Genomic DNA, 56270 nt, shown 5'->3' with positions numbered 1-56270 from the left:
GGAGACGGAGCCGTTTTCATACGCTCAGACAGTACGAGGGGATCAGCGGTTTTCCGAAGAGGGACGAAAGCCCTTATGACACCTTCGACTCCGGCCATAGCGGGACCTCCATCTCCGCCGCCCTGGGCATGGCCGAGGCCTTGAGGCTCAAAGGAGAGGGAGGGAGGGCCATTGCCATCATCGGAGACGGCTCCATGACCGCGGGCCTTGCCTTCGAGGGCCTAAACCAGGCCGGCCACCTCGAGCGCGACCTCATCGTGGTCCTGAACGACAATGAGATGTCAATTTCGAGGAACGTGGGGGCCTTCTCCTCTTACCTGAATCGATTGATGACCGGCCAATTTGTCAATCGTTTTCGGGACGAGATGAAAGGATTTTTAGAGACCCTTCCGGGCATCGGCAAGTCGGCCCTCCGATTTGTTAAGAAGGCCGAGGAGTCCCTGAAGGGCCTTTTCATGCCCGGCCTCCTCTTCGAGGAGCTCGGTCTGAAATACATCGGGCCGATCGATGGCCATCGCCTCGAACACCTGATTGAGAATTTCCAGAACATCAAGAAATTGAAGGGTCCCTTTCTCGTCCACGTCATCACGAAAAAGGGGAAGGGATATCCCCCTTCGGAGGAGAACCCCTCCTTTTACCACAGCGTCCCGCCTTTCGACCTCAAGACCGGAAGGATGAATCCCATCCCTCCCTCCTCCCCTCCCACCTATACCGAGGTCTTCGGAGAGACGTTGTGCGAGCTGGCCATGGAAGACCCCAGGCTCGTTGCGATCACCGCAGCCATGCAGAGCGGAACGGGGCTGGAGGAGTTTTCGAAGAGGTTTCCAGATCGGTTCTATGACATTGGGATTGCGGAACAGCACGCGGTCACCTTTGCCGCAGGGCTGGCCTTGGGGGGCCTGAAACCGGTCGTGGCGATTTATTCCACCTTTCTCCAGAGGGCCTATGACCAGATCCACCAGGACGTCTGCCTCCAAAACCTCCCGGTCGTTTTCGCCCTCGACCGGGCGGGTATCGTGGGAGAGGATGGCCCGACCCATCACGGGCTCTTCGATCTCTCTTACCTCAGATCCATTCCCAATCTGATCGTCATGGTCCCCAAGGACGAGGAAGAGTTTCGACACATGATAAAAACGGCCATCAGCTGTCCCTCTCCGGTCGCCCTTCGTTATCCCCGGTCAAGGGGGCTTGGGGTCCAAAGGAGGGAACCCCTTCGATCTCTCGAGATCGGGCGAGGGGAGATACTCCGTGAGGGGAAGGACATCCTCCTCGTGGCCATCGGCTCGACGGTCCATCCCTCCCTGGAGGCGGCAAAACGGCTCGAAGAGGTGGGCATCGAGGCGGCCGTCTTGAACAGCCGCTTTCTCAAGCCCCTCGATGCCGATCTCCTCTGCCACTGGGCTAAAAAGGTCAAGCGGATCCTCACCATCGAAGAGAACGTATTGATGGGAGGGTTCGGAAGCGCGGTCCTCGAACTTTTACAAGAACAGGGGCTTCTCTCCATCCCGGTGAAGCGGTTGGGGCTTCCAGACCGTTTCATCGAGCACGGCCCTCAATCGCTCCTTAGAGAAAAGTATGGACTCGATGAGAAGGGGATCTTCCGCGAGGCCAAGGCGATGGTCGAGGGGTGACGGGAAGGGAAAGGCTCGACAAACTCCTCCTCGAGCGCGGCCTGGCCTCGACCCGTGAAAAGGCCAGGGCCCTGATCATGGAAGGGAGAGTGCTCGTCGGGGAAACCGTCGTCGATAAGCCTGGGGCCTGGGTTCGGCGCGAGGCGGAGATCAGGCTTCTCGGGGAGGAGGGGCCTTATGTGAGCCGGGGGGGGAGGAAGTTGAAAGGGGCGGTCGAGGCCTTCCAGATCGATCCCACCGGATGGGTCGTCATGGATGTCGGGGCCTCCACCGGAGGGTTTACCGATTGCATTCTGAAGGAAGGGGCCAAAAAGGTCTATGCCGTCGATGTGGGATATGGGCAGCTCGCCTGGACCCTTCGACAAGATCCGAGGGTGGTGAATTTAGAAAGGCGAAACGTCCGCTACCTCAAGAGGGAGGAGATCCCCGAGCCGATCGATCTGATCCTGATCGACACCTCCTTTATCTCTGTGGAGAAGTTTCTTTCTCACCTCCTCCAGTTCCTTCAACCCCGGGGACGGATTCTCTGCCTCATCAAACCCCAATTTGAGGTGGGAAAGGGGGAGGTCGGGAAGGGAGGGGTGGTTCGCGACCCTCGCCTCCATCAGAAGGTGATCGAGCGGATCGCCGGGCACTGTCGAGACCTCGGGCTGGAGGTCCTCGGCGTGGTCGAATCCCCCCTTCTGGGACCCAAGGGGAATAAGGAATTTTTCATCTACCTGAAGAAGGGGTGAACCTTGGGAGAGCCGAGAACGCCCCTGCCGGTGACCCTATTTATGAGCGTGATTTTCAACGCAGAATCCATTTTGGGTAAGGCCTTGGAGGACTTGCAACAGGAGTACGGAGCGATCGATTGGATGAGCGAGAGACTGCCTTTCGATTTCACCGACTACTATGCCAGGGAAATGGGAACCGGCCTGTTTCGCCATTTCGTCACCTTCGCCTCCCTCATTCCCAGGGAGTCCTTGCCCGAGATCAAATTGAATACGAATCGGATAGAGGCGAGATGGTCCACGGTCGAGGGACGTAGGCAGGTCAATATCGATCCCGGATACCTCTGCCTCGAGCACATCGTTCTGGCGACGACGAAGGGGTATGCCCATCGGCCCTATCTTTCCAAGGGAATCTACGCCGACTTGACGCTCATCTACAGGAAGGGGTCGTTCCAACCCCTGGAATGGACCTATCCGGATTACCGGCAGGAACAGACCCTCCAAATGTTCAACCAGATCCGTAAACGTTATCTTCTGAAACTCAGGGAGACTCAAGGGCGAAGATGCTGAGGTCGATGACCGGCTATGGAAAAGGGGAAGGGGAGACGACGCTGGGGAGGCTGACGGTGGAGGTCCGTTCCGTCAACCACCGTTACAGCGACATCAACCTCAAACTTCCGAAACGGCTGAGCGTCTTTGAACCAAGGATCCGAGAGCTCATCCGGTCCCGGGCCTCTCGAGGGAGGATCGATCTCTCGGTAAAATTGGAGGCCACGGCAGATGAGAAGATCCGACTCCAAATCGACACGGAGCTCGCCGATCAGTATGTCCGGGCCCTCCTCGAATTAAAGGAGAGATTCCATCTTCAAGGGGAGATTACGCTGGAGTTGTTGGCGGGGGCCAAAGACGTGATCGTGGCCAAGGAAGAATCCGGAGAGGTGGAGCCTTACTGGAGGGAGATGCTCCCGATCCTCCAGAGATCTCTCGACGGCCTGGACGAGATGAGACGGGCAGAAGGAGAGGCTCTTGCAAGAGATCTCCGGATACGATTGTCCCAGATTCAACATCACCTCGAGGCGATCGAAACCCGCCTCCCTTCCCATCTCGAAGCCTACCAGGAGAGGTTTCGGGAGAGGCTGAAGGGGCTTCTCCAAGGGGTGGAGGTCGACCCGCTCCGGTTCCAGCAGGAGATCGCCCTGTTGACGGAGCGGCTCGATGTCACCGAGGAGATCGTCAGGACCAAGAGCCATCTTCAACAGCTCGCCAGCCTCTTCGAGGAGCGGGAGGCCGTGGGAAGGAAGATGGACTTTTTGCTCCAGGAGATCCATCGGGAGGTCAACACGATCAGCTCCAAAGCAAGCGACGCCTATATGTCTCAACGGGTGGTCGAGATCAAAAGCGAGCTGGAAAAGATCCGGGAGCAGGTTCAGAATGTCGAGTAGGCGAATCCGCCAAGCCTGAAAGAGGGAGAAGATGGGACAGGAGCCAGAGGGTCTCGATCAAGGGAAAGGAAGGGGGTTGGTCTTCATCCTCTCGGCCCCCTCCGGGGCCGGCAAGACGACCCTGATCCGAAGGGTCCTGGAGGAGCTTCCGGGCCTCCGGTTTTCTGTTTCTTACACGACGAGACCTCCGAGGGCCAATGAGCGAGAGGGGGTCGATTATCACTTCGTCACCCCAGAGGTCTTTCGGAAGATGATCGAGGGGGATCAATTTTTAGAATGGGCGGAAGTGCTGGGCCACTATTACGGAACCGCGCGGATCCAGGAAGAGGCCCTGAGGGAGGAAGGGATCGATCTGATCCTCGACATCGATCCGCAGGGGGCCAGGCAGGCGAAAGCCAAACTGCGAAACGCGGTCCTGATCTTCGTCCTCCCCCCGTCCCTTGAGGTCCTCCGGGAGAGATTGGTGGGCAGGGGACTGGACTCCCATGAGACCATCCAATTTCGCCTCGCCCATGCGAAGGAGGATCTCAAGGAGGCCCACTGGTATGATCATCTCCTCGTCAACGACCGGATCGAGGATGCGGTAAAACGTCTGAAGTCGATCATGGTTGAAGAGAGACGAAAAAAGGAGGATCCTTATGGCGAGAGTCACGGTGGAAGACTGCTTGAAAGAGGTGGAGAGCCGGTTTGATCTGGTCATCCTCACTGCCAAACGAGCCAAGATGCTGATGAAGGGGGCGAAACCGCTCATCGAGACAGAGAACCGGCCGATCGTCACCGCCCTCCGGGAGATCGCGGCCGGAAAGGTCAAATTTAAACAGGCCAGAGAGAGGCAGCCCCGGCCTGCTCAAGAAACCCAATGAGGGACGATAAAAATAGGAGGGGGAAGGCTCCCGAAGGTCAGTGGACCAGCCTGATCGCTGATCCCATCTATCATTATATCGTGATGACCGACCGGGTTCCGGGCGAAAAGACGGAAAGGGACCTCATCGACTCTCCCCCTGTCCAGCGGCTGCGGCGCATCTTTCAGCTTCAGAGCGCTCGTTGGGTCTTTCCTTCCGCAGAACATACCCGTTTTCAACACTCCCTTGGGACGATGCACCTGGCAGGGCTTTTTGCCCAGCATCTCTACCCTTCCCTCTTCGAAGTGTTTCGGTCCGAACTTCCTTCTTTCCCCTATCTGGAATGCCTTCTGAGGGTGGCGGGCCTCCTTCACGACGTCGGCCATGGCCCTTTCTGCCATTTTTTCGACGAACAGTACCTCGTTCGGTTTCAAACGAACCATGAGGAGATCGGACAACACCTGATTCGGGAGAAGGTCGGCCCTCTTATTAAAAAGATCCGGAGGAGCCTGAGCGGCCCCTTCCGATCGACCGAGACCCTCGACCCTGAACAGGTGGCCTTTCTCATCAAAAGACCTTCTCCACCCGGGGGACGAAACCAACCCAAATGGCTCCAATTCCTCCAACACCTTTTCAGGGGGATCTACACCTGCGACAACATCGATTACGTCCTTCGGGATGCCTATATGACCGGGGTCTCCATCGGTCCGATCGACTGGAGGCGCCTGCTCTACTACACCTCCTTCAAGAAAGAGGGATTGGTCCTGGACCAGAAAGGGATGGATGCCCTGGCCATGTTCCTCAATGCCCGACTCTATCTCTATTCCAATGTCTACTATCATCGGACGACGCGTTCGATCGACCTTCAGCTCCAGGAGATCTTCCGGGAGTCGATGGAGATCCTCTGCCCCTTCCACCCCTTAGAGGAGATCGACCAATATCTCACCCTCACGGACTGGTTCCTCATGGAACGGGTGGCGGAGTGGAAGCGGTCGACCTCTCAAAAGGAGAGGAGATTGGGAGAGAAGTGGGCGGAGATCCTTTCGAGGAAGCTGAAATGGAGGAGCGTTTTCGAAGAGAGGTTGACCCTTCAGGAGATGGAGGTCGGTCATGCTACCTTCCTGACGCCGGAAGAGGTGAAGAGGAGGATCGAACGGTTTCTGCCCGGTTCCCTGAGAAAGGTGGAGTTTCATGTCGACATGGCCTACCATGATCCCCGACCCCTCAACCCCTGGCACGACACGGCCGGAACCACCCTGTTGATCTACGACCCAGCCAGCCGAAGGGTCTCAAAAGAACCCCTCCGGACCCTCTTCCAGTATATCCCAGCCAAGGTGGCCATCTGCCGGGTCTATGCCCTCGACCATCGACACGACCGCCCACTGAGCCAGGCGGCCAGGAGGGCCCTCACCTCCGGCGCCTGGTTCACCTCCTACGAGACCAATCTCTGATCTCCGATTTGTCTTTCGACGAGCGACCGTGTTATGATATTTTTAGGTGTTTTAACTTGAGGGAAAAAGAGGGTTCGAACGTGGAAAAGAATGGCTATCAACAACAGGTCAAGACCATTTATGAATTTATCAGCGACCATCTCTATTTCAACCGCCCCGATGTGGAAATCAAAGGGGAGTGGTATAACTCCACCATCCTTTTGAGCCTTTTGACCGGTCTCGTCAGGGGGAAGGAGTTGATCATCGGAGAGCCAGGGTTGGGCAAAACGACCTCGGCCGAGTTTGTTTGCTCCTTGATCTACCAGTATCCCCTCGGGGTGATCTGGGGAAGCGAGGTCTCGGGCCATCCCGAACAGACCGAAGAGAAGATCATCGGAAGACCCGACCTCGGGAAACTGAACCGGGGGGAGGAGGATGTGGTCTGGTCCAATTTCTCCCAGGTGCCGGTCAAGATCGTGGACGAGATCAACCGCCTTCCCGAGACCAAACAGAGCATGATCCTCGATGGCGTCGACCGTGGAAACTGGGAATATCTGAACGAGATGATCATCAACGAAGAGTATTGCCTCTTTGCCACGGCCAACTATCAGGACGGGGGCACGAATACGATCATCGCCCCCCTCGTGGATCGGTTCGACGTGATCGTGGAATCTCGATATCCCGGTCCCAACCTCTCCTTTTCCATCGGCAAATTGAAGGAGAAGGATCAGATCCTCCGGCATCCCAAATTTGAGAAGGAGTTCCATCGCATCCTGAAGTCGAAGGTCGCCTATGAGAAGAAACTCCCAAAGCTGGAGGAGGCCTGCAACATGTTCGGGGATTACCTCCGAGAGGCCCTGGGGATCGCGCCGCTACGGCGGGAGGACCGCGACCGGATCCGGGCCGAGATGAGCCGTCTGGAGTGGGATTTGGATGCAAGTGCCTTCACCCGGATGCTGCTGGCCGAGCTCTCCTTCTGTGATCGCTACGGACAGAAGAGGATCGTCGAACATTGTGAGGAAGGATGCCACTATACGGGCTATCTCTGCCACCAAATCAAAAATTGCGCCTCCAACCGTCTCCCCGCCTCGATCAAGCTCTATTCCCAGGGGTTGGCTTGGTTTTTGGGCGATTCGGAAATCGACCTCGAACATGTCAAAGCCATCACCCCCTTTGCCCTCTCCCATCGGATTCAATGGAAAGAGGAGGTGCTCTCCCAGAAGGAGAAGACCAAGCGGGATGATCCCTTCCAGATCTTCCTCGCCAAGGAAGCGGTGAGGATCGTTTCTCAGCGCTACAGGGAGCAGAGCGAGCACTTGAAGGATGCCCTGGCCTTGGGGTCCAAGATTTTTCAGGGGGAGTCTTTGGAGCCGCTGGAAGGGGACCACCCCATCTATGCTGAAATCAAGAAGGATCTCCGCCACCGGAAGATCCAGCCCTGATCGGGGGCCTTATGGACCGTGACGATTCCGTGAATCTCTCTCTCGGACAGGGACTACGGCGACTCCTCAATCCTTTTGAGGAATTTACGACCTATACTTATCAACCGAAAGAGATCCCTCTGGACCGGATCGTTCAGACGACCGAGGCGACCATGAATCAGATCCGCCAGGGCTACGAAAAGCTTCTCGAAGAAGAGGCGAAGGAACTGGTCTGGATGGTCCAGTACAATACAATCATTCGAGCCTATGAGGTGGCAGAGAAATATGTGAAGGAGATCGATTATACGGCCGAGGACATCGAAGACTTCTGTTTCGCCCTCGAGAGCCCCCAGAAGGGCCCCTACCTGATTCCGGGACCGGCCGGGATCTACATCTCCGCCCTCTGCAATTATGCGAAGGAGGAGGAGATCGTATTGAAACTTTCGGAGCTCAAGACGGAGATCAACCTCATCGGATTCCGTCTTCCCAAAGGGAAGCGATTGATCATCGAGGGCGATACCGGCGATTTTACCGGGATCGGCCTCGAGGGGGGCGAGTTGATCATCGAAGGAAATACAAAGAATTGGACCGGGGCGGGGATGCGCTCCGGAAAGATTCTTGTCCGAAAGAATATCGGTCTTCATACCGGCGAATGGATGATGGGTGGCGAGATCTATGCGGAAGGGAGAGTGAGGGGGCTCGGGAATATCGTCGAGGGGAAAATATACGAGAGGGATCGGCTCGTCTACCCAGGAAAGGCCCGATTCCCCAACCAATATTACTAAAGGGTGAGAGGAAGGATGGAAGAGGAAAGGATCCAAGCCCTCATTGAAGAAATGTGGCCCAGGCTCCGGAGAAAGCACCTCTATCCCGAGATCCCCATGCCGAAGGTGGGGAAGATCGAGGACAAAGGTGGCGAAGGCAACGAGGGGAACGATAGGGTCGGCTTGGAGATGAAAGAGAAGCAGCTGACCATCAATCCCGCCTTCGTCACGACCATGAAGGGGAAGATGGATGAGGAGGTGCTGATCGAGGCCCTCCTGGACCACGGGATCACTCACTATACCTTCTGCCCATGGGATTTTCAAACTCACCTCTCCCTTTACGCAGAGGCCAAGAAAGTGATGGGCGACAAGGAGATTGCTAAACGGGCCGCCGCCCATTTTATCGATATGATCGCCGACACCCATTGTGTCAAGAAACGTCCGACCGACATCCCCGAACTGTATCGAAACTTAAAAAAAGGCCCGGTGGAGGAGGTGATCGCCTCGGTCTACCAAAAAATCTGGGGGGTCGATCTGGGCATCTCCACCTCCAAGAAAGCCCACGAGGAGGTCATCCGGAGGCTTGCGAGAATCCCCTATCTGGACCGGTCCCGATGGATGGAAAGCATCCGGAAGTTTGCCCGGTCGATCAAACCCCTTCTCGTCATGGAGCAGCAAAGGAAGGAGTCCGGCGGAGGGAAGGGGGATTCCAACCCCCTGGGAGAGCATGACTTGAACCACTATACCTATGAGGAGATCGATCAGGGGTTGAGGGATTACGCTCAAAAAACCATGGTCCTCTCGGAATTCAGAGAGGTGGTCGAAGATTTCTCCTCAGAGCTGAAAGAAGTAGGATACGGAATGGAAGGGGGCATGGGGCGTGGCAAGGGAACGGCCATCGATGCCGATATTCTTTTTTACATGAAACTGGCCGAGAATTATTCCATCCCCCTTAAAAAACTTCCTCTCGAATCATCGGGTGTTCTCCACCCCCATTCCCATGCCCCTTGGGAGGTGGGGGCCCCGTTCCAGGATATCGACATCTGGACCAGCTTCGGGAAAATTATGCCCGGGATCACCCAGACCTGGAAGAAGAAAGAGGGGGTGGGTCGAGGGAGGATGGAGGGCACACCAGACTGCCTCATCATCATCGATTCGTCTGGAAGCATGATCAACCCTCGAAAAAACCTCTCCTATGCCGTTCTGGGAGCGGCTTGTGTCACCAATGCCTATCTCAAGAACAATTCGAAGGTGGCCGTGTACAATTTCAGCGATGCACCCATGGGAGGGCGGGAGATCCTCGATTATACAACCAATCGTCAGGAGATTTACCGGGCCTTGTGTAAATATTTCGGCGGGGGGACGGCGCTTGACCTGGAGGACATCCTTCCGTTGATCAAAAGGAAAAAGGAACCCGATCTCTTTATCATCACGGACATGAAGATCACCAATCTGGAATCGTTGATCAGTTTTTTTGGAAAGATCCAAAACCGGGTGACCGCTGTGCATATCGGTGAAAATCCCTACGCCTCACGCTTTGGGAAGGCCGTCGAAAAGAAAAAGAACATCAGCCTCTTCCTCGTAAAAAAGAAGGAGGACATCCCCCATATCGTGCTGGGCAGGATTCGGGAGTATTTCAACCCCCTCGAGAAAAACCGGTAGAAGGGCCATCGCCCCAATCCCCATCCAAGAATTTTCCAACAAAGCAAAAATCAAAGGATTTTTGATGCCCAAAAAATAGGCGAAATGATAAATCCTAAGGCCAAAAGGCATCTGCCGGGGGGAAGAGCTCCGGTTTTCAACAGGGTATGAACAAAAATTGTGAAAACCGATTGAAACAGATCGATATCAATCCACTTTTAAATTTTTTGGGGTTGATTTATGGTTGGGATTGTTTTATAGAAACGGAAATTTTTCGTGAAAAATAAAAAGGGATCAGTTAGAGGAGGGCCATAACTGATCCCCGCCAGTACACCAAATGGGGGTGAAATAGGAGGTGATATGGTTTGATGTACCGGCAGATATATTATAAAAGATATCCTCGAAAATATCAATGGAAAAATAAAAAAGTGGCATAAAATTTGCTGAAATGAGGCCGATGAAAAAATTACTCCTTTTTCTCCTCATAATCGGCATAACCAAAGTGAGTTATGGCCAGATCTATAAATGGGTAGACGAGAAAGGGGTGGTCCATTTTACCGACGACCCAACCAATGTCCCCGAAAAATACCGGTCAAAGGCAGATGAAGTCGGGGTGAAGGAAGAAAGGCCCGCGCTCAGATCAGGGGAGGCCTCCCCGAGAGAGAGCAAGGGCGAGCCTTATAAGGACCGGTTGGGAAGGGGTGAAGAATACTGGAGAAACCGAGTCGAAGAATGGAGGAAGCGGTTGAAATCGGCCCAAGAAAAATTGGAGGAATTGAGAGTCAAATATAACGAGCTTACCGAAAAATTCAACGATGCGAAGACTACCATCGCGAGGCAACAGATCCGGCAAGAAAGGGACAGGATCAAACAAGAGATGGATCATTACAGGAGCTTGACCGAAGAGGCCAAAATGATGTTGGAGAAAAAGATCCCGGAGGAGGCAGAATTCTATAAAGCCAAGGCCGAATGGGTCAAGTGAAAAAATTTTTTCATAGGCATTGGATAGGTAATTTAATAACCAATTGAATTTACAGACATTTTTTTAATGTTCACAAAAATAAAAAATTTTATATATTTGGTATTTTTTTTGCAAATTCTTATTTTTACAAAAAACCGCAAATAAAGATACCGCCTTGGCAAAAAAATGACCAAATTAGACTCTAAATCTCATTTGCAAACCCCATTTCCTGTAGATGGCATTGAATATGCACAATTTATGGTCATGAACAACAGAACAAACCCAGAAAAAAGAATGGGGGTCTTTGCCGTTGAGAAGAGGAAACACCCCCGGTATGCCGCGGAGTTCCCCCTCGATTACTCGCGGATCGAAGAAAAGGAAACCTACGGAGGAATGGTCGCCAATGTGAGCGAGGGTGGACTTCTGGTGTATTTACCCCAGCGGTTGGCGATCGGTGAGCTCCTTAAAATAGAGATTCTTTACGTCCAGGGCTTGGAGTTCAACACGATCAAGGCGGTGGCCAAAATCGTGTGGTCTGATTTTGCTGCCAGGGAGAGCTATGGAGAATATCGTTATGGCCTCCAGTTCGTCCACATCGAAGAGGCGGATTACAATCGCTTGATCCAATTGCTCAAGGAGATCGGGAAATAGCCCAGTCCCGAAACCGCGCCTCCCTTCCTAAAGGTCTTCAAGTTTTCCCCCCGGTCTTCGTGGATCCCAAAAATTGACTTGACTTTTTTTAAAAATTAATAGAATTAAGGATTGTCTTCTCCATCCCGAAGATCGCGTAGCTTTTAGGGACGGTTTGTCCAAGAGGCCATCAGATGAAGTGAGAGAACCGAAAAAATGGAAGAGAAGCTCTATCGGGTGATTCTTGAGGGGATCGGGCAGAACTCAGAAGAGGAGAGACTCTCTTTCTGCAGTCGATTTTCGGAAAAATACGGACTCCCTCTTCAACAGTTAATCAACATCGCGCAACGTAGCCCGATCGTTATTAAAAAAGACATCCCTTTTAAAAAGGCTGAGCGACTGGCCAAGGCTCTCGAGCAATTCGGGGCTTCCGTTTCTATCGAGAGGCGGCGGTCCCTATGCCCTATCGCTCTTGAGCCCCACCCCGAAGGGAATGGCGCCTTGGCGCTCGAATCGGCGATGGTCCGAAGGACCTCCGAGGGCTACTGGCAAGTCCTCGGGAAGGTCAAGAACATTTCTCCCAAAGAACTGAACGAGGTTTGGGCGCTGATCCAAGCCCTGGATGAACATCACGAGCTGCTCGCATTCGAAGAGATCCCGCTTCCCTTTGACCCCCTACCTTTGAACGCCTCGGCGCCGTTTAAAGCCCTTTTCGAAAGAGATCTTCCGGTCAAGACATTTGGTCTGGCCTTCAAGACCGCTTCGGGAAGCCTTCTCTCCGTGAAGGATTCTCGAAAGAGGAGGGACTGGGTCGAGGTGCCATTCACGATCCCTAAACCGATGGCCGCCCAAGAGGATCGAGAGAAAGGGGTTGAGGAGGCGAAGGAGGTCTCGGAAATGGGGCCGGACATCTTCCAGGCCGAATGGAGCGAAGAGGAAAAGAAGGAAGACCTCTATTCCGCTCCAAGCCAAGATCGACGGGAGGAGGAGATCCTCGTCGAATCCCCTGGGGAGGGACCGATTCCCAGGGAGGATTCCGGTCGGTTGGAAGGGCATCAAAAAGAAGAGCTTCGCCTGGATGTGACCGAAGAAGAGATGGAGGGACCTTTCCAGACCCCGGTCAGGATCGATGGAAAGGGGAGCGCCGAAAGCCTCTCTGACCTTAAGCTTCTCGAACCCGGAGAATCATCGACCTATCCCTGGCTCGAGGCCTTTCGTCGGACCGTTGAGGAGATGGATCCACGTTCCAAAGATCCGTTCCTTTCGTGGTACCGAACTCTTCCAAGAGAGAAGGATCGGGGCCAGATCCGAGGGTTTCTCTTGGCCGCCTTGATCTACGCACGCTTCAACCAATCCCATCTCACCTCGGTGGCTCTCGATAATACTCAAAAGGTCTTCCCACCGACCCTTCAAGAGGAGATTTCAGAAAAAGACATCCCTGTTCTGCAGGGAGACCTCTTCTTTCCACCGGAGGTGTGGAGAGAACTCTATATTCGAGCCATCCCCAGGCTTAAGGAGGTGGCCAATCGGATCTTGGAAAGGGAAGGATGGAAGACCACGGACCTGGATCGTCTGATCCGCACCATTCCCCATATGACGGGTTCGAACAGCCGTTGGGTCATCCGGCTCCTCCATGACGAAGCTCCCGAAATCGTCCCGGATATTTCGGATCTGGAGGTTGATGTTCAAGAGGGGCTCTTTCGCGTGGCCGCCCGATTAGGCGTGGTCCATCCACTCTTTGACCTATACCAAGGGAAGGGTTCGATGGGAGACAAGAAGATCCAGGCCTTCGCCCGGATTGTTTTTCCAGAAGACCCTTTGAAGATCGAGGACCCGTTGAAACGAATCGGTGCCCCAGAAGGTTTCTGTTTGCCCACCCAGCCGTTGTGTTCCCCTTGTCCCATGGTCCATTTTTGTCCGAAACATTTTACCGATATCGACCCTGCAGAGAAGGGCATGGTATGGAAACCCCTTTAGATGATCGGAGGCATTCCGTGGAAGGATTGAAAGGTGTGAGGGATCGCCGGAAAGCGAAACGAAGGCCTCTCCATTTACCCCTCGAATACCAGATGACCCAGGGCCCCTCCCTTTACGGAGGGCTAACCCTCAATGCGAGCGAATTGGGCCTGCTCATTCAATCGGTGAAAAACCTATCGATTGGCACGAAATTGAACGTCGCCGTCCTTTTTCCCAAAGGGTTTGAACTGGCCAATTTCGAGGTCTTGGCCGAGATCGTCTGGAAGGACCTCCATTGGGAGGAAGATTGGAAGGGTTACAAATACGGGTTGAAGTTTCTTCGGATGCAAAACAGCGACTACCAAAAATTGAGAGAACTTTTAGAGAACCATCATGCCCTTGAGGAGGCATGACAAAAAGAAGGGGTTAGGGATGGAGGCGGGGGCAGGTGAGAAACAGGAAGGGAAGGGGCGGATTGGGATTGCGAATCTTGAGAGGAGGAAGTATCCCCGGTTTTCCATCGATCTTCCGATCGAATATCAAACCCTCAATTCCTCATCGACCCGGACGGGACGGGCCCTCAATGCGAGCGAGGGAGGATTGTTGGTCTACCTCCCCGAGAAGATGAAGATCGGGCAACAACTCGCCTTAAAGCTCTTTTTTCATTACGGGGCCCACATGAATGTGGTGGAGATAATCGGGGAGGTTGTGTGGATCGATCTTCATCTCGAGAAGGACTGGGGCGATTACCGAACCGGGTTAAAGTTTGTGGACATCTCTCCTGACCATTTGCAACGCTTGAAAGACTTTCTCTATACCCTGACCCAGTAGTCCTTCCCTCTTCATCCTATGGCAGATCCAGAATGATGGGACGGTTTGTGCTGGGAGCGGTTTAAGCCCCAAGAGGCCTGGCCAGGGCCACTCCGAGTTTGTTCCATAGGTTATAATAAGATGAGAGGGTTTCAAAAAGGGTGAAATCGATTTCAGGAAGCGTTGAACTCCGACATAAAAAGGGGGGTCCTTTCAGGGTTAATCGGGTGAACCAGGACCCCCAGGGCCATCGGAGGCCGTCCAAGAAAAGAGGTCCCACGACGCCTGGAAGGGAGGATCGCCATGGGTGGTAAAAGCAGTTTTCCTTATCGGAAATATGACAGGAAACCCCATCCTCACATCGTCAAACAGATTTTAGAGGATCATGAGCTGATTGAGATGATGAAAGAAATCCTCATCAAAGAAGGGAAACCCTGCCCTTTCTGCCATCGAAAGCTGAAAGAAGAAGAAAAGGTCCGCGAAATCTGGTGAGGGCGGAACTTACATGTTTTCGTCGGGAAATTCCCGAGTGAAGGAGAATTTCAACGGTTCGAGGATAAACATCGTCGCCGCATCCTTGATGGCCGAGGAGGGCTGATGTTGGATTTTAGAGAACACATCCACGGAGATGGTGAAGGGAAGGCTCGTGATGAAGAGCCCCACCCCAACCAACGAGCCCAACACGCCCATGGGCCTGGCCACCAGGAGGTCAAGCATGCTCCATTGGTGTGTGGACGGATCGTCACTTTTCCACTGATCCCCCGCCGAGAGCGCAGGGCTTGTGGCGAAGGTTAAGAAAGTGACGAGGAGGATGAGGAACCAAAGAGTTCGGTTTTTGGGTGTCATATCCCCTCCTGAATTTTTTTAAACCTTAGCAGATACGGATCGCCTTGTCAATTTCATTTTTGATCGATTAAGATTGGAAGAGGCCGTTGCGATTTCTCCTCATGGAACGGACCGGTGGGATTGGCAAGAACGAGGGGAGAGGAGACGGAGATGGATTCCTTTACGTACAAAGATTCGGGCGTGGATATCGAGAGGGGGGAAGCCTTTGTCAGGGCCATTCAAGGCATGGTCGAATCGACTTTCCGGCCTGGGGTCCTGACGAAGGTCGGGGGTTTTGCCGGGTGCGTCTCCCTCGACCTTTCCTCCTTTAAACGGCCCGTCTTGGTCTCTTCCACCGATGGCGTCGGAACGAAGTTAAAGATTGCCTTTCTGATGGACCGACATGATACCGTGGGCATCGATTTGGTGGCCATGTGTGTCAATGACATCGTCGTCTGTGGCGCCAAGCCCCTCTTCCTTCTCGACTACCTGGCCACCTCGAAGCTCGATCCGGAGAAGGCGGTCCAGGTGGTCGGCGGCATCGTGCGGGGATGCCGGGAAGCGGAATGCTCCCTTATCGGTGGCGAGACCGCAGAGATGCCTGGATTTTATCAGGAGGGAGAATATGACCTGGCGGGGTTTACCGTAGGTATCGCCGAAGCCGACCGTCTGATCGATGGATCGAGAGTGACCGCAGAAGACCAGTTGATCGGCATCGCCTCGAGCGGTCTCCATAGCAACGGCTACTCTCTGGTGAGGAAAATCCTTCTGGAACATCACCGTATGGATCTCCGCCAAAGAGTGGACGAAATCGGAGAGGTATTGGGGGTGGAACTGCTCCGGCCCACCCGGATCTATGTCAAGACGATTCTAAATCTCGTTGACACCTTTGAGGTGTCGGGGATAGCCCACATCACCGGGGGAGGGATCACGGGAAATCTGCCGAGGATCCTCCCCCCTGGATATAAGGCGATCGTGCGAAAGGGGGCATGGGAAGTTCCGCCCATCTTCCCCTTTCTGAAGGCGATGGGAAAAATCGAAGAGGAGGAGATGTTTCGGACCTTCAACAACGGAATCGGGATGGTTCTCGTCGTCCCCCGGGATGAGGCCGATAAGATTCTGGGAAGACTTCGCGCCTTAGGGGAAAAGGCCTTTCTGATCGGAGAGATCGTGAAAGCGGATCCAGGAGAACCTCCCATTGAATATGTCTAATCCTTGCCTTTGGGGTGTTCATGATTTCACCCGGGACCGACTTCGATGTCATCTTCTTGGGCGACGGGTTGAGCGGTCTGATTGCCGCAAGCCTCCTCGCCAAGGAGGGAAGGAAGATTGTCTTGCTCAAAGAGAGACGATACCGTCCCTACTACGAGAGGGAGGGATACCGGTTCGTTTTTTTTTCTACCCCCTTGGACGAAACCATTCCCATAGACCTGTTAAGGAAAATCCCCTTCCCCGAGCAAGGACCCGGGTATCGAGAGGCAGGGGCGGGGCTGAAGAGATCCGTCGCGTTTCAGGTCCTTTTACCCGAGGCCCGAATCGACCTATATCGGGATCGTACCCTTTTGCGAAAGGAATGGCAGAGAGAATTCCCCAAGGAGCTCGGTCCAATCGAGGCTTTCTATGAAGCCTTAGAGCGGAGAAGGCAGGATCCGTTCCCCTTTGCCCCTCCTTCCTTTTTCAACAGGGCCTTCCCATTGGATCGATTCCTCAGGGCAAGGAGGGTCGACGATTGCCTCCCTCCTCTTTCGAAGGAATTTGAAACCGTCCTTCAACTCCAGGCCCTCTCGCGGAGCTATCTGTATTTGGATTCTTATCCGCTCCCCCTCCTTGCCCGCCTGATCGAATATGGAGAGACGGGACCAAGGGTCCAGGTGGATCTCGGCCGAGTGGAGCGAGGTCTCCTTCACACCCTTCTCCACAACGGAGGCCTCATCCAGGAGACCGATGAGGTCGAAAGGGTGGAGGTGAGGTGGCGAGGGGAGGTAAGGGTCTACCTGAAAGAAGGAAGGGGTCCCCTCCAGTGCCAACGTTTCGTCATCAATACTCCTCCCCATTCCTTCTCAAACCTATTTGGGAAGAAGAGAGACTTCCTTTTCAAGTGGAGGGGAAGGATTCGGCCCCGCTACAAAGTCATTCCCTTTTGCGCGGGCATTCGTAAAAGGGTGGTTCCCGTTGGCATGGGAGGCCAGCTCGTCTCCCTACTTGACCCGGAAAAACCTCTCGAGGGAGGAAACCTCCTCTTCCTCCGCTTGGGCCGGCTGGGAGAGGAGGCCTCAGCCCCTGAAGGGAAAATTGGCCTCACCGCCGAAGCCCTGATGCCTTTCGATGAGAGCGGGAGGAGGCCGATTTCCGAACTCGAGACAGGGGTGATCGCTCATTTGAACCGTCTCTTTCCCTTCCTTGAGGATTCTTTGGAGTTTATCGACCGTCGGTGGATCGAAGAGCAGGGCGATTGCTGGTCCTATCCTCATTATATCTACGGAAAGCCCTCCCATTTCCGATGGTGGGAAGGGATCGTGCCGATCAAGATCTCAAGGAGCGTCTATGTTTCAGGGAGGGTGAACTATCCCCAATTAGGGATGGAAGGGGAATTCCTCAGTGGGATTCATGTGGCCGAGGAGCTCTCAAAAAGCTTTCGTTGACCGAGAGGAGGTCTTCTGATCGGCCTGGGCGAAGGTGGACTCGTCCTCTTCAAAATCATCGCCAAACATCTCAAAGAGTTTAGCAAGGGATCGGGGTTTATCTTCCTCATAGACGTAGATGTCCCTGGCCATCATTTCCGACCACCTTTCAAAACTGATATGGTTGTCAAAATCCTTCATCGAGGCCAACTCCTTTCTCCTTACCGCGGGAAGGGGGTTCCCTCCTTATTCTTTTCTCTCTATCTTCTTCAACCGGTCTTGGGGTGACAAAAATTGAAAGACATTTCGCCTTTCTATCGGTAAGACGATGGAGATGATCGTCATCCTTTTTTCCGGGTCCCATTGGGACTCCATCGTCCCCCGGTTCTTCTCGAGGGTCCTTTTCACCAGTTGGAGGAAGATATCCATTCGCTTTTCTTGGTCCTCTGGGGATAGTGGAGGAAGAAGGTCAATGCTCTCTCTGGTCACGTTCAGTTGGGTAAAAACGATGAGCACCTCAATATATTTTTGATTTTTCTGTAAAAGCGCCTTCTGCTGACCGGTCCAATCCTCGGGATCGATCGATCGGGTCATGATGCCGATCCTTCCTCTCTCGGTGATGGAGAAGAGAAGGTACTGAAAGATCGAGTTGAAGATGAACCTCAGCTGCTCATCGGTCAGGGTGGTCTCGGGCAATTCAGGGTCGAACTGCTTCCGAATGATCTTAATCTGTTTGCCCTCCAGTTCTTGCTGGTTTTCCGACAGAATTTCTTCGATCAATTTCCGAATCGTATCCGATTTTTTGACCGGCGTGTTCACGTTGACGTAGTCACAGAAACAGTCGAGGAGGGAGATCGTCTTTTCGATGTCATCCGAGACGACCCGATAGAAGTATTCGCCCAGTTCAGGGTTCTTGAAATTCTCCCGGGAGTAGAAGGCCAGGGTTTTCATGGCAGCAAGGCTTCCCCGGACGCGATCGATCAATTCGAGCATTAGGGGAAAGAGGTGATTGTTTTGAACTTCCAGGGTGGGGCCTCTCTCTTGGGATGGGGGTGTTTTGGGATCCGGCGGGACAGGGAACGGCTCAGGTTTCGGCTTAATCCTGGGAAGTTCATGGGATTCATGGACTTCGGCCAGGTCTTTGACCATTTCTTCCATATTTTTTGGCGTAATCCTCATTTTCGAAACACCTAAGTGGGCCCTAATAAGAAATGCAAATTTTATACCATCAATGAATGATTCTTAAACTTCTTAAAACTATTGGTATTTTAAAAAAATAAGCCATCCAAGAGGGAATAAATTTGTCATGGAAGATGCCAAATGTTCATTCTTTTGGCAGGCGATTAACCCTCGGTCAGGGCTTCCAATATCCCTTTGAGGTATCCAAGGCTTCGGCTGGCAATGGTCTGGGGATCGTGGTCGAAGTTGAAGACCTCGACCGAGAGGTATCCTTTGTATCCCTTCTGGAGGAGGAGTCTCAATAGGGGCAGAAATCGGATGGCTCCGAAACCAGGACCCAGGCCATTGGCATCATTGACATGGATGTGGCGGAGGTATCCCGATTCGATACTCCTTCGGAGGGCCTCGGTCAGGGAACGTTCGGTCGAGGCCGCGCTCCGGCAGTCGAAGACGATCTTGAAATTGGGGTGCCGGAGCTCCCTCACGAACCGGAGGGCGTCCTCGATGGTATTGATGAAGTTGGTCTGCTGCGGGGAGAGGGGTTCAAGACAGTAGAAGACGTTCCGCTGTCGGGCGGTTTTGAGAACGACGCGAAAGGTTTCGGCCGCATAATCCCAGGAATCCTTTATATTCCACCCTGGTTGGATCGTCCTCTGGTGGGGGGATCCGTGGACCAGGACCTTGCCGCCGATGTCGGCGCAGAAGTGGATGAGGGCCTCCATGTACTCCTGGGTTCGAATCCGGATGAACTCATCCGGATGGTTGATGTAAAGGCCTTCGGGCTTGACCAACAGCCAATGAAGGCCGACGATCTCGACGCCATTCTCTTCGGCCGCACGCCGGATGGCATTCCTTCGCTTGGGAGAGATCTCGGTGACCGAATCGGCAAGGGTGAAGGGAGAGATCTCCACGCCGTCGTACCCCGTCTTTGAGGCGTATTCGAAGACCTTTTCGATGGGCCATCCCTGAAAGAGTTCGTTGCAGATGGCAATCTTGAACGGAACCTTTCGACTCATCGTTTTCCTTTCCTCTTGCATCGACCACCTTCCCGGCCCGCCCCTTTGACGAGGCAGGAGACCTCCTCTTTAAATGTATCATAGGCCTTTTTGAATTCAAAGAGGGTTTTGACGACCGGTCCAAAGGTCGGCCATTCCGAAGGGTCGAGCCCGCCGAGGCCGAAGTCTCCGCAGAGGCCAGCCTCTTCGAAGACCTTCGCCAGTTCCCGGTTAAGTTCGAAGGCCTTTCTGAAGTCTTCGATCCGACTGAGCTCATCGAGGATGCCGGCCGGCATGTTGTCCGCGATAGACTCCCGGTATTCCATCAGGTCGACATGGGGGTCTTCGGCCATCCTTCTCACGTTCTCCTGATGGTCCGGAAATTCCGTATGGACGAGATTCCGGGAGGAGAGGGTCCAGAGGGTGTCGAAGGGTTTCCTTTTCGAAGCAGGGAGATAATAAATCCGATCCATGATCTGCCGGGCCTGGTTTTGGGTGAGGCCTTTCTTCTTGGACAGATAGGCGATCCAGCGTTCCCGATTCTGTTCCGAAAAGAAGATGAACCAGACCCTTCTGGCCACCAGCGTGCCTGCCGTTGCGATGGCCTCCTCGAGGGATCGGAGGGTCTCTTTGGTTGCGATCGGTGCGAGGGCCTCATAGATGGGATCGTCGATCGTCCTCTGTCCGTTTGCATACCGGGTGGCGGCGATCACCTTCTCTTCGTAGGTCCTCCCTTGAGCCACTTTTTCCTTCGTCCCATTGGCCTCGGAGAGTTTCAGGACCCTCCGAAGGGCCTCCTCTTCGCCCACGGCCTCTTTTAAATCGCGGAAGAGCTCCTCCAGTTTGATCTCTCTCAGGTGGCTCTCGAGCCGTCCGCCCATATTGGTCACATAGACCTGGGTGGGTTGGATCCCCTTTTTAAGGGCCTCGGCCATCCCCTCCATCTCCTCGAGGAGGAGGGTGGCCTCCTGGCTTACGCTGAAATCGACCGTAATGTTGGATCCAAAGCCAAAGGCGTTGATCATGCGAGTGATCGCCCGGGCGGCCCCGGTGGTGGCAGCCACCTTGATGACCAGATTGGGCCTCCCTTTCCAGCCGTCTATCCGGTACCCCGCCAGAAGGTATTGATCGTAGAGGGCCAATCTTTCGGAGGCGAGGGAGAATGCCTTGAAGACATCCCTCAAGCTCTCCTCGACCTGGTGGGCAACGTTGGGATTGAGCTGGAAACTGACCACCCCGCCTCCGGAGGTCTCGCGAAGATTGAAGAAGAGGGGACGGAAGACGTAGAGGTTTTCCCAGAGGCAGAGGAGGGTGGCGTAGAGAGCGATGTCCTCTCCGTAACGGCGAGGTTGGGACAACCAGCGCCTTCCCTCCGGACAACCTCTCACCTCCGCCAACAGGAGGTCGGTCAGGCCCGGTTCGTCTTGATAGGCCCTGGCGGCGAGCACAGGATTGGTGGAGACCTGCTCAAATCCCAAATGCCTAAGCCATCTCAGACCGAGGGCGTAGTCATTGCCGAACCTGCAGAGCCCGTTGTTGACCATCTGGTAATAAGGGTTTTGCTGGATTTCCCTCTGCGCCAGGGTCAAGAGTTGACGGAAGAGGGGACCGTTCCAGTCGATCTTCTCTTCCATTCGGGAGGCGGTTTTCGCCACCATGCTACCGCCCCTCTGAACCCTCTTCATTTTAAGAAGCCATTGGTGGATCACCGCCTTGGCGACCGAGACCGAACCCTCCTCCCTCTCCAAGTCTTCCCAGGCTCCCAACGTGTTGAGAATGAATCCGACCGATTCCGTTTTTTCCCTTTCGTCGAGCCAGCGACTTTCCAGGCCGAAGAAGTTCAAGGCCATCTCAAGGAGGACTTCATAGGCATGCTGCCTGAAATGGACCTTTTGTTTTAGGGTCTTTTGGGTCTCCCGGGGAGAGAGTTTTGACTGGTAGAAGAGAAGGTTCAGTTTTTGGATGAGGCCTCCTACGGTTTCGGACAACCTTCCGTTGATCTCCGGGAAGAGGAGGTGATCCGCGGCCAGGGCCGTTTGTCCCCTCTGGATGAGGGCAAGGAGATGAGCGACGTGGTCGTCCGGAATGGGCGGGCTTTCACGGAACGAGAGATTTTGGGGTCGATCCGATTGAAGGATTTCTTGGAGATTCTCCTGGGTCAATGCCTTCATCCCGTTTCTCTCCTTTCGGCCCCGAGGTGGAAGAGATGATTTCCGATGTGCTCCTCGAGGAGCGAGGCATAGGCTTCCTCATCTTGAAAGGTTCTCTGATAGATGCGGTCCCGTAGTTGACTCTTTAACAGGAGGCCGTAGGTGATGTGGAAAAGTTGTCTCAAGGGAGGATGATCGAGGAGAAAAGGGAGGTCCGAATCGGCCAGGCTATCCGGATGCGGAAGGTCCGGTAGCTCGGGAGTCGAGGGATATTGGCTTGAGGCCCCTGGGAAGCCGGATAGGGCGTTCAGGTACATCTCCCTGAAGAGGGAGGGATCCCTCTGGCTGATGAGCCGAACCGCCTCGAGCCAGCTCGTCCCTGAGGTCTTGAGATGGAACCTTCCCTGGGTGGTTTGACCGAGGATGGGCAAGATCGAAAACTTATCGCTTCCGGAGTGGAGAGAGAGTTTATAGGTCCCATAATGCTGACTGATGAGATGGTGTTGGTAGAGGAGATCTCTGAAAGCGGAGAGGTCTCCAAGATAATCGATCCCTTTTTGGAAGTCCCCGACAAGGCGGGGGGCGAAGGAGCTTATCCGAACCCCCCGATGGTGGAGGGCGACGACCAGGAAGAGGTGGGCAGCCGGAGAGGTTGTCAGGGGCGATTCATCGATGGACCATTCGAGGTCGATGAGAGGTCTTTTCCCGGTGTGTCGCTCAATCAGTTGGTAGGCCTCTTCGGTGAAATGGAGGGCTGGATGAAAATAGAGGGCATAACGTTTCACCTCTTCTTCTGAGAACCGGATGGAGAGATCGCCGCGCTCTCCGCTGAATCGAAACTCTTTGTCGAGGAAGAGGTGGAAGAGCACGTCTGCATCGCCAGGGTCGATCACCTCCTTGAACCTTCGCTCGATGATCCTCGTGGGAAGCGAGAGGGTCTCGATGGCCAGCAAGTCTGTGGGATCGAGGGTGATCATGGTGATGCCCGACCTCAAGGCCTGTTTCACCTCGTCAAGCGATTTCAGATGGTCGGCATCCGCGCCATAGCCCTCTTCATAACCCTCCTGAAAGACCGACCAGGCCGCATCGGCGATCACCGCTTCGAATGTCCTTCCGGTTTGGCCATTTTCGCGACTCGATTGCTGGGCCAAAACGGGCCGGACGTTAAATTTTCGGATCGCCCGGATATGGCCTGGCGTGGCCAAACCGAGACGGTCTCCCGTTCCGATGGTGGCCTTCGCCCCAAGAACAGGGACAGGCCGGGTAAAAGGGAAGAGCTCCATCAGGACGGGGACATTTTCGAGGGATTGCTCGCAGATCTTCACCGAGGGGGAGTCTTCGAAGACCTCTCCCACGAAGGGGTCCTTTCGGAGGTCCTCCTTCTTTCCAAAGACGAGGAGTTTCTTCCCGCGCCCTGTTCGGATCATTCCGTAAAGGAGGCCTTTTCGAGCCCGAAACGAGTCGGGATAGATTCTTTGGACCTCGAGGGGTAAGGTCTGAAGAATCCTGGGGAGGGTCTCGATGGTGGGGGGGCCGTGGAGATCAAGGAAGCCCATCTTTCATGACCTCGGGTCCATCTGGTCGTTTAAAGGTTCTTGCGAAGGGTTTCGGTCGTTTGCGATCCAATCGATTATATCTTTCTGTTTCTCGGTCTGTCAATTTTTGAGGCGGTTTAAGGCCCGGTTCCTGCTTGACTTTTTCATCGATCCTTCACCATAATTGGTCAACGCGATGGAGGGGTCAGAGGATGATCAAAGAGGAGGTTGGAGAGATCCTTAAGAGGGTGACCGGCTTGAGAGAGGTTCCCCTCAATGTTCCGCCCCAGAAGGAGATGGGAGACTACTCGAGTGCCATCTGCCTTCTCCTCGCTAAAGAAAGGCGACGCCCTCCGATGGAGATCGCCAAAGAACTGGCCGAGGCCCTCAAGCCCCACCTCCCCCCTTATCTCCGTGAGGTGAGCATCACCCCACCGGGTTATATCAATTTCAAGGTCGATTGGTCCGCGGTTGCCGGTCATCTTCTCCCACAAATCTTTGAGAAGGCCGATCGGTACGGTCGGCCTTCCCCGGTCGAATCCGCAAAGGTCTTCATCGAACACACGAGCGTCAATCCCAACAAGGCGATGCATATCGGCCACCTCCGGAATGCGGTTCTGGGCGACACCGTAGCCCGAGTTTTAAGGTGGCTCGGTTTCGAGACCGAGGTCTGTAATTATATCGACGATACCGGGGTACAGGTGGTCGATGTGGTCACAGCCCTGCTCTATCTCGACCCCCCTTGGTTCAAGCCTGAGGATCCCGATTTCACCCCGATATGGGAAAAGGTCCCGAAGGATCAGCCCCTCGACTATTTCTGCTGGGACCTCTATGCTCGGTTTCAGGGGGAGATGGAGAGGAACCCCCTGTTGAGGGAAAGACGGCAAGAGGTGCTCCATCAGATCGAGGGAGGGAGACCCCCCGTTTCCGTCTTTGCCAAGGATCTTGCCACACGGATTGTCCAGTCCCATCTTGAAACCGTCGGGAAACTCTCCATCTTTTATGATCTTCTCAACTGGGAATCGGACATCCTCCGCCAGGGGTTCTGGGAGGCGACCTTCGGGCTTCTCAAGGAGAAAGGGGCCCTTCGTTATGAAACCGAAGGACCTAATCAGGGATGCTGGGTCGTTCCTTTCGGCGGGATCGTCGAGACGAACGATGGTCCTAAGAGCCTCGACAAGATCCTGGTGCGCTCCAACGGGAGCGTCACCTACACGGGAAAGGACATCGCCTATCAGCTCTGGAAGTTCGGTCTGCTCGAAAAAGATTTCCTGTACAAAAAATGGGCAATCCAGGCCAATGGAGAGGAGCTCTGGACGACGGCGCCCGATGGGGTCCCGGGGGATCGGCTCCCGAAACGGTTTGGACGGGCCGAGCGGGTCATCAACGTGATCGACGTACGGCAGAGTTATCCCCAGGAGGTGGTCATCGAGTGCCTTCGCCAGATGGGCTTCCATCGAGAGGCGGAACGGTCGGTCCATCTGGCCTACGAGGTGGTCAACCTCTCCGCCCAAGCCGCAAGGCTCTTGGGAGTTGAAGAGGTGGAGGAGAAGAAGTCCGTTGCCATGTCGGGTCGCTCCGGGATGGGCGTGAAGGCCAAGGATTTCATCGAGATGGTGAAGAAGAAGGTGTGGGAGAAGGCGGATCATCCCCTCGAGCCGACGGTTGCCGAAGCCCTCGCCTCCGCCGCCATCCGGTACTACCTGATTAAATTCACCCTCGAGAGCCAGATCGTCTTCGATTTTGAGGAGGCTCTGAAGACGACAGGCGACACCGGGATCTATCTCGAGTATGCCCACGCCAGGGCCTGCAGCATCCTGAGGAAGGCCGAGGAGAGGGGCATCGATGTCGATGGGAAGGAAAGGCCAATCCCTCCTTCTCTGACCGAGACGGAGAGAAATCTGGTGGAGGTGTTATCGATCTTTCCTTCGGTCGTCCATCGAACGGGCCGGACCCTCAGGGTCTCGAATCTGGCGGAATATGCCTTCGACCTCGCCACCGCCTTTACGAATTTTTATGAACATCCCGATCCAGGGGCTGAAATCCAGACCCCTTTCATCCATCTTCAGGACCAAAATCTCCGGGCCTTCCGTCTCTCCTTGGTGAAGGCCTTCCAGATTGTGATGGCCAATACCCTCCGGCTCCTGGGTATGCCAACATTGGAGAGGATTTAGGGACCCAATCCGAGGGATAAGTCACAAGACGTTCTTTTCAAACGGTTCGGGGGACCGTGCCTAAAGCAAGGGGGTTTCGATGAACATCCGGAGGAGAAATTTACCGAGGGGTTGGTATCCGGTTGAAAAGAGGGAATGCCAGAGGGAGATCGAATCGTTTTTGGAAGGATGGTCGCCTCCTTCTGGATTGAAAGGTCTGAAGGGAGGGATGGTCCCCCACGCCGGCTGGTATTTTTCAGGGAAGTTGGCCGCGAGGGTCTTCCATCTCCTCAAACAGTCCGCGGGGAAGGTCGATCTCATCGTCCTCTACGGAGGTCATCTCGGCCCGGATGACCTTCCAAGGATGGTGATGGAGAACCAGTGGGAGACGCCCTTCGGTCCGATGGAGATCGACACGGAGGTATCGAAGGAGCTTGGCCGGAGGATCGATCTGAAGCCGGAGAGCCCTGCAAGCGGCGACAACACCCTCGAGATTCATCTTCCGATGCTCCGGTACTTCTTCCCCAACTCAAAACTTCTGACCATCCGGTCGCCCTCCTCCCTCCAAGCGATCGCCCTGGGGGAGGAGGTTGGGAGGATATCGAAGCAAAAGGGGTTAAGCCTCCTGGCCGTCGGCTCGACAGACCTTACCCATTATGGCCCCAATTATGGGTTTGTGAGCCGGGGAACCGGTCCTTCAGCCCTTCGGTGGGTGAGGGAGGAGAACGATCGGAAGTTCATCGATTTCGCCTTGAAGATGGACGCCGAAGGACTGATCGCACATGCCAACGAGCAGGACAGCGCCTGCAGCGCAGGCGCAGCGGCCTCTGCCATCGCCACGTGCAAATATCTGGGTTCCGTTAAGGGACGGCTGATCGATTATTACACCAGTTATGACATCCTGCCAGACGAGAGCTTCGTCGGGTACGCAGGAATTGTCTATGAGGGAGGGTAAGAAATTGTTGGGGGATCTCAGGAAAGGGGGGTGACCATGGAAATCAAAAAGATATGCGTGTTGGGTGCGGGGCTGATGGGATCGGGGATCGCCCAGGTCTGTGCAGAGGCCGGTTTTGAGGTCTCGATGAGGGATATCGAGGCCCGGTTTGTTCAAAAGGGCCTCGAGCAGATCAGGAAGAACCTCGAAAGGGCCCAAAGCAAAGGCAAGATGACCACCGGGCAAGCCGAGGCCCTCCTGTCCAGGATCAACGGGACCCTCGACCTCGTGGAGGCGGTCAAGAGGGCAGAGGTGGTGATCGAGGCGGTGGTCGAAAATATGGATCTCAAGAAGGAGGTCTACAAGGAACTCGATCAGCTTTGTGCCCAAGAGACGATCCTGGCCTCCAACACCTCGGGACTTTCCATCACCGAGATCGCCTCAGTGACCCGTAGGCCCGAGAAGGTGATTGGAATGCACTTCTTCAATCCTGTCCCGGCCATGAAGCTGGTGGAGATCATTAAAGGACAGGCCACCTCCGAGGAGACCTATCAGGTGATAAAAAGCCTGGCCGAGAGGTTGGGGAAGACCCCCATCTTGGTCAACGAGGCGCCGGGGTTTGTCGTAAACCGGATCTTCGTCCCCATGATCAACGAAGCGATCTTCGTTCTTCAAGAGGGGATTGCCTCTGCAGAGGACATCGACCGGGCCATGGTACTCGGCGTGAATCACCCCATGGGACCCCTGGCCTTGGCGGACTTGATCGGACTCGACACCCTTCTGATGGTTCAGGAGAATCTCTACCAGGAGCTGGGCGATTCGAAGTATCGGCCCTGTCCCCTTCTTCGAAAGATGGTCCGGGCAGGCCTTCTCGGCCGAAAGACCGGGAGAGGATTTTACAACTACACCTGATATTGACAAGTCCTTCTTAAATTGGTAAAAGATGCTCCACCGTCCACGAGAAGGTGGGAGGGGGTTAAAGGGGATCTCGGATCCCCAATCGAACCAATCATTTCAAAGGAGGTGGGAGGAGATGAAAAATGTGCTTTTTCGAAAGGGTTTTTGTGCTTTTGCGCTCGGCCTTCTTTCCATTCTGTTTTTCTATTCAACGGCCCTCGGACAGGGAAAGCCGATCGTCCTCGGGATGCCATCGTCCTTTTTCCAGCCGCTCGTCAAGTCCGCCAAACTTGCGGTCGAGATGGCCATTGATGAGATCAACAGTGCAGGGGGCATTCCCATCAAGGATGAAAAGGTGAAGCGGCCACTGAAGTTGGTGACCGCGGATACGAGATGTGGCGAGCCGGGCACCCCTGTCCATTCCGCCCTGATGGCCGTGGACAAGCTGATCACCGACGAGAAACCCGATGCCTTAATCGTGGCCCCCTTCCGGTCCGAGGCGATGGTGGCCACTATGGACCTCATCGCCAAGTACAAGATGATCACGTTACAGACGATCGCCCAGACCCCCCGGTTGATCGAGATCTATAAGGGAGACCCGGAGAAATATAAATACTGGTTCCGGGCCACGACCAACTCGATCTATGTGGGGACGACCGCGGCTATGACGATCGACGCCCTTCGAAAACAGTTCGGCCACGACAAGATCTTTGCCATCGTCCAGGACACCCTCTGGGCGAAGGCCACGGCCGAGACCCTGAAGACCCGACTGGAGGGGATGGGATGGAAGATGACCGGGATGGAGCTCGTCCCCGTGGGCACCAATGATTTTTCACCCATCCTGGGCAAGGCGAGGGGGTCAGGGGCCCAGATGCTCTATGTGGTGGGGGATATGCCCACCCTTCCGGTCTGCTTCAAGCAGTGGAAGTCGATGAGGATCCCCACCATGCTCTTCCTCGATTTCGCCGTGGTCACCTCGCCGAAAGCCTGGGCAACCTATGGAGAAGACCTCGATTACGTCATCGTCCTGCCCTTCCCAGGTGGCACTGCCGCACCGGTGAAGGCCTTGCCCCAGTCAGCCTATTTTCATAAGAAATGGGCAGATCGAAAGTATCCTGCCATGGACGATCCTCGAGTCGTCTCCTCCGCCTATGACGCGGTCTACATCCTGAAGGAGGCCATCGAACGGGCAGGGTTTGTCCCCTCGAAGGATCCGGATAAATTTGTCGCGGCGGTGGAGGCAACCGACATGATGGGCATTTCAGGCAGGATCCGATTCGACAAGGCCACCCACAATCAGATCTTCGATGGAAATCCGAAGGAGGCTTCCATCATCGTGGCCTACCAGTGGAGGGCGGGCAAGATGGTTCCGGTCTTTCCGGAGCTCGTCGCCGAGGCCAAGATCGAGCTGGCTCCTTGGATGAAGTGACGATCCGAGAAGATGGAAATTTTCATCTACGGCATCACCAACAGCGTCACCCTGGCCCTGATGGCCATCGGGTTCAGCCTCACCTTTGGCATCAGCGGCGTGCCCAACTTTGCCCACGGCGCCTTCTATCTCTTAGGGGGGATTCTCACCTGGGTCTTTCTCAACCAGGTGGGACTCCCCTATCTCCTTTCCGCCCTCCTCTCCATCCTCCTCGTGGGGTTTCTCGGCTTTCTCCTCTACTGGGGGTTGTTGCTCCGTCTGAGAGGGTTGGCCATCAACGAGGTGATCGCGACCCTGGCCGCGGCCATCGTCATCATCGAGGTGATGAGGTATTTGGGATTTTCAGGGTTCACCTACGTCCTACCGGAGTTTGTGAAAGGGAGCGTCCAGATCGGCCGGGTCTGGCTCGATTACCAGAGGATCTTCCTCGTGGGCATCGGCATCGCCCTCCTCCTCTTCCTCTATCTCTTCACCCACCGGACCCGGATCGGCCTCTCCTTCAGGGCGATCGCCCAGAACGAGCGGACGGCCATCTCCCTCGGGATCGATTCGGACTGGACCGGAGCCCTCAGCCTCGCCTTCGGCTCGGCCCTGGCCGTGGTGGCCGGGCTCGCCATCCTCCCCCTGGGTTCGATCGACACAGAGGTGGGATACGACATCCTCATCTATGCCCTGGCCGTGGGGATTGTAGGCGGGCTGGAGAGCGTCCCTGGGATCGTGGTTGCCAGTTTCATCCTCGGCTTCTGTCAGATTTTGGTGGCGACCTTCTTCAAGGCCCAATGGCTGACGGTCGTCACCTTGGGGGCCATCGTCATCATCCTCGCGGTGAAGCCTTCCGGTCTCTTCGGAAAGTATAAAGAATTAGAGGAGAGGGTCTGAGATGGCGGAAGCGGTCCGATATCGGAGGGAGCGAATCGATCGGGGGATCAAGGCGAGGACGGATACGATCTATGTCCTCGCCTCGCTCCGGGATATGACCTATCTGTTTCTCCCCCGCCTCCTGCCGGTCCTCCTTCTGCTCGTCCTTCCTCTTCTGGTGAAGGGAGGGTACTGGGAGAAGGTCTTCTTCTACTCTTGCATGTTTGCCCTTCTGGCTTTGAGCTGGGATTTGATGGCCTCCGTGGGACTGGTCTCATTGGGCCAGGCGCTCTTCTTTGGGGTGGGGGCCTATATTAGCGGAGGGTTGAACCATTATTTCAAGATGAGCCTCCTTTTGACCATCCCAGTGGCCACCCTCGGAGGGGCCCTCCTTTGCACCCTCCTGCTCGTCTCGGTCCTGAGGTTGAGGGGCGTCTACTTCTCCATGGTGACCCTGATTCTGCCCCTCCTCTTTGCCCACCTCATCGAGACCCTCGATATCTTGGGGGGGACCCATGGACTGCTCTCCCTGACCCCTTTTCCGGGAAGCCTCTTCGCCATGTATTTAGGGGCCATTGGTGTCATCTTGTGCCTCTTCGGGTTCCGCAAACTGATCAACGAAGATTACGGGATGGTCCTGAGGGGCATCCGGGAGGATGACCGGGTGGTGATGGCCGGGGGGATCAACATCTACTGGTACAAGGCATCGGCCATCTTCATTGCCGGACTGGTGGGTTGTTTTGCGGGGGCCCTGATGACCCACTACTACCAGTTTGTCGGTCGGTCGGTCTTCGCCCTCGATTATACGGTCCTTCCCTTGGCGAGTGCGGTCTTGGGAGGACCGGGGAGCTTTGCCGGGGCCACCCTGGGGACATTCATCTTGGTCCCCCTTTCAGAGGCCCTCCGAGCCTTGGGAGGGTTGAGGATGGCCCTTTATGGGGCCATCTTGATCGCCGCACTCGTTCTCATCCCCGAGGGGCTCTTCCACTATATCGAGAGGAAGTATCACCAGTTTGAGAGGGATGTGAGGGTATAGATGCAGGACGATCTCCTCTTGAAGGTTGAAAACCTGACCAAGAACTTCGGCGGCGTGGTGGCCGTTGAGGACGTCAGTTTCACCTTGAAGAGGGGCGAATTCTTGGGGATCATCGGCCCCAACGGATCGGGGAAGACCACCTTGATCAACCTCATCACCGGATTCGTAAAGCCGACCTCCGGTCGGGTAATCTTCAAAGGGGTCGATATCACGGGGAAGGCCCCCTACCGGATCGCCAATCTCGGGATCTCGAGGAGCTTCCAGATGGTTCGGGCCTTTCATAAACTTGCGGCCTTCAAGAACCTCATCGTCCCCCTTTACTCCCCGAGGGTGAAGAGGCTGGGAGGCGGGAGGTACGGAGAAAGGGACGATGTGGCGATCGACCTCCTCGATGACCTCGGCTTCGAACGGGACTCCGCCGTTCCTTACAAGACCGCTGGAAGCCTTCCCCACGGCTATCTGAAACGGCTCGACCTTGCCCGATGCCTGGCCCTTCGTCCGGAGCTGTTGATCCTCGATGAACTCTTCTCAGGGATGGCCATGTCCGAGGTGGCGGCCACCCTTCCCTTGATCGAAAAATTCAACAGGGAAGGACTGACCATTGTGATGGTCGAGCATCGACTCAAAGAACTTTTCAGGGTGGCCAACCGGGTGATCGTTCTCAACTTCGGCCGGAAGATCGCGGACGGCCCTCCGGCAGAGGCCATGGAGTGTGAGGAGGTCCAAAAGGCCTATCTCGGCACTGAAGTGGAAGGGTGAGGGGAGAGAGAAGATCCTTTTCGGGTGACCATGGAGAGGATGCTCGAAGTCAAAAACCTGATGGTCTTTTTTGAAAATGCCCTGGCCTTGAACGACCTGAGCCTCGAGGTCTTCCGGGGCGAGATCGTCAGCGCCTTGGGATCGAACAGCGCGGGCAAGACGACCCTCATGAATACGATCTCCGGCCTGATCATCGACATGAAGGTGAAGGAGGAACGAAAGGGCGGGGAGAGGATCACCCTCATGGGCGAGGTCTGGTTCGAAGGGGAGGAGATCCTCTCGACCAAACCGAGCCTGCGAATCCGCAAGGGGATCGCCCTGAGCCGGGAGCGTCACCCGATCTTTCCGGACAGCGATGTCGAGGAGAATCTGAGGATCAGCACCTACCTGAGGAAGGACAAGGAGATTCAGAAGACCTATGATTTCGTCTATCAGATCTTTCCGCCCCTGAAGGCCCTCAGGAAGAGGAAGGCGGGATTCTGCAGCGGAGGCGAACAGCAGATGCTGGCCATCGGCATGGCCCTGATGACCCGGCCCAAACTGTTGCTCCTCGACGAACCCCTGTTGGGCCTCAGCCCGGCCATGCAGAAGAGTCTGATCCAGGCGATCAAGCAGATCCGGCAGGAGGGGATCACCGTGCTCGTGGCCGAACAGTTCGCCAGGCCCCTGCTTCCCATCGTGGACCGCGGTTACATCATCGAAAACGGGATGCTCACCCTCCAAGGGACAGGTCAGGAATTGCGGGAAAACCCCGAGGTGAGATCCTCCTTCATGGGGGCATGAGGAGCGATGCCGATGGAGGACGGGATGGCCCATACTACTTATGGGGCTTTCGAAGAGGTGGTCAGACGATCCCCCGACCGGACCGCCCTCATTTTCCTTGGAGAGCGATACACCTTCTCCAAACTTCAGGACATGGTCGCCCATCTGGCGGCTGGCCTATACGAGCTGGGCGTGAAGAGGGAGGAGAAGGTCATCGTCTATCTTTACAACCTCCCCCAGACGATCCTCGCATGGCTCGCCCTTCAGCGGTTGGAGGCCATCCCTGTCATGGTCGCGCCCGTCTATACCGCTTATGACATTCGATATATGGCCAACGATGTGGGGGCCGAGATCATCTTCTGCATGGATACGAACCTGAGCTACGTCATCGATGTCCTGGACGAGACCCCCATCCGAAAGGTCATCTACACCAATATGGTCGAACTTCTGCCCGCCTGGAAGCGGTTTTTCGGACGAGGGTTCGGCAGGGTTCCGAAAGGGAAGATCCCGAAGGGCGAGGCCTTCATTTCTTTTCGTGATTTGATGAAAAGGGGACTGCTCGCTTCTCTTCCGGCTTACGAAGGGAGGCCGGAACAGACCGCGGTGATGCTCTATACAGGAGGGACCACCGGGTTTCCAAAAGGGGTCCCCCTCTCTGCCGGGCTCTTTCTTTATCGAATCCGTGAATGGGCCAGGGCCGCGGAGGCGGTGGTGCCCTTGGGACAGGGAGTCTCCCTTCTGGCCGCGCCCCTCTACCATGTCATCGGCCAGATGGACGGGTTCACTCCCCTCCTGGTCACCGGTGAGCCGCTCATCGTCATGCCGAGGGTGGTCCTCGATGCCCTCTTCGACCATATCGAACGATACCGGGCGACACGGATGTTTGCCGTCCCTGCCCTGTACCGGATGATCTTAGAGCACGATCGGCTGGACTATTACGACCTGAGTTCCCTGAAGTACTGCGGCACGGGAGGGGATGTGCTTCCGACCGAGGTGGCCAACCGTTGGTACAAGCGGTTCGGGATCCCCCTCTATCAGGGTTACGGAGCCACCGAACTCTGTGGGGCCATCTCCCTCAGCTATGCCAGCGACGGGGTGCCACCTGAAGGGGCGGCAGGGAAGATTTCGCCGGGAAGCAAGTATCGTTTGGTCGATCCCGACACCCTGGAGCCTGTCCCTCCTGGCGAGCCCGGAGAATTGCTGGCCACCTCGCCCTATGCGGTCCGCTCCTACTGGAACAAACCCCAGGAGACCGCTCAGTGCTTCATCGAAATCGAGGGGGAGGTCTGGTATCGAACGAAAGACATCGTGGAGGTCGACCCGGACCGTTGGCTCTATTTTAGGGATCGGTCGGTCGATCTCATCAAACACAAGGGCTATCGGATCGCGGCGGCCGAGGTCGAACGGGTCCTTCAGGAACATCCCGCCGTGATCGCCGCCAGCGTGGTGGGGGTCCCCGACGAGAAGGTGGGCGAACGGATCAAGGCCTTTGTCGTCCTCAAAGAGGATATCAAAGGGGTGAGCGGATACGAGCTGATCAAGTGGTGCAAGGAGAAACTGGCTCCTTACAAGGTTCCTCAATATATCGAATTCCGGGACATGCTCCCGAAGTCGAAGGTGGGCAAGTTCTTGAGAAGGGAACTGAGAGAGGAAGAGCGAAGAAAAATCGTTTAGGAGGGGGGCAAGGAGATGATGCTTCGAAGTTTCACCGTCTACAATATTTTTAAGAGGAATGCGAAGCTCTTTAAGAACCAGGTGGCCCTTCAGTCCGGCGCCGAGAAGGTGACCTATGGGGCGCTCTTCGACCAGGCCAATGCGGTGGCAGGAGGGCTGAAGGCCAGGGGCATCAAGAAAGGCGACCGGATCGGGATCTTGGCCAAAAATCATGCCCACTTCTTTCCGCTGATGGGAGCGGCAGCCTCCGCAGGAGCGATCCTGGTCCCGATCAACTTCCGGCTTTCGGCCGAAGAGGTCAAGTATAACCTGACGAACACGGAACCCGTGATGATCGTCGTCGATTCCGATTTTCAAAAGATGATCGACGAACTTCGACCCTCCTGCCCCTTTTTGAGAGAGTTCGTGACCTTCGAAAGCGGGGCAGAGGGGTACACCCCCTTCCAGAGCCTCCTCCAAGCCGAACCTGCGGAACCTGCGGAAGTGGGAGGGGACGATCCCTTCCTCATCATCCATACCGCCGCGGTCTTGGGGAAACCCAGGGGCGCGGTCTTGAGCCACCACAATCTGATCGCCCTGACGATGCAGAATATCGCCATCATGGGCCTCACCCGGGAGGATTCCTACCTCCATATCCTCCCCCTCTTTCACATCGCAGGCCTTTTCGGAGCCCTGGTCATCCTGCATGTGGGCGGAAGGAATGTGATGATGTCGAAGTTCGATGCGAAGGTGGCCGGCCAGATGATCGATCAGGAGAAGATCACGATGATCGGAGATTTTCCGCCCATCCTCCTCCAGCTCCTCGATGAACAAGCCAAAGGAGAATGCTCCCTCTCCACGTTGAAGCACGTCTTCGGGATCGACCTTCAGGAGACGATCAAACGATTCGAAAAGCTCGGCCATGGCCAGTTCTGGCTGGTCTATGGGCAGACCGAGACGATGGGCTTGACGAGCGTCTGTTCCAATCTCGAAAAGGCCGGCTGTGCGGGCAAGCCCGGTCCCCTGGCCGACATCAAGATCGTGGACGAATTTGACAAAGAGGTGGAGACGGGGAAGGTGGGCGAGATCGTGGTTCGGGGTCCCCTGGTCTTCCTCGGATACTGGGGCGAAGAGGAGTTGAACCGGCACACCTTCCGGGAGGGATGGCACCATACGGGAGATGCGGGCCGGTTCGATGAGGATGGATACCTCTGGTTTGCAGGGAGGAAGGCCGAGAAGGAGCTGATCAAGCCCGGGGGGGAAAATGTCTATCCCGTGGAGGTCGAAAAGACGATCCTCGAACATCCGGCCGTGGCGGAGGTTTCGGTCATCGGCGTCCCCGATCCGAAGTTCGGCGAGGGGATCAAGGCGGTCTGCGTTTTGAAACCCGGGGCCAGCCTGACCGCCCAGGAGTTGATCGATTTTGTAGGTGGGAGAATTGCCCGCTATAAAAAACCGGGATACGTTCAGTTCGTGGAGGCCCTGCCCAAAAGGGAGGACGGGTCGATCGATCGGCCGAAGGTGAAGGAGTTATACGGGAAGCCTTAGACGTGACGCCATTAATAAAAAGGGGAACGGAAAGGATGGGGATGCGATGAGAAAGGTGGCGGTGGTCGGGATCGGACACGGAAAGTTCGGGGTGAGGTCGGATGCCTCTCTCCGGGAGATGGTCTTCGAGGCGGTCAAGGCCTGCCTCGAGGATGCGAAACTCTCTCTGAAAGACGTGGACAGCATGGTGACCGGGGTGGCCTGCGATGAATTCTCTTTCGGGATTCAACCCTCCGCTCAAGTCCACGACTATATCGGTTTTCATCACAAACCCAATTATCGGGTCGAGGCCGCCTGTGCGACCGGCAGTGCCGCCCTGAGAACCGGGTGGTTGCACATTGCCTCGGGGCTTGCCGACATCGTCCTTGTGGTGGGAGTCGAGAAGATGACCGAGGTGCCGACGAGCATGGCCACGGAGATCATGGGCCGCGCGGGAGATGCCATCTGGGAGTATCCCTTCGGGACGACCTTCCCGGGCTATTATGCCATGATCGCCAACGCCCATATGGCAGAGTATGGAACGACCGAGGAACAGCTGGCGGCCGTGGCGGTCAAGAACCATTATTACGGAAGCCTCAACCCCTATGCCCACATGCAGAAGGAGATCACCCTCGAAAAGGCCCTCACCTCTTTCACCGTGGCCTATCCCCTCAAGCTCTATGACTGTAGCTTGATCACCGACGGGGCAGCGGCCCTGATCCTTGCGTCGGAGGAGAAGGCAAAGTCGATCTCTGAGAAGCCAGTTTGGGTGGTTGGCCTCGGATGCGGCACTGACACCATGAGGATAGGGGATCGGAAGAGCCTGACCTCCCTCCAGGCAACGCGGGAGGCTGCAAGGGTCGCCTACAAGATGGCGGGCGTGGGGCCTTCGGAGATCGACGTCGCCACGGTCCATGACTGCTTCACGATCGCCGAAATCGTCGCTTACGAGGACCTGGGCTTCTGCGAGAAGGGCGAGGGAGGGAAGCTGATCGAGGCCAAAGAGACCTACCTCGGCGGCCGCATCCCGGTTAACGTCGATGGGGGCTTGAAGGCCAAAGGCCATCCGCTCGGCGCCACGGGGGTCTCGATGGCGATCGAGATCACGAAGCAGTTGAGGGGGGAGGCCGGGCCGAGGCAGGTGAAGGATGCGGAGATCGGCCTCACCCACAACGTGGGCGGATCCGGACAGGTCTCGTTCGTCCACATCTTCAGGAGGCAGTGAGATGGAGTTCAAGGACTTCTCCCTTTTTATCAACCAGACCAAGGTGGGCCGGTTCGCCAGCGATCTTGCCGCAGGAAGGATCATGTCCACCTTGTGCAAGCGATGCGGAAGGCGGTTCTATCCTCCCCAGGCCGATTGTCCCTCCTGCATGGAGAGCGAGATGGAGTGGAGGGAGATCGGGGCCGAGGGGAGATTGCTTACGTTCACGAGGATCCATGTCCCGCCGGAGCACTTCGCTGTCCGACAGCCCCTCATGCCCTTTTCGAGTGTCCAGTTCGAACCCTGTCCGATCGGCCTCCTTCAGGTGGAGAACGGCTTGACCTTGATGGGCTGGATCCCGAAGGTGGATGTGAAGAAGCTCAGGGTGGGGATGAAGATGAAGGCCTCCCCCTTCACCCTGCCCGACGGAAAGGTGACGATCGTCCTCGAACCCCTCGAGGCCTGAACCTCTCAGGGGATCATTTCCGGGCTGAGGACCCAGCGGATCGCCCATCCCTGATCCTCCTTCTGTTCGAGACAGACGATCGCCCCGTAACGGAAGAGGATGACCCTGGCCTTTTCGTTCCCACAGATGAGGAAGGAGGCGAGGTGATCGAGGAAGGGGAGGTGGCCAACGATCATAAGATCCCTCCTCTCCCTCGAGATCCTTTCGACCCAGGGCTGGATGGGATCGTTGGGATTGAGGCCTTCTTCCTGCTTGAGGGGGAGATTCAAGGCCTCACCCAAGATTTCCGCCGTCTGCCTGGCCCGTCGTTTTCCACTGTGATAGACCACCGCTGGGAGGACCCCCATAAGTTTGGCCACCCTTGAGACGCGCTGGATTTCGTCTCTTCCGAAGTCCGTAAGGGATCGCTCCGGATCCTCCCTTTCAGGCCTCGCCTCTCCGTGTTGAACGAGGTAGAGTTTCATCCCATCACCTCCCCTGTTCGATTATCATAGAAATCCCGTTCTTGTTGTCAACCCCTTCCTGATCCTATCCGGAGGATATTCCTTGTCAGCCTTCCCCGCTTCCATTATAATGTCCCAGGGCGTGAAAAGATGGATCTCGACCGGACGATCCTGATAGAATTTAAAGAGACCCTGAAAAAGCGATACGGCGATCAAATCCTCAAGGTCATCCTCTTCGGTTCGCAGGCGAGGGGCGATTTCGAGGAGGAGTCGGATATCGATTTAGCCGTAATCGTCCGTCAATGGTCTCCAGAATTGAGGGACGAAATTTACGATGTGGCTGCGGCCTGGGAGTTAAAACATGAAAGGGTGCTATCGGTCCTTCTAATGTCGGAGGGGGACTTCGTCCGTCTGAAGGAAAGGGAACGGAGGATCGCCCTCGACATCGAGAGAGAGGGAGTCCCTCTGTGATCGAGAGGAATAAGAAAGTTAACATCGAAGAAGATATGGGCCAAGCCAGGGAGGCTCAGAGAGCCGCAGATCTTCTCTTCGCCAACGGCTTCATTAAGGATGCGATTTCAAAACTCTATTATGTTCTCCTCTATCATGTCCGGGGACTGCTTCTGACAAAAGGGCTCGAACCCAGGAGCCATGAAGGGGCGCTTCGCCTATTCAGCCTCCATTTTGTTAAGACTGGGGTTTTTGGGGCAGAGGATGCCCACACTTATTCGAAGCTTATGAAATATCGAGAGGAGGCCGACTACAATCTTTCGTATCTTTTCACGAAAGAGGACTTCCTTCGTCTTAAAAACGAAGCCGAAACATTGGTTCTCAAAATAACGGCTCACCTAAGGGATAAAGGATACCTATAGGTTTTTATAACCCCTTTGAGGGAATTTCCCGGACCCCATGGGGCCACGGTTTCCTAAACAGGTCAAAGGGGTAGCCAAAAATTTTCCCCTGAGGATGAAACCCAGGCCCTGTCTTCGACCAAAACCCCGATAGGGTGCGGATCAGAACGAAGACCTCTCGGAGGATTGACAGGCCCTTCGGAAATTGTTAAAGAATATTTCAGGTGGGCGATTAGCTCAGCTGGATAGAGCGTTGGTCTCCGGAACCAAAGGCCGTGGGTTCGACTCCCGCATCGCCCACCATCATTTTTGAGCCCGCTCGAAGAAGGGAAGGGGTTCTAATGAGAAAACGGATCGTCCGCCCCTCGCTTCTCTTTCCTCTCGTCCTCCTTTGGGTGACCTCGTCCCTTATTTCCGCCTTTCAAACCGCACCGAGGGCCTTCCCCCTTGGAATCGCCTGGGCGCAGGAGGAAGAAAAAGAGCCTCAGGATTCCCATTATGTCCAGCTGATGAAGCAGCTGAAGATCAAAGTCGACGGCTGGCTCAAGGAGATCAACGAACGGATCGAGAGCGAAGAGGTCACCCGCTTCGAGGTCCGATTTCTGGAGATTCTGAGATCCCTTCTCGAGTGGATCGGGGAGAAGATCGAAGGCCAGATCGAATCGGGAAAGAAGAAGGCTCCAAAGAAGATGAAGGGGGAGGATGTTTAACGGATCGATGGTCAGAGAAGAAAGAGTCACGATCCCTTGCCGCGGAATCCGCCTGGAGGGCCTCCTCAGTTTGGGGGAGGCCCTTTCGGTGAAAGGTGGCATGGTCCTCTGCCATCCCCATCCCCTTTACGGAGGGGATATGCACAACCGGGTCATCGCCGTCTCTTGCGAAGCGGCTCGAGAAGAGGGATATGCGACCCTTCGCTTCAACTTCAGGGGTGTGGGAGGGAGCGAGGGGAACTATGACGAGGGCATAGGGGAAAAGGAGGATGTGGCCTCGGCCATCGAATTCCTCCATTCGGCCCTCAATCGCCGAGACGTCCCCTTGTCCTTTTTGGGCTACTCCTTCGGGGCCTGGGTCGGCCTACCCGTGGCGATGAATGACCCGCGGGTGAGAAAGGTGGTCGCCATCTCCCCTCCTCTGGAGATTTACGATTTCAGCTATTTCAAAGGGTTTAAGGGAGAGAAGCTCATCCTTGCAGGGGATCGGGATGAATGGTGCCCCCTTTCCCGTTTGAAGCAGTGGTATGAAACCCTCGATGAGCCCAAATCCCTGACCATCCTCGAAGGAGCCGACCACTTCTACTCTTTCCAGTCCAACCTGATCACCCAACCCCTCAGGGATTTTCTCCGCATGGGGACCTCCCGTTACTGACCCCTATCCTCCTCTTTAGAAGCCAGCCTGTTCGATGGAGCGCGAGGTGGAGGCGATAGGCCCGGAGGGCCCGTTTCATCGCACTCCGGAGTCGCGGATCGTCACCCCCGTAGGCCAAAAAGAAACGCCATCGATCCGTTCGGGTCACCGGCAGGCCAAAACTTTTCCCCTTATCGATGGAGCGGTTGAGGCGGAGGAGGTTCTTGATTCGGGTCCGAAGGGAGAGGTCTTTTTTCCGGCCGGAGCGGTCGAGATCGATGATCAGGACCTGATCGCCTGCCACGAGGAGGTTTCTCAGCTGGAGGTCCCTGTGGTAGAAGCCCTCGTTGTGGAACTTTTGGAGGAGCAGGCCAGCGGATCGGATGATCCACCTCTTACGGCGCAGGGCCTCTGGCGAGGCGGATCCCCTCATCGCCAAAAGGAAGTCGAATAAGTCCCTGGCACCCTCGACTTCCATGGATAGGAGAAAGGCCCGGTAAAAAGGCCAGAGGATCACACGATGGATGGCGCCGACGGCTTGGATCGTCGGAATGGAGGTGGCCCGGACTTCTTCGGTCAGGACGAGTTCCCTGAAAGACCTCGCCCCGAAGAGAAAGATCTCTCCCGTGAGCAACCTTAGGAGCCCTCCGTGGGAGTATTTCCTCAGGACGATCCGGAGGCCCTCCCCGAGGTCAATGACCGGGTGGGGGGTTCTTCCGCCGAGAAAGGTCAACGGTCGAAGGGAATTCTTACAAAAGGTTTCGGGATCCTCAACCCCTTTATTGAGGAGGAGCTCTCTGAATCGGTCGTGGAGGAGGAGGAAGCTTTTTCCCCTTCGGACCAGGGAGAAGGAGGGAGGAACGGGACTCCTTTTTAACATCGCCTTTAGGGTAAAGGAATCCCTTACCATTGTCAAATCGACCGATTGACAAGGGAAGGGCCATATTATAAGTTTAGGGGCAGTCCGAGGAGGTAACGAAGTGGAATACGAGCCCGTCATCGGCCTTGAGGTCCATGCCCAGCTTCTTACACGATCGAAGATGTTCTGCGGCTGTTCCACGGCCTTCGGGGAGGAGCCCAACAGCCAGGCCTGTCCGGTCTGCACGGGGCAGCCTGGCTCGCTTCCCGTGATCAACCGGAAGGCCGTCGAGTTTGCCATCCGACTGGGTCTGGCCACCCACTGCCGGATCGCCCCTTACAGCCTTTTCGCCCGGAAGAACTACTTCTATCCCGACCTTCCCAAAGGGTATCAGATCTCGATGTACGAGCATCCCCTGGCGTTGGATGGCTACATCGAGATCGACGTCCAGGGTGCGAAGAAGAGGATCCGGATCCAGCGGATCCACATGGAGGAGGATGCGGGCAAGCTGAAGCACGGGGAGACGGCCGAGACCGCCCGTTTCAGCTACGTCGACTTCAACCGCACCGGCGTCCCTCTGGTCGAGATCGTAAGCGGTCCGGACATCCGTTCACCCCAGGAGGCAGGTGAGTATCTGAGGAGGCTGAGGGCCATTCTCCAGTATCTTGAGGTCTGCACGGGTGACATGGAGAAGGGGACCTTTCGCTGCGATGCCAATGTCTCGGTCCGGCCGAAGGGAAGGGCGGCCTTCGGAACGCGAACGGAGTTGAAGAACATGAACTCCTTCCGCCACGTGGAGAAGGCCCTCGAATACGAGATCGCCCGGCAGATCCGGTTGCTCGAAGAGGGGGAGGAGATCGTCCAGGAGACGAGGCTCTGGGATGCCAACCAGAACATCACCGTCTCCATGAGGGGGAAGGAGGAGGCCCACGACTACCGGTATTTCCCCGATCCCGACCTCGTCCCCCTCAAGATCGACGAGCGATGGATCGAAGAGATCCGCCGGAGCCTTCCGGAACTTCCGGATCAGCGAAGAGAACGCTTTGTCCGGGACTACGGGCTCCCCGATTATGACGCCGAGATCCTGACCTCCACGAAGGCCCTGGCCAACTATTTTGAGGAGGCGGTCCGGCTCTTTCCGGATCCGAAGACGGTGAGCAACTGGATGATGGGAGATCTGCTCAGGGCCCTGAAGCAGGACGATCGCGACGTCGATCAGTGTCCCGTCACCCCGGTTCACCTTTCCGCCATGCTCGCCATGATCAAGGACGGAACGATCAGCGGCAAGATCGCCAAGGAGGTCTTTGTCGAGATGTACCGGACCGGCGAGCTTCCCGAAAAGATCGTCAAGGAGAGGGGCTGGGTCCAGATCATCGACCCGGAGGCGATCGAGAGGGCGATCGGAAGGGTCCTCGAAGCCAACCCGAAACTGGTCGAAGATTTCAAGAAAGGAAAGGAGAAGGTCTTCGGGTTCCTCGTGGGAGAGGTGATGAGGGAGACCCAGGGCAAGGCCAACCCGAAGCTGGTCAACGAGCTCCTCCGGAAGAGATTGAAGGATTGAGGAAGGTTCTTCCAGGGATGGGCCTCTCTTCCGGGAGGTGAGGGGTCATGGGCTTTCAAACGATCCAATGGAAGGGCGACGCCGTGAAGATCCTCGACCAGAGGAGGCTTCCGGCCCAAGTCCGCTATCTTTCCTGTAAAGAGCCGGCCTCCGTGGCCATGGCCATCAAAGAGATGGCCATCCGAGGGGCTCCGGCCATCGGAGTGGCGGCGGCCATGGGTATCGCCCTTGCCGCGAGAAAGAGCCAGGCGGTTCGTTTGGAGGATTTGAGGAGGGAGGTTGAAGAGGCCTGCGGGATGATGTCTCGGACCCGGCCCACTGCCGTCAACCTCTTCTGGGCCATCGAGCGGATGAGGAAGGTCCTCGAACGACCCGGCCCCTTCGAATTAGACGATTTGAAATCGCAGCTTGTGGAGGAGGCGCTGCGGATTTACCAGGAAGACCTCAATGTGAACCGGAAGATCGGGGAAAATGGAAAGGGACTCGTCCGAGACGGACAGGGCGTTCTCACCCACTGCAACGCGGGCGCGCTGGCCACCGCCGGTTACGGAACGGCCCTCGGGGTGATCAGGGCGGCCTGGGCCGGGGGAAAGAGATTCCATGTCTACGTCAACGAGACCCGTCCCCTCTTTCAGGGGGCGCGGCTGACGGCCTGGGAGCTCTCCCAGGAGGGGATTCCCTGCACCGTGATCACCGACAGCGCGGCAGGCGTCCTCATGAAGGAGAAGAGGGTCCATCTCGTTTTGGTCGGGGCCGACCGGATCGCCCTCAATGGGGATGCGGCCAACAAGATCGGAACCTACGGCCTGGCCATCCTCGCCTCTTGGCACCGGATTCCCTTTTACGTGGCTGCGCCGAGCTCCACCCTGGATCACCGTCTCCGGTCAGGAAGGGAGATCCCCATCGAGGAGAGGTCCGAGGAAGAGGTGACCCGAATCGACGGGAAAAGGATCGCTCCGTCAAAGGTCCCGGCCTATAACCCTGCCTTCGACGTCACCCCCCATCCCCTCATCAAGGCCATCATTACCGAGAAAGGGTTGATCAAGCCACCCTTCTTCAGAAACCTGAAGAGGCTCGCTTGGAGATGAAGGCCTTTCGGCACCCGATCGTCACCCTGCTTACCGATTTTGGAACGAAGGACCCTTACGTGGCCTCCATGAAGGGGGTGATCCTCGGGATCAATCCGCGGTGCCAGGTGGTCGACATCACCCACCAGATCGCTCCGCAGGATGTGGTGGAGGGGGCCTTCGTCCTCTCCAACGCCTTCTCCTACTTTCCAGAGGGCACGGTTCACGTAGCCGTGGTGGATCCGGAGGTGGGAGGCAAGAGGCATCCCGTCCTCATCGTCACCGAACGCTACTTCTTCGTGGGGCCTGACAACGGCCTTTTCGGCTTCGTCCTTCGAAAAGAGAGGATGAAGGAGGCTTATATCCTCACGGAAAAACGGTTCTTCCTCCCACGGGTGAGCAGCACCTTTCACGGCAGGGATATCTTCTCCCCAGTCGCCGGCCACCTGACCCTCGGCGTCCCTCCCAAGGCCTTCGGGAGGGAGGCCCATTCCCTGAAGGACCTCGGCTTTCCCGTTCCACAACAGAGGGGAAGGACCCTCACCGGAGAGGTGATCCATGTCGACCGTTTCGGAAACCTCATCACCAACATCGACCGCGCCACCCTGCTCGACTTCTCCGGTGGAGGCCCCATCCGGCTGAGCGTTTCGAAGAGAAAGATCGAGGGGATTCGGACGTCCTACTGGGAAGGAAAAAAGGGGGAGTTGATGGCCCTCTTCGGAAGCAGCGATCTCCTTGAGATCGCCGTTAGGGAGGGAAGCGCCCAGGAGAGGTTAAAAGGAAGGAGAGGGGACCCGGTCAGGATCGTCCCTGTTGGCCAAAGATAACCTCTCGAGGAGTGAAGAATGGTTTCGAGAAAGGCCCAAGAGATCCCGCCCTTCATCGTCATGGACGTCCTGGAGAAGGCCCAGGAGATGGAGAGGAGAGGGGAGCACATCATCCATCTCGAGGTCGGAGAGCCCGATTTTGATACACCGCAGTGCATCAGCGAGGCCGGCTATCGGGCCATCTGCGAGGGAAAGACCCATTACACCCACAGCCTTGGCCTCCTCGAGTTGAGGGAGGCGATCGCCGAGGACTACTGGAAGAAGTATCGCGTGAAGGTCTCTCCCGGGCAGATCCTGGTGACCTCGGGGACCTCTCCGGCCATGGTCCTTCTCTTTTCCGCTTTGCTTGATCCGGGAGACGAGGTCATCCTCCCCAACCCTTACTACCCCTGCTATCCCAACATCATCCGCTTCGTGGACGGAAGGCCTCTCTTCGTGGACGTCCGAGAGGAAGAGGGATTCCAGTACCTACCGGAGATGATCGAGGAGAAACTGGGCCCGAGGGTGAAAGGCATTTTGATCAACTCTCCCTCCAATCCCACCGGCAACGTCATGTCACCGGAGCGGATGGAGAGGATCGCCCGATTCTCTCCCTACATCATCTCCGACGAGATTTACCATGGCCTCGTCTACGAGGGCGAGGCCCACACCATCCTTGAATTCACCGATCGGGCCTTCGTCATCAATGGATTTTCGAAGCTCTATGCGATGACGGGATGGAGGCTGGGGTACCTGATCGCGCCCCCGGAGTTCATCCGGCCCATGCAGAAGATCCAGCAGAACCTCTTCATCTCGGCCAGCGCCTTCGCCCAGTGGGCGGCCTTGACAGGATTGAAGCAGGCGGGGAGGGATGTCGAGAGGATGCGGAAGACCTATGACCAGCGGAGACGTTTCCTCATTCCACGTTTGAAGGAGCTTGGCTTCGGCATCACGGTCGAGCCCACGGGCGCTTTCTATGTGCTGGCCAATGCCAAAAGATTTTCACAGGACTCCTACCGATTCGCCTTCGACATCCTCGAGAAGGCCAAGGTGGCGGTGACGCCCGGGATCGACTTCGGGTCGAATGCGGAGGGCTACCTCCGCTTCTGCTATGCCAATTCCATGGAAAACCTCGTCGAGGGGATGAACCGGCTGGAGAGGTATCTCAAGGGTTGAACGATCCTCCCCCTCGTGAGACCTGGTGGGCTTTTCTCAGGGGCTCCGGGATTCGATATTTGGGGGAGACTCCAAGGACGATCTGGACGGAGGTCTCGAGATCGACCCGGTGGCCAGGAGAGACGAAGATCGGTTTGGTTCCCTCCCTCGTCCTGAGGACGGCACCCACCCTCTTTCCCCGCAAGTAGACCCAAGAAAAATCCCCCTTTGAGGGACCAGGGGGCTCGTAATCCTCGAGCAGGGAGTTCCGGCTGCAACCGATGGTGGGAAGGTCGAGCCAGAGCCCCAGATGGGAGGCCAATCCGAACTGCCTCGGATGGGCGATGCCGTGGCCCTCGAAGAGGAGGAGGTCTGGCCTCACCCTAAGGGTTTTGAAGGCCTCGAGGAGGATCGGTCCCTCCCGAAAGCTGAAGAGGCCAGGGAGATATGGGAAGGTGATGTGGCCCTCCGCCCTTGCCCAATCGAGGAGCTCGAGCTCGGGAAGAGAGAGGACGGCGATTCCGCCGGAGAGCCGTTTTTCCTCCTTCGCGTAGGCCACATCGGCGCCTCCGATCGTCCTGAGGGTCGAAAAGCGATTTTCAATCTCAACGAGGCACCTCAGCCTCTCTTGAATCCGAATCGCTTCCCCGGTGCTTACTTCCCACGGGTGGAGGGGCTTGTCGATCTGAAACAAAGGTCCCAACCTTTGAACCGGATCAGGGCGAGAAGTGTTCGATTCGCCCGTTTTTTACCCTTAAGATCGAGAGGACCCGTATCGCCTTGCCCTCCCCGTTAAATCCTTTTAAGCCGGAAACTCCCTCGAAGCCCACGGACCTCAGGAGCTCGTCTCTCACCGCTTGGGGGGAGGAGGGGGATTTCGTCTGGAGGATCTTTCTCAAGAGGTTTGCTCCGTCGAAGGCAAGGGCCTCGAGGGTGTCTGGTTCCCGCTGGTACTCTCTCAGAAATTCCTCGACGAAGGATTTCACAGAGGGCGTCTTCGAGAAGGCATCGACGAAAAAGGCCCCTTCCGCGCCTCTCCCCCCCATCTTGACGAGGTCGGGTCCGTTCCATGCGTTCGTTCCCAAAAAAGTGGTCCCCCTGATCTCATAATAGGCCAACTGGCCGAGGATCGTCCCGGCCCGATCGGCCGAATCCGGCACGAAGAGCCCATCGACGAAGACCCCTTGCTTGAACGCCTCTGCTCGCTTTCCCTCTCCCTGTTTCGGGAGGGTCTCCACCCTGAAGAAGCCCCTGATCTCCTGCCTAAAGTCGGTTTGATCCTCCTGATAGATGACCGTCCCTACCACCCGGCCGCCTCTCCGGCCGACTTCCTGATGGAAGAGGTTCTTAAAATGATGCCCATAGGGCGAATTGGGATAGAAGACCGCAAAGCTTCGCAGTTCGAGTTCTTGGATTGCAAAAGCGACGAGGGTCTGGACCTGATCTTCGGGGGTGAGGGAATTCTGGAAGACGAAGTCTCCCCGGCCCTCCATAGGTCCTTTCTGGGAAAGGCTGATCAGGGGGACTTTAAGCTCCCTGGCCTTCCGTGCCGCCCGGTCCACCTCGAGGCTGAGCAAAGGTCCGATGACGGCGATCGCCTTTTCGTGCCTCACCAGTTCGTCGATTCCTTTTTCTACCTCAGCCGGCTCACCCTTTGTATCGCGAACCATCAGCGATGCGAAGGCCAACTTTTCTTTTGAGCCCTTCTCTTTAAAAGCCAGTTGAATGGCCTGGAGGGCCTTGTGGCCGAAGGGTTTATGGATGCCGCTTAAAGGGAGAAGGACACCGACGTGGTATTTCGATCTGTTTGGGGGGGGAGGGGCCTCCATCCCTTCTCTCCTCTGGGCGACATAGTCCATCCTGGAGTACTCACGCTCGACCTCGGCCACAAGCTTCTTGGCGATCGCCTCGTATCCCGACTGCTTCGCCTTCTGGGCCAATCGCCATTTGGCATAACCCCCGGCGTAGGTCCCGCGATGGCCCCACTCCACCTCGTTGAGCTCCTCCTCCGACTCCATCGAATCGATGATGGCCCTGATCTTCCGCTTCAACTCCTCCTGGGGCTGCCCGGACACCTGAAGGCCTTTCTCGTACCAGGAGAGGGCCTGGGCTCGATCTCTGATTTCGAGGGCATTGTCACCGAGAAGCGTGAAGACCTGGACCATCCGTTGAGGGGTCATGAAGGTAGGGAGGAGCTCGTTCAAGATCCGGAGGGCCTCCTTGGGCCGTTTCAACTGGGTATAGCAGAGGCCCATCCTGAATTTGGCTTCGTGGATGAGGGGGCTTTTGGGATGTTCGGCGATCAACCTTTTGAACCGCCATAGGGCCCTCTCGACCTCTCCTTTTGAAAGGAGTTCCTCCCCCTCCCGGAAAAGCTGACCCTCGTCGAGGTTCTTGCCGCGAGATTGTGAAAAGACCGAATCGGGAAAGAAGGCCAATAGGAGGAGGCCGAGGAGAAAGAGGGCGACCGACCTACGGCCCATCCCCTGGGGAGGATGTGAGGTAGTAGATTTCTGGGAGGTTGCGATACTGCTCATTGAAATCGATGCCGTAGCCGACGACAAAGACGTTCTCGATCTCTCTCCCGACATAGTCTACGGTGACATCGACCTCTCTTCGGGCCTTTTTGTCGAGAAGGGCACAGATCCTGACCGATCGGGGCCGGGAGAGCTTGAGGCGATCTTTGAGAAAACGGAGGGTCCGTCCGCTGTCTACGATATCCTCCACGATGAGGACATCCTTTCCCTCGACGGGGATTTCGATATCTTTGGTGATCTCCACGTTGCCCGAGGAGGTGGTGCCCGACCCGTAGCTGGCCAGGCGGACGAAGTCGACCTTCACCGGAATTCGGAGCAGGCGAATCAGATCCGAAAGGAAGAGAAAGGCTCCCTTGAGGATGCAAACGAGGATTAACTCCCTCCCCTCGTAATCGAGGGAGATTCGATCTGCCAGGTCTTTCACGACCCGAGCGATTTCTTCCGAGGACAGGAGGAGACGGAGTGCCCGGGATTCCATGCCTCGATGTCTGGTCGGTTCTGACCTCGAAGCCCCCGAGGGTTATAGGGCAGGGTCGAGAACGACGATCTCCGTCTGGGCCGGCAGGGAGGCCTGATTATAAGTGATCTCGTTGCTCCCGGCCCGCTTGAAGGAGGGTTTGTCCTTCAGAAAATCTTCCACCGGTGCAATCGGAAAGGCGCACTTCTCCGTCTTGAAATGCATGGGAATGACCACCCTCGGTTTCATCCGGTTGACGATCTGGGTCGCCTCTTTTGCGTCGATGGTGAAGTAGCCGCCCACGGGGATCAGGAGGATATCGACGGGCCCGATCTCCTGGAGCTCCTTTTCTTCCAAGACATGGCCTAGGTCTCCGAGATGGCAGACCTGAAGGCCATCGACGAGGAGGTTGAAGACCACGTTCTCCCCCCTCTCCTTCCCTTTGGAGGGATCGTGATAGGTGGGAACGCCTTTGATCGAGATCCCTTTGACCGTCTTTACGCCTTTTCCCTTGACCACCTCCGGATTTCCGGGAAGGCCCTTCGTGTGGTTGTGGTCGGCATGGTCGTGACTGGTGAGGACGATGTCGGCCGAATCCGGAATCTTTCCGTAGGAGAGCTGTCCCCCGAAGGCCCCTGGCTCATAAGGATCGAGGATGATCTTCGTCCCCTGGTCCGAGGTGATGAGAAAAGCGGCATGGCCGTAATATTTGATCTTCATGGGCGGACCTCCTCTCGCTGAGGTAATGGATCACCTCTTTTTCAGCTTCATTTCGACCGACTTCTTCTTTCCCTCCATCGTACCCTTCTTGTCCCGGCGGTCGTCGATCCGGATGGTGGTGAGGACCCGTTTGGCTCCCTTTTTGAAGGGAGTTTCATGCATCTTCATCACCACGCGGATCAGATCCTTCAGGTCGCCCTCGAGGTTCGACCCCATGGAGGTGAGCTCATGTTTGATCTTCTTCTCCTTCTGCAAAACCTTGACGCACTCCGCCACATAAGGGCTGAGGCTGGTGCCCGGAGTTCCGATGGGAACGACGCTGACATCCAAGATGGCCATAACCTACCTCCTGAAAAAAGTTAACTATTATTTACCACCTCGCCCTCCTCTTGTCAACGAGGAAGGGGCTTTGATTTTCCATCGAGGGTTGTATTAAAATGGAATCGATTCCCATGCAGCCCCAGCAGGACATCTCCGCCCTCATTGCCTTCACCGCCGGCGTCCTCTCCTTCGTGTCGCCTTGTGTCCTCCCCCTGGTTCCTTCTTACCTGACCTACATCACCGGCGTCTCCTTCAAGGATCTGTCGGATGAAAGCCAGGGCACCCGGATTCGATGGAGGACCTTGCTCCATTCCCTCTGCTTCATCACGGGGTTCTCCGCGATCTTCATCCTCATGGGGGCCTCCGCCTCCTATTTAGGTCAGATCTTGGTGGAATATCAGTCCTGGATCATGAGGGGAGGGGGGATTCTGATCATCCTCCTGGGGATCCATTTTACGGGCCTCGTCCAGATCCCTTTTCTTCAGGCGGAAAAGCGATTCGAAATGAAGAAGAAGCCCCTCGGCTATTTCGGCTCCTTCCTGGTGGGCGTGGTCTTTGCAGCGGGGTGGACGCCCTGCATCGGCCCCATCCTCTCCACCATCCTCATCTATGCCAGCACGGCTCAAAAAATGACGACGGGCATCCTCCTTCTCACGGCCTACTCCCTCGGGCTCGGCCTTCCCTTCCTCCTCTCCTCCCTGGCCTTCAACTCTTTCCTCTCGGTCTTCAACTGGGTCAAACGGTATATGCGATGGATCACCCTGGCAAGCGGGATCTTCCTGATCCTCATCGGCCTCCTCTTTTTGACCGACACCTTCCGTGAGCTCAACACCTTCTTCAATGAGCTGGCCAGCCCCTGAGCTGACTTTCTTCCAAGGCCGCCAGCCCTGCGATGCTGCGATGGCGGCGGCCTACTGGCGGAGGCTCATCAAGGCGAAGAGGCCCGCGAGGCCATAGAGGCTCGTCGGCGTCCATCCGGCGAGCAGGGGCGGGAGGATCCCGGATTTCCCGAAGTTGAGGAAGACATAGAAAAAGATCCCGTAAGTAAACCCGATGACGACGCTGGCCCCGATCCCCAAGGCCATCCCCCCTGAGCGGCCGGTTCGCAGGGCGAAGGGGATGCCGATCAGAACCATGACCAGGTTTAAGAAGGGGAAGGAGAGTTTGGCATGGAGATCTGTCCGATATCTCGTCGTATCATAGCCTGCCGCGCCAATCCTCTTGATATAGGCGCTGAGCTCGGTATAGCTCATTTCTCCTGATTTTTGTTCGATCTTTTGGAAGGTGTCCCAATCTTCCTGAAGATCGAAGGAGTGGCTTTTGAAGGGGAGGGTCTGGATGGTCCCGTCCTCCTGAAACTCGCGGACCGCCCCCAGATGGAACGTCCACTTCCCATCGTCCCACCTCGCTTCCCGGGCGTCGATCCTCCGAATACAGCGAAAAGGAGAGGCGAACTGATAGATGGTAACCCCCTTCAGGACCCTCTCCTTGGGATCCAAGAGCTGGATATTGAAGATGCCGTAAGAGCCGTGGTACCAAATTTTATAATTTTTGAAATAACTGGTCTGCTCTTCCTTCCTCACCTTCACAGAAAGGAGATGGCGTGTCTTCTGGTTGGTGTAGGGCACCAGATATTCATTGCCCAGGAAGGAGACCGCGCTGGTCAGGAGGGCAAAGAGGAAGAGCGGGATCGTGATCCCGTAAAGGCTGATGCCACCGGCCTTCATGGCCGTGATCTCGTTGTGCCGGGAGAGATTTCCCAGGGTCATGAGGGTCGAAAGCAGAACCGCATAGGGGAGCGTCCACTGGAAGATGACCTCCGGGCTCTTGTAGAGGAGATATTCAAAGATCAGAGGGAACGGGGCCTGGTATTTGACGAAGGTGTCCATCTTCTGAAAGAAGAGGACGACCAGGTAGATCAGGATGAGGCCGGAGAGGCTGAGCAGGAGGACCTTCAGGTATTCTCGGAGGACATATCGTTGAAGGATCCATCCCGTTTCAAACATCCTGCCGGTCTCCTTTCAACTTCCTCTGGAGCCAGTCGAGGGCTTCGGCCATATAGAGGGCTGGCCGGAAGGGAACCTCCTTGGCGGTTCGGATGAAGAGATAGGTCCCCAGGGCCCCGAAGCACAGGTTGGGAAGCCATCCGGCCAAGAACGGAGGGATGGCCTTTTTGAGCGCGAAGATTTCGGTGGCAGTCAGGGAGATATAGTAGAGCAAAAGGAGGATCAGGGTCAGAAGGAACCCGTAGGATCGGCCGGACCGACGGGGCTGTATGCCGAGGGGGACGCCGAGCAGGCCAAAGACGAGGCAAGAGAAGGGGATGGCATATCGTTTCTGAAGTTCCACCTCCTGGGAGGTCGTATCTTCTCCCAAGGCCCTCTTTTTCGCCATCAGGCTTTTGATCTCATCGACCGACATCTCATGCTCTTTCAATTTTCTTCCCAGGGCCGCGAAGGTCTTCGAGAGCTCCAGCCTGAGATCGTAGGTGTCGAATCTCATCCTTTGAAAGGTGTTCGTTTTCGGCTCATACCGGTGGATATCTCCCTTCAGGAGGCGAAGGATGACCTCCTGGGAGTTGGGGTTGTTCACAAGAAATCCTTCCTGGGCAAAGATCGTATGGATCTTCTCTTTATCCCGTTCGTCGTGGATGAGAATCCCCTCGATCTTTCTCCCCTGGAGGGGAACCCGATCCACATAAATGACGAATCCCTCGAAGGCGTCGTTAAAGACCCTCTCTTTGATATCCGCATCTACCCTCGATTGGGCGAGATGAAAGAGGGTTGCCTTGAACCCCCGGTTCCCCCAGGGAAGTCCGTAGAGGACGAGAAAGGCGGTGAGGAGAAAGGCGCCTACGGAGAAGAGGAAGACGGGGAGGTAGAGCTGAAAGAGGCTCACCCCAGAGGCCTTGAAAGCGGTGATTTCGTTATCGCCCGATAATCTCCCGAAGGCCAGAAGGGTCGCCAGGAGAAAGGCGATCGGAACGGTAAAGACGAGAAAGGAGGGAGAGATGAAGAGGAGGAGTTTGAGGAGGTGAGAAAAGCCAACCCCCCGGGTCACGATCAGCTCGATCAGCTTCAGGATCTTGTCCATGAGGAGGATGACGGTGATGGTCATCAGCCCGATGAGAAAGATGGCGGAGATCTCCCGGAGGAGATAAAAGGAGGCGGTTTTGTTCATCGACCTTCGCGCCCTGCAAGGAAATCGTGTCTTTCGTTATTCTAAGGGGAGGGGAAAGGCGATGTCAAGAAACCCGCCTCCGGTGGCCCTTGACAAAATTTTAGGAATCTTTTAATGTTAGGTTCGATCGCGGGGTGGAGCAGTCCGGTAGCTCGTCGGGCTCATAACCCGAAGGTCGGTAGTTCAAATCTACCCCCCGCTACCAATCCTTCAAGGGGTTGCGACGGAGTCGCAACCCCTTTTTTCTTCCTCTTCTGACCTGTGGGGAGCCTCCGACTTTCTCGGGAACTTCCCTTGGAGTTGGCCACAGGCAGCGGAGATGTCCGAGCCCTTGCTCTTGCGGACGATGGCGGTCAGGCCAGATTCCAAAAGAACCTTTTGAAACCCTTCGAGGGTCTCTTCCGAGGGTCTTTTGAAGGGAATCCCCGGCGCCTCATTGAGGGGGATGAGGTTGACCTTGGAGGGAATCCCTTTCAAGAGCTTAACCAATCGTTTCGCATCTTGGATCGAGTCGTTCTCCCCTCGAATCAGGACGTATTCGAAGGTGATGCGGGCCCTTGGAGGAAGGGGAAATCTCCGACAGAGCTCGAGGACCTTGCTCAGGGGATGCCTTCGGTTTATGGGCATCAAACGACTTCGGGTTTCTTCGTCCGTGGCGTTGAGGGAGAGGGCGAGCCGAAAGCGGACCTCTTCGTGGGAGAGTCGCTCCAGCTCAGGAATCAACCCCACCGTGGAAAGCGTCACCCTCCTCGAAGAGTAGTTGAAGGCCTCGGGATGGGTCATCAGCCGTATCGCCTTCAGGGTATTTTCATAATTGGCCAGAGGTTCCCCCATCCCCATGAGGACGATATTGGTGAGGGCGGTCTTCTCCGGCAAGGTCTCTTTTACCGCGAGAATCTGGTTGACCATCTCGGCCGTGGTGAGGTTTCTCTTGAATCCCATCCGGCCCGTGAGGCAGAATCGGCAACCCATCGCACAGCCCACCTGGGTGGAGATGCAGAGGGTCAGACGTCTCTGGTCAGGGATCAGGACGCTCTCGATTCGATGGCCATCCTCAAGTTGGAAGAGGAATTTCTTCGTTCCGTCCCGGCTCTCTTCCACGTGGAGAGGGTGAAGAGAGGAGATGAAACTTCTTTGGCCCAGGGCATGGCGAAGGGTTTTCGAAAGATTGGTCATCCCCTCGAGGGAGCGGATCCCGTGGTGATAGAGCCACTTAAGGATCTGCGTGGCTCGATAGCGCTCCTTCCCATAGGTGGCGACCAGCCCCTCCAAGTCCGAGGGGCTGAGGTTCTTGAGATCGATCTTTTCGGTCATCGCGAGGGGAAAATCTCCAGGGCGTTAAAGAAATATCCGATCTCAAAGGAAGCGGTCTGAGGGCTGTCGGAGCCGTGAACGATATTCTGTTCGATGTTCGAAGCATACTGTCGCCTGAGGGTCCCCTCTTCGGCTTTGGAGGGATCGGTCGCTCCCATCAACGCCCTCACTTTCGAGATCGCCTCCTCTCCCTCGAGGACCATCACGACCGATGGCCCCGACGACATGAACCGGGTGAGGCTTTCATAAAAGGGTTTGCCCCGATGGACGGCGTAGAAACCCTCGGCTTCTTTCTTGTCCAGGTGGATCATCTTCAGGCCGATCACCTTGAGACCGTTGTTTTCGAAGCGCTTGATCACCTCCCCGATGAGATTTTTGGTCACTCCGTCGGGCTTCACAATCGATAGGGTCCGTTCCATTGCCTCCTCCTGCAGGATAAGGATTGAGTTTAAATCTATCTTTCGTCACCCTTCCCTGTCAAGGCAGGGCGAAAGAGGCCCCCGGAGAAGCTTGGCGGCCGGGGAAGGCCAAACCATTGACAAGGAAAGTGCTGTTCGACTATAAGAGGGAAAGATTTTATTTCAAAAAAAGAGAAAGGGTTTTCTCATGAGCCAAGAGCTAAAAGGCCACTATGACGTGATCATTATCGGAGGGGGGCCAGCGGGATTGACGGCCGGTCTCTATACCTCGAGGGCGAGACTTCAGACGCTTTTGATCGAAACGGGTCTGTTCGGCGGACAGATGACGACCACGGAGTTGATCGAGAATTATCCGGGCTTCCCGGAGGGCGTCTCCGGAGAGGAGCTGAGCCGGTTGATGGAGGAGCAGGCCAAACGATTCGGGCTGGAGACGCTCACCGACGAGGTCGTCGAGGTCCACCTCGAGGGGGACCTGAGAAAGGTAAAGACCTATGGCGGCGAATTTCGTTGCAGGGCCCTCATCATCTGCACGGGTACGGAATATCGCAAGCTGGGTGTCCCTGGCGAAGAGGAATTCAAAGGCCGGGGCCTTTCCTATTGCGCCACCTGCGACGGGGCCTTCTTCAAGGATAGCCGGGTGGCGGTCGTCGGGGGAGGGGATTCGGCATTGACGGAAGCCCTATTCCTGACGAAATTCGTCAACGAACTCCTCCTCATCCATCGGCGGGATGCTCTCAGGGCCACCAAGATTTACCAAGAACGGGCGATGAGCCATCCGAAGATCAGGTTCGTCTGGAATTCGGTCGTCGAAGAAATCAAGGGGGACCAGGTCGTTCGTTCGGTGAGGGTCAGGGATGTGAAGACCGGAGAATCCAAAGAGATCCCGATCGATGGCATCTTTCTTTTTATCGGGCTTGTGCCGAGGACCACCTTTTTAAAGGGGTTGGTCGAAATGGATGAGGCTGGATATATACTGACGGACGAAAACTGCCAGACCTCGGTCGAAGGGGTCTTCGCCGCAGGCGATTGCCGGCGAAAACTCCTCCGCCAAATCGCCACAGCGGTAGGCGACGGGGCCACAGCAGCCTTCGCCGCGGAGAAGTATCTCGAAGAGGCCCGATGATCCGATTTCAGGGAAGGGCGAAAATCCTGCCGATCGCCATCCTCCTGTGTTCGATGACATCTACCGGCCTCCTCGCCGAGGAGACGAATCTTGAGGGATGGCCCATCCCCGATTTGAGAGGCCTCGTCCCGTACTCCATCTCCATCCAGAGGGTCGATGGTATCGAGAAAATCGTCGAGCGTTTCCGAATGCCCGATGGAGGCCATGTCGCCAGAATCAGCGGGAACGGGAAGGTCTTCGCCTACGCCGTGGACAGAGACCTGAACCCTCCGATCGATTACCTGCTCCTGGATGTGGAAGGGTTTGGGAGATTTTCAAAAAAATTGAGGTCGGACGAAACCTATTCCATTCCTGATTGGGTCTTCCGCTAAGGGGAGACGAAAAGCATTTCATATCCCGAGCCGCTGTTCGGCATCCCTTCCTCAATCTCTGATCCCCTCGATTTGAAGAAACCTTTGAAAATCGCATAATTTCTCTGAAATGCCCTGGTTGGCACCGAAATTGAAAGAGAATAGAAAACAGGAGGTGTTTTGACCTTAGGCTCGGATATCCGGCATCGGTTTCAGACGTGTGGGAGTTGGCTGTAATGGGAATGTTCAAGAAATGTTCATTTTACCGGGAAGAGGGACAGGTGAAAGGAAAGAACCTAAGGACCTACTGCGACCTCGACCAGGACTGGGTTCTCTGCAGGGGAGACATCCAGTCCTGTAAGAAGATTTCCCTTTTGAAGAAGCATCTGTTGAAAGAAAGAAAGAAGGAGGAGGCGGCGGGGGGATAGGAGGTCTGGGTTTGGGGAAAGGCATTGGCAATTCTGTCACCGAAAGCATTGGCGCCCCTTCTTCGGAGACTTAAAATTCAGCGAAAGCCCCCAGCCCTTATGAGATATCTT

At 56.0% G+C, this 56270-nt stretch carries 59 protein-coding genes and 2 tRNA genes (1 of these 61 cut by a window edge); 44 read left to right on the top strand and 17 right to left on the bottom strand.

What is annotated here, in order from left to right; translation table 11 throughout:
- The 16 genes from dxs to N3G78_01075 form a co-directional block, all read left to right on the top strand.
- Positions 1-1631: the 3' portion of a 1-deoxy-D-xylulose-5-phosphate synthase gene (dxs, locus tag N3G78_01150; GenBank protein MCX8116521.1), read on the top strand. The gene continues 250 nt to the left of window position 1, outside the view; only the last 1631 of its 1881 coding nucleotides appear in the window; the start codon falls outside the window, past its left edge; the stop codon is at positions 1629-1631.
- Positions 1628-2365: a TlyA family RNA methyltransferase gene (locus N3G78_01145; GenBank protein MCX8116520.1), complete on the top strand. Its 738-nt coding sequence runs from the start codon at positions 1628-1630 to the stop codon at positions 2363-2365. Before dxs ends, N3G78_01145 begins: the two co-directional genes overlap by 4 nt.
- Before the next feature lie 3 nt (positions 2366-2368).
- Positions 2369-2914: a DUF4416 family protein gene (locus N3G78_01140; GenBank protein ID MCX8116519.1), complete on the top strand. Its 546-nt coding sequence runs from the start codon at positions 2369-2371 to the stop codon at positions 2912-2914.
- On the top strand, positions 2908-3786 hold the full coding sequence (locus N3G78_01135; protein ID MCX8116518.1) for a YicC family protein: 879 nt from the start codon (positions 2908-2910) through the stop codon (positions 3784-3786). Before N3G78_01140 ends, N3G78_01135 begins: the two co-directional genes overlap by 7 nt.
- A 31-nt stretch (positions 3787-3817) precedes the next feature.
- On the top strand, positions 3818-4477 hold the full coding sequence (gmk, locus tag N3G78_01130) for a guanylate kinase (GenBank protein MCX8116517.1): 660 nt from the start codon (positions 3818-3820) through the stop codon (positions 4475-4477).
- A complete protein-coding gene (gene rpoZ, locus N3G78_01125; protein MCX8116516.1) occupies positions 4425-4649 on the top strand; it encodes a DNA-directed RNA polymerase subunit omega in 225 nt (74 codons plus the stop codon). Before gmk ends, rpoZ begins: the two co-directional genes overlap by 53 nt.
- The gene (locus N3G78_01120) at positions 4646-6079 is read left to right on the top strand and encodes an HD domain-containing protein (protein MCX8116515.1); all 1434 of its coding nucleotides are present in this window, start codon (positions 4646-4648) and stop codon (positions 6077-6079) included. The genes rpoZ and N3G78_01120 overlap by 4 nt, the downstream gene beginning before the upstream one ends.
- A gap of 80 nt (positions 6080-6159) precedes the next feature.
- Positions 6160-7500 carry an AAA family ATPase gene (locus N3G78_01115; protein MCX8116514.1) on the top strand — a complete coding sequence of 447 codons (1341 nt, stop codon included), beginning with the start codon at positions 6160-6162 and terminating at the stop codon, positions 7498-7500.
- An 11-nt stretch (positions 7501-7511) separates the two neighbouring features.
- Positions 7512-8264 carry a hypothetical protein gene (locus tag N3G78_01110; protein MCX8116513.1) on the top strand — a complete coding sequence of 251 codons (753 nt, stop codon included), beginning with the start codon at positions 7512-7514 and terminating at the stop codon, positions 8262-8264.
- Positions 8265-8279: 15 nt separating this feature from the next.
- Positions 8280-9905, top strand: a complete 1626-nt coding sequence (locus tag N3G78_01105) for a VWA domain-containing protein (GenBank protein ID MCX8116512.1) — start codon at positions 8280-8282, stop codon at positions 9903-9905.
- Between the two features lie 436 nt (positions 9906-10341).
- Positions 10342-10866 (top strand): DUF4124 domain-containing protein, encoded by a 525-nt coding sequence (locus N3G78_01100; GenBank protein ID MCX8116511.1) that lies wholly within the window; start codon positions 10342-10344, stop codon positions 10864-10866.
- A 243-nt stretch (positions 10867-11109) separates the two neighbouring features.
- A complete protein-coding gene (locus N3G78_01095) occupies positions 11110-11496 on the top strand; it encodes a PilZ domain-containing protein (protein ID MCX8116510.1) in 387 nt (128 codons plus the stop codon).
- A gap of 195 nt (positions 11497-11691) precedes the next feature.
- Positions 11692-13452, top strand: a complete 1761-nt coding sequence (locus N3G78_01090) for a hypothetical protein (protein ID MCX8116509.1) — start codon at positions 11692-11694, stop codon at positions 13450-13452.
- 17 nt (positions 13453-13469) lie between these two features.
- Positions 13470-13844, top strand: coding sequence for a PilZ domain-containing protein (locus tag N3G78_01085; protein ID MCX8116508.1), 375 nt, complete (start codon positions 13470-13472; stop codon positions 13842-13844).
- Between the two features lie 19 nt (positions 13845-13863).
- Complete coding sequence (locus tag N3G78_01080) at positions 13864-14262, top strand: PilZ domain-containing protein (protein MCX8116507.1); 399 nt, start codon at positions 13864-13866, stop codon at positions 14260-14262.
- A 282-nt stretch (positions 14263-14544) separates the two neighbouring features.
- Complete coding sequence (locus N3G78_01075; protein MCX8116506.1) at positions 14545-14733, top strand: hypothetical protein; 189 nt, start codon at positions 14545-14547, stop codon at positions 14731-14733.
- A 9-nt stretch (positions 14734-14742) separates the two neighbouring features.
- On the opposite strand, the gene N3G78_01070 is transcribed toward N3G78_01075, so the two are convergent.
- On the bottom strand, positions 14743-15087 hold the full coding sequence (locus N3G78_01070; protein MCX8116505.1) for a hypothetical protein: 345 nt from the start codon (positions 15085-15087) through the stop codon (positions 14743-14745).
- 150 nt (positions 15088-15237) lie between these two features.
- Here N3G78_01070 and purM point away from each other — a divergent pair, with 150 nt between their 5' ends.
- Both purM and N3G78_01060 read left to right on the top strand, forming a co-directional pair.
- Positions 15238-16278, top strand: a complete 1041-nt coding sequence (purM, locus tag N3G78_01065) for a phosphoribosylformylglycinamidine cyclo-ligase (protein MCX8116504.1) — start codon at positions 15238-15240, stop codon at positions 16276-16278.
- A 20-nt stretch (positions 16279-16298) separates the two neighbouring features.
- Positions 16299-17708, top strand: a complete 1410-nt coding sequence (locus N3G78_01060; protein ID MCX8116503.1) for a hypothetical protein — start codon at positions 16299-16301, stop codon at positions 17706-17708.
- On the opposite strand, the gene N3G78_01055 is transcribed toward N3G78_01060, so the two are convergent.
- From N3G78_01055 to N3G78_01035, 5 genes are all read right to left on the bottom strand, one after another.
- Positions 17691-17888, bottom strand: coding sequence for a hypothetical protein (locus tag N3G78_01055; GenBank protein ID MCX8116502.1), 198 nt, complete (start codon positions 17886-17888; stop codon positions 17691-17693). The two genes, N3G78_01060 and N3G78_01055, sit on opposite strands and share 18 nt — an antisense overlap.
- A 45-nt stretch (positions 17889-17933) precedes the next feature.
- Complete coding sequence (locus N3G78_01050; GenBank protein ID MCX8116501.1) at positions 17934-18680, bottom strand: hypothetical protein; 747 nt, start codon at positions 18678-18680, stop codon at positions 17934-17936.
- Between the two features lie 350 nt (positions 18681-19030).
- Positions 19031-19882 carry a sugar phosphate isomerase/epimerase gene (locus N3G78_01045; protein ID MCX8116500.1) on the bottom strand — a complete coding sequence of 284 codons (852 nt, stop codon included), beginning with the start codon at positions 19880-19882 and terminating at the stop codon, positions 19031-19033.
- A complete protein-coding gene (locus N3G78_01040) occupies positions 19879-22032 on the bottom strand; it encodes a hypothetical protein (protein ID MCX8116499.1) in 2154 nt (717 codons plus the stop codon). Before N3G78_01040 ends, N3G78_01045 begins: the two co-directional genes overlap by 4 nt.
- Positions 22029-23567 carry a tagaturonate epimerase family protein gene (locus N3G78_01035; GenBank protein ID MCX8116498.1) on the bottom strand — a complete coding sequence of 513 codons (1539 nt, stop codon included), beginning with the start codon at positions 23565-23567 and terminating at the stop codon, positions 22029-22031. The genes N3G78_01040 and N3G78_01035 overlap by 4 nt, the downstream gene beginning before the upstream one ends.
- 191 nt (positions 23568-23758) lie before the next feature.
- Between N3G78_01035 and N3G78_01030 the strand changes: the two genes are divergently transcribed.
- The 12 genes from N3G78_01030 to N3G78_00975 all read left to right on the top strand — a co-directional run bounded on the left by N3G78_01030 (position 23759) and on the right by N3G78_00975 (position 37224).
- Entirely contained in the window at positions 23759-25720 is a 1962-nt protein-coding gene (locus tag N3G78_01030; protein ID MCX8116497.1) for an arginine--tRNA ligase, read from the top strand.
- Between the two features lie 79 nt (positions 25721-25799).
- Complete coding sequence (amrB, locus tag N3G78_01025; GenBank protein ID MCX8116496.1) at positions 25800-26654, top strand: AmmeMemoRadiSam system protein B; 855 nt, start codon at positions 25800-25802, stop codon at positions 26652-26654.
- Between the two features lie 42 nt (positions 26655-26696).
- Positions 26697-27545 carry a 3-hydroxybutyryl-CoA dehydrogenase gene (locus tag N3G78_01020; GenBank protein MCX8116495.1) on the top strand — a complete coding sequence of 283 codons (849 nt, stop codon included), beginning with the start codon at positions 26697-26699 and terminating at the stop codon, positions 27543-27545.
- 121 nt (positions 27546-27666) lie between these two features.
- Positions 27667-28959 (top strand): ABC transporter substrate-binding protein, encoded by a 1293-nt coding sequence (locus N3G78_01015; GenBank protein MCX8116494.1) that lies wholly within the window; start codon positions 27667-27669, stop codon positions 28957-28959.
- A 12-nt stretch (positions 28960-28971) separates the two neighbouring features.
- The gene (locus tag N3G78_01010; protein ID MCX8116493.1) at positions 28972-29838 is read left to right on the top strand and encodes a branched-chain amino acid ABC transporter permease; all 867 of its coding nucleotides are present in this window, start codon (positions 28972-28974) and stop codon (positions 29836-29838) included.
- Between the two features lies 1 nt (position 29839).
- Positions 29840-30853 carry a branched-chain amino acid ABC transporter permease gene (locus tag N3G78_01005; protein ID MCX8116492.1) on the top strand — a complete coding sequence of 338 codons (1014 nt, stop codon included), beginning with the start codon at positions 29840-29842 and terminating at the stop codon, positions 30851-30853.
- Positions 30854-31612, top strand: a complete 759-nt coding sequence (locus N3G78_01000) for an ABC transporter ATP-binding protein (protein ID MCX8116491.1) — start codon at positions 30854-30856, stop codon at positions 31610-31612.
- Positions 31613-31651: 39 nt separating this feature from the next.
- On the top strand, positions 31652-32395 hold the full coding sequence (locus tag N3G78_00995) for an ATP-binding cassette domain-containing protein (protein ID MCX8116490.1): 744 nt from the start codon (positions 31652-31654) through the stop codon (positions 32393-32395).
- A 12-nt stretch (positions 32396-32407) separates the two neighbouring features.
- Positions 32408-34048 carry an acyl--CoA ligase gene (locus N3G78_00990; GenBank protein MCX8116489.1) on the top strand — a complete coding sequence of 547 codons (1641 nt, stop codon included), beginning with the start codon at positions 32408-32410 and terminating at the stop codon, positions 34046-34048.
- 18 nt (positions 34049-34066) lie between these two features.
- Positions 34067-35575 (top strand): AMP-binding protein, encoded by a 1509-nt coding sequence (locus N3G78_00985; protein MCX8116488.1) that lies wholly within the window; start codon positions 34067-34069, stop codon positions 35573-35575.
- Positions 35576-35621: 46 nt separating this feature from the next.
- Positions 35622-36779, top strand: coding sequence for a thiolase domain-containing protein (locus N3G78_00980; protein ID MCX8116487.1), 1158 nt, complete (start codon positions 35622-35624; stop codon positions 36777-36779).
- A 1-nt stretch (position 36780) separates the two neighbouring features.
- Positions 36781-37224, top strand: a complete 444-nt coding sequence (locus N3G78_00975; protein MCX8116486.1) for a Zn-ribbon domain-containing OB-fold protein — start codon at positions 36781-36783, stop codon at positions 37222-37224.
- A gap of 5 nt (positions 37225-37229) precedes the next feature.
- Here N3G78_00975 and sixA read toward each other — a convergent pair whose 3' ends face one another.
- Positions 37230-37688, bottom strand: a complete 459-nt coding sequence (gene sixA / locus N3G78_00970; protein ID MCX8116485.1) for a phosphohistidine phosphatase SixA — start codon at positions 37686-37688, stop codon at positions 37230-37232.
- A gap of 129 nt (positions 37689-37817) precedes the next feature.
- On the opposite strand from sixA, the gene N3G78_00965 reads away from it, so the two are divergent.
- The 5 genes from N3G78_00965 to N3G78_00945 all read left to right on the top strand — a co-directional run bounded on the left by N3G78_00965 (position 37818) and on the right by N3G78_00945 (position 39883).
- Positions 37818-38138, top strand: a complete 321-nt coding sequence (locus N3G78_00965) for a nucleotidyltransferase domain-containing protein (protein ID MCX8116484.1) — start codon at positions 37818-37820, stop codon at positions 38136-38138.
- Entirely contained in the window at positions 38135-38539 is a 405-nt protein-coding gene (locus N3G78_00960; protein MCX8116483.1) for a HEPN domain-containing protein, read from the top strand. The genes N3G78_00965 and N3G78_00960 overlap by 4 nt, the downstream gene beginning before the upstream one ends.
- Positions 38540-38744: 205 nt before the next feature.
- Positions 38745-38821, top strand: a tRNA-Arg gene (locus tag N3G78_00955).
- A gap of 38 nt (positions 38822-38859) precedes the next feature.
- Positions 38860-39228, top strand: coding sequence for a hypothetical protein (locus N3G78_00950; GenBank protein ID MCX8116482.1), 369 nt, complete (start codon positions 38860-38862; stop codon positions 39226-39228).
- 7 nt (positions 39229-39235) lie between these two features.
- Positions 39236-39883 carry an alpha/beta hydrolase gene (locus N3G78_00945; GenBank protein ID MCX8116481.1) on the top strand — a complete coding sequence of 216 codons (648 nt, stop codon included), beginning with the start codon at positions 39236-39238 and terminating at the stop codon, positions 39881-39883.
- Here N3G78_00945 and N3G78_00940 read toward each other — a convergent pair.
- Positions 39846-40742, bottom strand: coding sequence for a hypothetical protein (locus N3G78_00940; GenBank protein ID MCX8116480.1), 897 nt, complete (start codon positions 40740-40742; stop codon positions 39846-39848). The two genes, N3G78_00945 and N3G78_00940, sit on opposite strands and share 38 nt — an antisense overlap.
- Before the next feature lie 100 nt (positions 40743-40842).
- On the opposite strand from N3G78_00940, the gene gatB reads away from it, so the two are divergent.
- From gatB to N3G78_00920, 4 genes are read left to right on the top strand one after another with little or no spacing between them, the layout of a single operon-like run.
- Positions 40843-42282 (top strand): Asp-tRNA(Asn)/Glu-tRNA(Gln) amidotransferase subunit GatB, encoded by a 1440-nt coding sequence (gene gatB / locus N3G78_00935; protein ID MCX8116479.1) that lies wholly within the window; start codon positions 40843-40845, stop codon positions 42280-42282.
- 47 nt (positions 42283-42329) lie between these two features.
- Complete coding sequence (gene mtnA, locus N3G78_00930; protein ID MCX8116478.1) at positions 42330-43370, top strand: S-methyl-5-thioribose-1-phosphate isomerase; 1041 nt, start codon at positions 42330-42332, stop codon at positions 43368-43370.
- Positions 43367-44176, top strand: coding sequence for an SAM-dependent chlorinase/fluorinase (locus tag N3G78_00925; protein ID MCX8116477.1), 810 nt, complete (start codon positions 43367-43369; stop codon positions 44174-44176). The genes mtnA and N3G78_00925 overlap by 4 nt, the downstream gene beginning before the upstream one ends.
- Positions 44177-44194: 18 nt before the next feature.
- On the top strand, positions 44195-45331 hold the full coding sequence (locus N3G78_00920) for a pyridoxal phosphate-dependent aminotransferase (protein ID MCX8116476.1): 1137 nt from the start codon (positions 44195-44197) through the stop codon (positions 45329-45331).
- Here N3G78_00920 and N3G78_00915 read toward each other — a convergent pair.
- From N3G78_00915 to N3G78_00895, 5 genes are read right to left on the bottom strand one after another with little or no spacing between them, the layout of a single operon-like run.
- Positions 45321-46004: an endonuclease V gene (locus N3G78_00915; protein ID MCX8116475.1), complete on the bottom strand. Its 684-nt coding sequence runs from the start codon at positions 46002-46004 to the stop codon at positions 45321-45323. The two genes, N3G78_00920 and N3G78_00915, sit on opposite strands and share 11 nt — an antisense overlap.
- 22 nt (positions 46005-46026) lie before the next feature.
- Positions 46027-47793 carry an ABC transporter substrate-binding protein gene (locus N3G78_00910; GenBank protein ID MCX8116474.1) on the bottom strand — a complete coding sequence of 589 codons (1767 nt, stop codon included), beginning with the start codon at positions 47791-47793 and terminating at the stop codon, positions 46027-46029.
- The gene (hpt, locus tag N3G78_00905) at positions 47783-48325 is read right to left on the bottom strand and encodes a hypoxanthine phosphoribosyltransferase (protein MCX8116473.1); all 543 of its coding nucleotides are present in this window, start codon (positions 48323-48325) and stop codon (positions 47783-47785) included. Before hpt ends, N3G78_00910 begins: the two co-directional genes overlap by 11 nt.
- 42 nt (positions 48326-48367) lie before the next feature.
- Positions 48368-49024, bottom strand: a complete 657-nt coding sequence (locus N3G78_00900; protein ID MCX8116472.1) for an MBL fold metallo-hydrolase — start codon at positions 49022-49024, stop codon at positions 48368-48370.
- A gap of 30 nt (positions 49025-49054) precedes the next feature.
- Positions 49055-49363 (bottom strand): MTH1187 family thiamine-binding protein, encoded by a 309-nt coding sequence (locus N3G78_00895; GenBank protein ID MCX8116471.1) that lies wholly within the window; start codon positions 49361-49363, stop codon positions 49055-49057.
- Between the two features lie 98 nt (positions 49364-49461).
- Between N3G78_00895 and N3G78_00890 the strand changes: the two genes are divergently transcribed.
- Positions 49462-50205, top strand: a complete 744-nt coding sequence (locus N3G78_00890; protein ID MCX8116470.1) for a cytochrome c biogenesis protein CcdA — start codon at positions 49462-49464, stop codon at positions 50203-50205.
- A gap of 51 nt (positions 50206-50256) precedes the next feature.
- Here N3G78_00890 and lptG read toward each other — a convergent pair whose 3' ends face one another.
- Both lptG and lptF read right to left on the bottom strand, forming a co-directional pair.
- Positions 50257-51351, bottom strand: coding sequence for an LPS export ABC transporter permease LptG (gene lptG / locus N3G78_00885; GenBank protein ID MCX8116469.1), 1095 nt, complete (start codon positions 51349-51351; stop codon positions 50257-50259).
- Positions 51344-52525, bottom strand: coding sequence for an LPS export ABC transporter permease LptF (gene lptF, locus N3G78_00880; protein ID MCX8116468.1), 1182 nt, complete (start codon positions 52523-52525; stop codon positions 51344-51346). The genes lptG and lptF overlap by 8 nt, the downstream gene beginning before the upstream one ends.
- A 128-nt stretch (positions 52526-52653) precedes the next feature.
- On the opposite strand from lptF, the gene N3G78_00875 reads away from it, so the two are divergent.
- Positions 52654-52730 (top strand) — tRNA-Met (locus N3G78_00875).
- A gap of 5 nt (positions 52731-52735) precedes the next feature.
- On the opposite strand, the gene rlmN is transcribed toward N3G78_00875, so the two are convergent.
- Positions 52736-53839, bottom strand: a complete 1104-nt coding sequence (gene rlmN / locus N3G78_00870; GenBank protein ID MCX8116467.1) for a 23S rRNA (adenine(2503)-C(2))-methyltransferase RlmN — start codon at positions 53837-53839, stop codon at positions 52736-52738.
- Positions 53836-54258 carry a nucleoside-diphosphate kinase gene (gene ndk / locus N3G78_00865; GenBank protein ID MCX8116466.1) on the bottom strand — a complete coding sequence of 141 codons (423 nt, stop codon included), beginning with the start codon at positions 54256-54258 and terminating at the stop codon, positions 53836-53838. The genes rlmN and ndk overlap by 4 nt, the downstream gene beginning before the upstream one ends.
- A 187-nt stretch (positions 54259-54445) precedes the next feature.
- On the opposite strand from ndk, the gene trxB reads away from it, so the two are divergent.
- The 3 genes from trxB to N3G78_00850 all read left to right on the top strand — a co-directional run bounded on the left by trxB (position 54446) and on the right by N3G78_00850 (position 56159).
- Complete coding sequence (trxB, locus tag N3G78_00860) at positions 54446-55381, top strand: thioredoxin-disulfide reductase (protein ID MCX8116465.1); 936 nt, start codon at positions 54446-54448, stop codon at positions 55379-55381.
- Positions 55378-55752 carry a hypothetical protein gene (locus tag N3G78_00855; GenBank protein MCX8116464.1) on the top strand — a complete coding sequence of 125 codons (375 nt, stop codon included), beginning with the start codon at positions 55378-55380 and terminating at the stop codon, positions 55750-55752. The genes trxB and N3G78_00855 overlap by 4 nt, the downstream gene beginning before the upstream one ends.
- A 260-nt stretch (positions 55753-56012) precedes the next feature.
- Positions 56013-56159 carry a hypothetical protein gene (locus N3G78_00850; GenBank protein MCX8116463.1) on the top strand — a complete coding sequence of 49 codons (147 nt, stop codon included), beginning with the start codon at positions 56013-56015 and terminating at the stop codon, positions 56157-56159.
- Positions 56160-56270: the final 111 nt, after the last annotated feature.

The sequence above is a fragment of the Thermodesulfobacteriota bacterium genome (genome assembly GCA_026415035.1).
GTDB lineage: Bacteria > Desulfobacterota > BSN033 > BSN033 > UBA1163 > RBG-16-49-23.
Note: the sequence above shows the minus strand (reverse complement) of the source record. Positions and strands in the feature narration are given on the sequence as shown.

Coding starts and splice junctions, on each gene's coding strand:
- N3G78_01135 (MCX8116518.1), top strand. CDS start 2,908: ATGCTGAGGTCGATGACCGGCTATGGAAAAGGGGAAGGGGAGACGACG.
- gmk (MCX8116517.1), top strand. CDS start 3,818: ATGGGACAGGAGCCAGAGGGTCTCGATCAAGGGAAAGGAAGGGGGTTG.
- rpoZ (MCX8116516.1), top strand. CDS start 4,425: ATGGCGAGAGTCACGGTGGAAGACTGCTTGAAAGAGGTGGAGAGCCGG.
- N3G78_01120 (MCX8116515.1), top strand. CDS start 4,646: ATGAGGGACGATAAAAATAGGAGGGGGAAGGCTCCCGAAGGTCAGTGG.
- N3G78_01110 (MCX8116513.1), top strand. CDS start 7,512: ATGGACCGTGACGATTCCGTGAATCTCTCTCTCGGACAGGGACTACGG.
- N3G78_01105 (MCX8116512.1), top strand. CDS start 8,280: ATGGAAGAGGAAAGGATCCAAGCCCTCATTGAAGAAATGTGGCCCAGG.
- N3G78_01100 (MCX8116511.1), top strand. CDS start 10,342: ATGAAAAAATTACTCCTTTTTCTCCTCATAATCGGCATAACCAAAGTG.
- N3G78_01095 (MCX8116510.1), top strand. CDS start 11,110: ATGAACAACAGAACAAACCCAGAAAAAAGAATGGGGGTCTTTGCCGTT.
- N3G78_01090 (MCX8116509.1), top strand. CDS start 11,692: ATGGAAGAGAAGCTCTATCGGGTGATTCTTGAGGGGATCGGGCAGAAC.
- N3G78_01080 (MCX8116507.1), top strand. CDS start 13,864: ATGGAGGCGGGGGCAGGTGAGAAACAGGAAGGGAAGGGGCGGATTGGG.
- N3G78_01075 (MCX8116506.1), top strand. CDS start 14,545: ATGGGTGGTAAAAGCAGTTTTCCTTATCGGAAATATGACAGGAAACCC.
- N3G78_01070 (MCX8116505.1), bottom strand. CDS start 15,087: ATGACACCCAAAAACCGAACTCTTTGGTTCCTCATCCTCCTCGTCACT.
- purM (MCX8116504.1), top strand. CDS start 15,238: ATGGATTCCTTTACGTACAAAGATTCGGGCGTGGATATCGAGAGGGGG.
- N3G78_01060 (MCX8116503.1), top strand. CDS start 16,299: ATGATTTCACCCGGGACCGACTTCGATGTCATCTTCTTGGGCGACGGG.
- N3G78_01055 (MCX8116502.1), bottom strand. CDS start 17,888: ATGAAGGATTTTGACAACCATATCAGTTTTGAAAGGTGGTCGGAAATG.
- N3G78_01050 (MCX8116501.1), bottom strand. CDS start 18,680: ATGCTCGAATTGATCGATCGCGTCCGGGGAAGCCTTGCTGCCATGAAA.
- N3G78_01045 (MCX8116500.1), bottom strand. CDS start 19,882: ATGAGTCGAAAGGTTCCGTTCAAGATTGCCATCTGCAACGAACTCTTT.
- N3G78_01040 (MCX8116499.1), bottom strand. CDS start 22,032: ATGAAGGCATTGACCCAGGAGAATCTCCAAGAAATCCTTCAATCGGAT.
- N3G78_01035 (MCX8116498.1), bottom strand. CDS start 23,567: ATGGGCTTCCTTGATCTCCACGGCCCCCCCACCATCGAGACCCTCCCC.
- N3G78_01030 (MCX8116497.1), top strand. CDS start 23,759: ATGATCAAAGAGGAGGTTGGAGAGATCCTTAAGAGGGTGACCGGCTTG.
- amrB (MCX8116496.1), top strand. CDS start 25,800: ATGAACATCCGGAGGAGAAATTTACCGAGGGGTTGGTATCCGGTTGAA.
- N3G78_01015 (MCX8116494.1), top strand. CDS start 27,667: ATGAAAAATGTGCTTTTTCGAAAGGGTTTTTGTGCTTTTGCGCTCGGC.
- N3G78_01010 (MCX8116493.1), top strand. CDS start 28,972: ATGGAAATTTTCATCTACGGCATCACCAACAGCGTCACCCTGGCCCTG.
- N3G78_01005 (MCX8116492.1), top strand. CDS start 29,840: ATGGCGGAAGCGGTCCGATATCGGAGGGAGCGAATCGATCGGGGGATC.
- N3G78_01000 (MCX8116491.1), top strand. CDS start 30,854: ATGCAGGACGATCTCCTCTTGAAGGTTGAAAACCTGACCAAGAACTTC.
- N3G78_00995 (MCX8116490.1), top strand. CDS start 31,652: ATGCTCGAAGTCAAAAACCTGATGGTCTTTTTTGAAAATGCCCTGGCC.
- N3G78_00990 (MCX8116489.1), top strand. CDS start 32,408: ATGGAGGACGGGATGGCCCATACTACTTATGGGGCTTTCGAAGAGGTG.
- N3G78_00985 (MCX8116488.1), top strand. CDS start 34,067: ATGCTTCGAAGTTTCACCGTCTACAATATTTTTAAGAGGAATGCGAAG.
- N3G78_00980 (MCX8116487.1), top strand. CDS start 35,622: ATGAGAAAGGTGGCGGTGGTCGGGATCGGACACGGAAAGTTCGGGGTG.
- N3G78_00975 (MCX8116486.1), top strand. CDS start 36,781: ATGGAGTTCAAGGACTTCTCCCTTTTTATCAACCAGACCAAGGTGGGC.
- sixA (MCX8116485.1), bottom strand. CDS start 37,688: ATGAAACTCTACCTCGTTCAACACGGAGAGGCGAGGCCTGAAAGGGAG.
- N3G78_00965 (MCX8116484.1), top strand. CDS start 37,818: ATGGATCTCGACCGGACGATCCTGATAGAATTTAAAGAGACCCTGAAA.
- N3G78_00950 (MCX8116482.1), top strand. CDS start 38,860: ATGAGAAAACGGATCGTCCGCCCCTCGCTTCTCTTTCCTCTCGTCCTC.
- N3G78_00945 (MCX8116481.1), top strand. CDS start 39,236: ATGGTCAGAGAAGAAAGAGTCACGATCCCTTGCCGCGGAATCCGCCTG.
- N3G78_00940 (MCX8116480.1), bottom strand. CDS start 40,742: ATGTTAAAAAGGAGTCCCGTTCCTCCCTCCTTCTCCCTGGTCCGAAGG.
- mtnA (MCX8116478.1), top strand. CDS start 42,330: ATGGGCTTTCAAACGATCCAATGGAAGGGCGACGCCGTGAAGATCCTC.
- N3G78_00925 (MCX8116477.1), top strand. CDS start 43,367: ATGAAGGCCTTTCGGCACCCGATCGTCACCCTGCTTACCGATTTTGGA.
- N3G78_00920 (MCX8116476.1), top strand. CDS start 44,195: ATGGTTTCGAGAAAGGCCCAAGAGATCCCGCCCTTCATCGTCATGGAC.
- N3G78_00910 (MCX8116474.1), bottom strand. CDS start 47,793: ATGGGCCGTAGGTCGGTCGCCCTCTTTCTCCTCGGCCTCCTCCTATTG.
- hpt (MCX8116473.1), bottom strand. CDS start 48,325: ATGGAATCCCGGGCACTCCGTCTCCTCCTGTCCTCGGAAGAAATCGCT.
- N3G78_00900 (MCX8116472.1), bottom strand. CDS start 49,024: ATGAAGATCAAATATTACGGCCATGCCGCTTTTCTCATCACCTCGGAC.
- N3G78_00895 (MCX8116471.1), bottom strand. CDS start 49,363: ATGGCCATCTTGGATGTCAGCGTCGTTCCCATCGGAACTCCGGGCACC.
- N3G78_00890 (MCX8116470.1), top strand. CDS start 49,462: ATGGAATCGATTCCCATGCAGCCCCAGCAGGACATCTCCGCCCTCATT.
- lptG (MCX8116469.1), bottom strand. CDS start 51,351: ATGTTTGAAACGGGATGGATCCTTCAACGATATGTCCTCCGAGAATAC.
- lptF (MCX8116468.1), bottom strand. CDS start 52,525: ATGAACAAAACCGCCTCCTTTTATCTCCTCCGGGAGATCTCCGCCATC.
- rlmN (MCX8116467.1), bottom strand. CDS start 53,839: ATGACCGAAAAGATCGATCTCAAGAACCTCAGCCCCTCGGACTTGGAG.
- ndk (MCX8116466.1), bottom strand. CDS start 54,258: ATGGAACGGACCCTATCGATTGTGAAGCCCGACGGAGTGACCAAAAAT.
- trxB (MCX8116465.1), top strand. CDS start 54,446: ATGAGCCAAGAGCTAAAAGGCCACTATGACGTGATCATTATCGGAGGG.
- N3G78_00855 (MCX8116464.1), top strand. CDS start 55,378: ATGATCCGATTTCAGGGAAGGGCGAAAATCCTGCCGATCGCCATCCTC.